This is a genomic window from Micromonospora sp. NPDC093243 (assembly GCF_044753725.1).
Taxonomy (GTDB): Bacteria; Actinomycetota; Actinomycetes; order Mycobacteriales; family Micromonosporaceae; genus Micromonospora.
In genome coordinates this window covers 461,373-518,030 of sequence record NZ_JBIVNT010000006.1, presented here as the reverse complement: position 1 = coordinate 518,030, position 56,658 = coordinate 461,373, and the positions used below count along the sequence as shown (strand labels likewise).

Below are 56,658 nucleotides of genomic sequence, written 5' to 3'. Positions count from 1 at the left end.
AGGTCACGGTCGTAGACGTAGATCAGCGGGTCGAGGAAGTTCGACCAGGTGAGCACGAAGGTGAGCGCGGTGAGCGCGGCGGTGACCGGGCGGACCAGCGGCATTGCCATCCGCCACCAGGTGCGCACCGGCGAGAGGTCGGCCACCAGGCAGGCGTCGTAGAGATCGGCGGGCAGCGCCCGGAAGGCCAGGTAGTAGACCAGGACGTAGAGCGGCGAGGTGCCCAGCAACGCCGGGGCGATCAACGGCACCAGGGTGTCGGTGAGCCCGAGGGCACGGAAGATCGCGAACCGGGGCACCAGCAGCGCGGTCGCCGGCACCATCAGCGCGAGCAGCGACGCCGCCACGACGACCCCGGTGGTGCGCGGCGCGAGCCGGGCCAGCGCGAAGCCGGCGAGCGAGGCGACGAGCACGCTCAGCGGCACGGCGACGACCGCGACCAGCACCGAGTTGAGGCTGGCACGCAGCAGCCCACCGATCTCGACGGCCTGTTGGTAGCCGGTGGTGGAGACCGGGTCGGGCACCAGCTGCGGCGTCGGTGGCGGCGGCAGCCCTGGCTCGGTGAACGAGCCGGAGACCAGCAGCAGCAGCGGTGGCACGAAGACCACGAGAACGAAGACCGCGCCGAGGGTGCGCCAGACTCGTCCGGCCGCCTCGGGCAGCGGTGAGGGGCCGCGGGAGCGGCCCCTCACCCGGGTGATGTCGATGCTCGCCTACCTATTTCAGGGTGAGCTGCCAGGCGCTGAGGCCGTGCGAGGCGGCGTAGAGGATCCGCTTGCCCGGGACGATGGTGAGCCCGGCGACCTCCACGTTCGGCATGCCGCCACCCGCCTTGACCCAGCTCGTGGTGCCCTTGGCCAGCCGCAGGACGCCGAAGTCGGTGGCCGCGTAGAGGTCACCGGTGACGTCGTCGCGGACCAGGTCGGTGATCGGTTGGTCGCCGAAGTCGTACGACCGGTCGGCCCAGGTCGCGCCGGCGCCGGCCAGCCTCACCTCGAACGCGTGCCCCAGCGTGGTCGGGGTGTTCGAGTTGAACCCGCTGTAGGAGATCCACGCCCGGGCCGGGTCGGCCGGGTCGACGTGGATGCTGGTGACGAAGCGGTTCGGGGTGCTGGCGTTGTCGATCCGGGTCCAGGTCACCGCGGCGGCCGGCTCGGCGTCGACGTTGCGGGTGACGAAGACCCGGCCGGTGCTGGTCGCCGCCCAGGCGGTGGACGAGTCGGTGCCGACCCGCTGGACCACCGAGACGGCGCCGCCGGCCCGGTCGCCCCAGGCGGCGTCGGTCAACGGGACCGCCCCGAGCTGCGCCCAGTCGCCGCACTGGGCCTCGAAGGTGCCGGTCCAGCTGTTGCAGATCCGGTTGGCCTCGGCCAGCGTCCGATCACCCAGGCCGAAGGTCTTGGTCCGGTAGACGGATCGGCCGGTGCCGGCGAACATCGTGCCGCTGACCTTGGGATCGGTGATCACCGGGGCGTAGAAGAGGTTGCCGGCCTGGCCGAACACCCCGTCGTAGACGGAGATCCAGCTGCCGATGTCGCCGCCCGAGAAGTTCACCTCAGGGGTCACGTCGTAGAAGGTGTGGAACCGGAACTCCGGCTTGCCGACGTCGAAGCCGGAGGCGCCGCCGTCACCGATCATCGTGTTGACCCAGCGCGAGCGCTGGCCCTTGTTCTCCCAGGTGCCGTTGTCCTGGGTGCCGCCCTGGAGCAGGTTGTGGTCGTGCGGGCTCACCGACAGGCTGATGAACTGCAGGGTGTTCATGCCCTTGTTGATCCCCTCCAGCCTGGACGGGATCTTCGACAGCATCTGCCTGCAGCGGTCCTTCTGCGCCGCGGTGCTCAGGTTGCGGTCCGGGTTGTCGCACCAGGCGGAGCGGTCCACGAACTGGCCGCTGGAGCGCATCAGGCCACCGTCGCTGGCCTCGAAGAACTGGAACGGGTTGCGGGGGTTGGTGACCAGCGCGTGCTGGTCCGGGTGCAGGCCGTTGGGATGCAACTCGTCGGTGCCGTCGTAGGTCATGTCGGTGCCGCTGACCCCGGCGTCGGTGGAGAGGACCACCGCGCGCTTGTGCGCGATCGTCTCGCCGTAGACGTAGGAGCCGCCGGTGTAGACGATGTCCGGATGCCCGGCGGGGGTGTGCACGAACACGTCGTACCAGCACTGGCCGGTGCACTGGTTGTAGGTGGCGAAGCCCGGGTCCGCCGGATTGGCGCTGGTCAGGTCGGCGAAGGTCGGAGCCCCGGCGGCCACGTCGTCACTGCGGAACAGCCGCGAGTACGGGGTGCCGGTGTTGCCCTCGTAGACGTACATCCGGGTCTTGCCGCCGGGCAGGGCGGTGACGTCGATCGCGGCGCGGGTCTGCGGCATCGTCGCGTTCAGCGACGCCTTGATCTGCGTCCAGGTCGCGCCCGAGTCGGCGGAGCGCCACACCCCCCGAGCGTACGAGGAGGCGTAGAGGACGCTCGTGTTCCTCGGATCGATCTTGACGTAACGGACGCCGCGCGGCGAGCACGCCGCGGTGTTGTTGTACTCGGCGGTGCTGCCGGTGCACTCGGTGGCGTCGGCCGAGCCGTTGTGGATGAACTTCCAGCTCCTACCGGCGTCGGTGGACTTGTACAGGCCCCACTTCGCGGCGTCCGGCACCGGGCGGGTGACGCCGGTGCAGCACGAGCTGGACATGCCACGCAACGCGGTGGTGGTGGCGACGTAGAGCGTCCTCGGGTCGCCCGGCTTGACGGTGATCTCGCCGATCCCCTTGCCGGCCAGCACGTCCTTGCCGAGCGGACCCTGCCAGGTCAGTCCCCCGTTGGTGGACCTGTAGAGGCCGACGCCCGCCACGCAGCCGGAGGCGCAGGTGTTCGCCTCGCCGGTGCCGACGTAGATGGTCAGGCCCCTCCGGTCGTTGCGGTCGATGCGCACCGAGCCGGCGGCGTTGATGCCGAGTGGGCCGCCCAGGTAGAACCACTTCGGCTGGGCCGCGAGCGCGTTGAGGGTGCCCCAGACGCCGCCGCCGGCCGGGGTGGCGTACGCCCGGCAGAGCAGCGGGTTGCAGTCCGGGCTGATGTCGATCGACGTGACCCGGCCGCCGGCCACGTACTCGTTGGGCACGTAGTTGTAGGCGTCGCGGAACTCGGTGAACGGGTAGAGCGCCTCGCTCGGACCGACGTTGGTCCAGCGCTGGGCGCCTCGGAAGCGCTTGTCCGCGGCGGCGTAGGCGGCCTTGGACCGGTCGGTCTGCGCGATCGTGATGGCGTTCGCCGGGTAGGCCCGTTCCAGGAACTCCTGCTGAGCCGCGCCGCCCGGGCCCTCGGGCGACATGCCGTCGCTGCCCGGCACCGTCTGCCAGAGCCGTTCGAGGTGCGCGCCGGTGGCGCCCGGCATCTCGCCGTCGCCCACCGCCGCTGTGGCCGGCACCTCGGCGCCGGTGAGATGGATGCCCGCGGCACCCGTCGTCGCCACGAGGGCGCCGACCGCTAGTCCTACGAGGAGATGGCGACGTCTGCGCTTCACGAGGGTCCCTCCCGGAATGAAGGCGTCGCCGCAGCGCGGCACCCACGGATTGGCGACCGTCGCTGGCAGCGTCCAGCAGGACCATCGCAGAGCGAACCGGTGCCGACAATCCCCCGCATGGACGGATGTCAACGTATGGTTGCATTCGCATGGAACGGGTAACGGGCCGGCATGCCTGATCGATTTGAGCGTTATCCGCGCATCGCGATCGTCACCGGCGCGGACTCCGGTATCGGCAAGGCCTGTGCGGTGGCGCTCGCCCAGGCCGGCTTCGACATCGGCATCACCTGGTACGGCGACGCCCCGGGCGCGCAACGTACCGCGGGCGAGGTGCGCGCCGCCGGGCGGCGCTGCGAGCTGGCCGAGATGGACCTGACCCGGCTGCCGGCGGCCGCCGCCGTGGTCGATGAGTTGGCGGACCGGCTGGGCGGTCTCGGGGTCCTGGTCAACAACGCCGGGATCGGTGCGGCGGTGCCCTTCGTCGACACCGACTGGGAGCGGTGGCGGGAGGTGCTCGCGGTCGACCTGGACGGGCCGTTCCTCTGCGGGCAGCGCGCCGCCCGGCGGATGCGGGCCGCCGGGGCGGGCGGGCGGATCATCAACATCACCAGCGTGCACGAGCACGCCCCCCGGGTGGGGTCGGCCGCGTACTGCGCGGCGAAGGGCGGGCTCGGGCTGCTGACCAAGGTGATGGCGCAGGAGTTGGCCCCGGACGGGATCACCGTCAACGCGGTCGCCCCCGGCGAGATCTCCACCCCGATGACCGGGCAGGAGGACGTCGACCCGTTCGACCAGGAGCGGCCGGGCATACCGGTCGGGCGGCCGGGCGACGCGCGGGAGGTGGCCGCTGTCGTCGCGCTGCTCGCCTCCCCCGCCGCAAGCTACGTCACCGGGGCCTCCTGGCCGGTCGACGGCGGCATGCTGCTGATGGGCCCGCAGGCGGCGGCGCTGACCTCGAACGACTGGCGACGGGTCGAGCCGACGTAACAGGCGGTGACGCTGGACGTTCACAGTGTCTACTTAGGGTGGTCGATGGCCCGGCCGCACGACGGCCGGGCCGCCGACCGGCCCCACACCCGGGGCCCCCGACGGAAGGACACACCATGCCCTTCGCCCAGCGGATCGTCGCGCTCGTCGCGGCCATCCTCCTCGCCGCCGGCGGGCTGACCGCCGAAGCGGCGGCGCACCCCCGCGCCGCGCACGCCGCCGACCTCGACCATCCGACCTCGGTGCTGCTGCTGACCGTGCAGCCGCACAGCGCGACGCCCCGGTCCCGGGTGCTGCTCTGCGGCCCGAGCGGCGGCGACCACCCGGCGGCCGCGACCGCCTGCCGCACCGTCGCCGGCGTCGACGGTGACCTCGCCACGCTCACGCTCGACCCCGACCCGCTCTGCACCCTGGAGTACGCGCCGGTCACCGTCCGCGCCTTCGGCTTCTGGGGCGAGCGGCCGGTGACGCACACCAGGACGTTCGACAACCGCTGCGCGATGCTGCGCGAGACCGGCGACCTGTTCGCCTTCTGACCCCGCCCGCACGGCGCCCGCGCAGCCGCGGGCGCCGTGCCCGGGTGGCGGGCCGATGGCCCGAGGTCCGGCTACTGCCCGGGCTCGGCGATCGACTGACGGTTGATGTAGACGACCTCGACGGCGAAGGTGAACAACGCCACCACGGCGCCGAGGCCGATCGCGAGTCCGGGCGACAGCCCGGCGAGCCCGATCAGCAGTGTCACGCTGAGCCCCACCAGCAGCGCGTTCACCGCGCCCACCAACGCGGCCGCGGTGAGCAGCAGCTGCACCCGCCCGGGGGTGTTACCGACGGCCGACCAGGTCGACCGCTTGGTGCCCTCGCCCAGCACCGCGTCGGCGAAGAAGTCGTGCTCTTCGGCCAGTTGGTGGTGGTAGTACGCCCGGATGCGCTGGATCCGCTCGAGATCCAGCTCGTTCTCCACCATGTTCTGCACCAGTCGCAGGAAGGTGAGCGTTCCGGTGATCACCAGCGTCGGCAGCACCGCGGCGAGATACGGCTTGACCAGGGCGGCGGTGCTCGACACGAAACCGAGGCCGATCAGCGCGGCGGACAGCAGGGACAGGAAGACGGTCGCCCGACCGACCGACTCGGCGACCGTCGCGCTGCGCGAGGTCTGCAGCACGAAGTGCTCGGTGGTCAGCGCGGTGAGCAGCGCCTGCTCGCGTTCGCCGTCGTCCATGCACCTCACCCTCCGTGGTCGATCGGCGCGGTCACCGTCACCATACGAGGGGCGGGGGTGCGCGGATCGGCGAACGCGGGGGTCGCGAACGGGACAGCGGCCGGCAAAGCGGGCACGTATCCTCGTCTGCCGGGATGATCACTGGCCGCCGGGCGGGCCGGTCGAGGCCGGGAGGGGACCGGGATGCGGCGGTCGGGCAGCTGGCGACGGGGTCGTACGGCTCGGCAGCGCCGGGCGTTCGTGGTCGGCGGGGCGCTGCTCGGCGTGGCCACCGCCATGCTGCTGGCCGCGTGGCGCAGCACCGGGTTCCTCAGCGACCTGCTGCTCAACCTGGGCGCCAGCGTGGTGCTCGCGGCGATCTCGTACGTCATCTTCGACCCGCTCTTCGAAGAGGCCCGCAAGGCCCGGGTGCAGGAGCACCTGAGCTTCGACCAGCAGGCGTTCGTGGCCCGGCTGCACCGCAGCGGCCGGCGGGTGCGCATCCTCGACACCTGGACGATCCTGCTGGAGCAGCAGCACCGGGCGGCGACCCTGGCAGCGGTGGAGGCGGCGCTGCGCAGCGGCGCGCAGGTGCAGCTGCTCCTGCTCGACCCGGACTGCACCGCCGCCCAGCAGCGCTCCGAGGAGCTGGAGCGGCAGCGGGTGAACGTGCCCAAGCAGATCCGGGCCAACCTGCGGCACCTCGCCGCCCTTCAGGAGAAGCTGGACCGGGAGGACAAGGGGCTGCGGCCCCGGTTGCAGGTCCGCATCTACGACGCCTCGCCCTCGATCCAGCTGTACCAGTGGGACGGGCAGGCGCTGATCTCGTTCTTCCCGATCGGCAAGCTCTCGTTCAACGTCCCCCAGCTCGAGGTGGACATGGACAGCCCGTGGGGTGGCTTCGTACACGCCCGCTTCGAGGAGCTGTGGGAGCACGAGCAGGCCACCCTCTCGCTGGAGCGGTACTGGTCGGCCGCCGTGACACTGAGCCACGACGGCTTCGACGCGGTCGAGGTGCAGGTGCCCTACGTCACGGTGGACGGGCAGCACTACATCGACTGCCGGCAGTTCCGGTTGAACCCGCTGCTGACCGTCCGGGCCCAGCTGCCGCCGCGTACCACCGGCTCGGCGGCGGGGGTGTTCGCGCTGGCCGAACCGGTCGACGGCGACCGCACCGCGGCGACGGCGGTGGCCCGGCTGTTCGACCAGAAGTACGGACCGGGCGGCGGCCAGCGGACCATCGTGCGACTGGTGCCGCAGCACTCCGTCGACGGCCGTACGCCCAACCCGCGCTCCCCCACCGGCGCCGACCCGCACGGACGGTGACCCCGCCGGGCCGCCGGGCCACGACCGGCGGACAATGGTGGGGGCGCCCGGCCCGGGCACACCTCGGAATCGGCGGGAGAACGGTAGGCGTGTCGCACAGCCCACGATCGGCGACGCCGACGTCACCGCGCCGGGACGACCTGCGCGCCGACTGCACCCGCTGCTTCGCACTCTGCTGCGTGGCACCGGCCTTCGCCGCCTCTGCCGACTTCGCCATCGACAAGCCCGCCCGGCAGCCCTGCCCCAACCTGCGCCCGGACCACCGCTGCGGGATCCACACAGAGCTACGCGAGCGGGGCTTTCCCGGCTGCACGGTCTTCGACTGCTTCGGCGCCGGGCAGCAGGTCGCGCAGGTGACCTTCGGCGGACGGGACTGGCGGACGGCGCCGGAGACCGCGGCCGTCATGTTCGACACGTTCACGGTGATGCGCCCCCTGCACGAGCTGCTCTGGTATCTGACCGAGGCGCTGGCGCTGCACCCACCGGCCGCGCTGCGCGGCGAGCTGGACCGGGCCCGCGACGAGACCGCGCGACTGACCGCGGGCAGCGCCGAGGAGTTGCGGGCCCTCGACGTGCCCGCCCACCGGGAGCGGGTCAACGTGCTGCTCTCCCGCGCCGGCGCGGCGGCCCGCGGGCAGGATGGCGCCGATCGCCGGGGCGCGCAGCTCTTCGGCGCGGACCTGCGCAACGTCGACCTGCGCCGGGCCAATCTGCGCGGGGCGCTGCTGATCGGGGCCGACCTGCGGGGGGTCGATCTGCACCTGGCCGACCTCACGGGGGCCGACCTGCGCGGCGCCGACCTGCGCGGGGCGGATCTCACCGGCAGCCTCTTCCTGCACCAGTCCCAGCTCGACGCCGCCCGTGGCGACGCCCGCACCGGTCTGCCGGCCCGGCTCACCCGGCCGGCGCACTGGACGTCGCTGCCGCTGACCCCGGTGCGCCGAGCGTCCGGGTCGGCCCCGGCGGCGAGGCGCGGCCGCCGCCGGTGAGGGCGGTACGACGCCGGTCAGCCGCCGGTCGCCTGATGTCCGGCGTACACCGGGCAGGCCGGGCAGCGCGCGCGGTCGCAGAGCCGGCACAGGTACGCCAGGGTGCGCTCGTCGGACACCTCGTCGCGGAGCAGGGTCCGGGCGATCTCGGCCAGTTGACCGCGCTGCTCGGCGGTGAGTGGCGCCAGCAGCGCGGTCAGCGCCTCCTCGCGGGCTTGCAGGACGCGGGCGGCCGCGTCGGCGCCCTGGGGGGTCAGGTGCAGCGCCCGACTGCGCGCGTCCGCGCCCGGCCGGCGCTCCACCCAGCCCTGATCGCGCAGACGGCGGACCAGGTGGGCGGCCCCCGGCTGGGTCAGACCGAGGACCTGGCGAAGCCACTCGGCGGTCACCCCGGGCTGGTCCTTCAGCACGACGAGCGACTCGGCCAGTACTCCACCGGCCCCGGCCGGCCCGGTGACCGCCGCCCGCATCCGGGACCCGACCAGCAGGGCCAGCGCGCCGACCAGGTTCGTGGCGCCACCTTCGGGTAGATACATAAGTCATGAATGTACCTGGCCGGGCGGTCGGCCTCATCACTCTGATGAACCTCGCCTACCTGCCGATCGCGATGCGGCAACTGCTCATCGTGCTGCTCGGGCACCACAGCACCGGAAGCTTCGCCACCGCCGGGGTGGCCAGCGCGGCCTGCGGGATCGGCCTCGCCAGCACCGCGCCGCTCACCGGTCGCCTGCTGTCCCGGCTCGGCGACCGGCCGGTTCTGCTCGTCACCGGACTCGGTCACCTGCTCTGCCTGCTCGGCCTCGCGGTCGTGACCGAGCCGGCTGCCTTCGTGGCCCTGGCCGCCGCGGCCGGGCTCAGCACCCCGCCCGTGCTGGGCAGCGGACGGGCCCGGCTCGCCGTGCTCGTCCCCGCACCCGCCCTGGCCCGCGCCTACGCGGTCAACGCGGTCGGGCAGGAGCTGATCTACGTGGGCGGTCCGCTGACGGTGACCCTGAGCCTGATGCTGACCGGCCCCAGCGGAGCGCTGCTGGCCTTCGCCGCGCTCGGCAGCGCCGCGCTGGTCGGCACCGCGCTGGTGATGCCCCGTCAGGTCCCGGACGGGCGCCCCACGGCGGGGCCGGCGTTCCGGTCGGGTCGCGCCACCGTCGCGACGCTGCTCGGGACTCACCTCGGCTACACCGCCAGCATCGGCGCGATGTGGGTGCTCGTGCCGGCGTTCGCCACCGCTGTCGGGCAGCCCGACCAGGCCGGGCTGCTGGTCGCCGTCTGGTCCGCCGGCAGCCTGGTCGGAGGTCTGCTCCTCGCCCGCCGGGGTCGGCCGGGCAGCCCCGGCGGGGCCTATCTGGCCTTCCTCGGCACACTGACAATCACGTCGCTCGCGCTGCCGCTGCCGCGCACCGTGCCGCAGATGGCCGTCGCCCTGGCTGTCTTCGGGCTCGGGCTCGCGCCCTGGCTGGCGGTCACCGACGAGATCCTGGCCCGGGCCATCCCCGCGCCGCGCCTGGCCGAGGCGTACGGCTGGCTGCTGACCGCCGGGCAGCTCGGCATCGCCCTGGGCTCGGCGACCAGCGGCGCGGTCAACGAACGGCTCGGCAACGCCGCCGCGTTCCTGGTGGTGGGCGCGGCGCTGGTACTCGCCCTGGCCACGGCGCTCCTGCGACGCCGCACCCTGCGGGTGAGCGCTGCGGCGCCCCGCCCGGTGGACCCGACGCCCGCCCCCAGCCAAACGCCGGGTCCGGTTGCCCGGAGTGGACCGGTGGGTTGACGTTTCGCCGGTTTGCCCGCCGGGTAGCCAGCGCCGACCGGAGACGGCACGGACGGGAGGCGACCGTGGGGTACAGAGCGCGGCAAGGTAAGCAGCCGGCCGACCCGGAGCACGCCGAGGACGAAGCCGGCCAGGCCAGGCTGGTCCAGGTCGAGGCGGACACCGAAGTCCCCGCCCCGGACGACACCGACGTACGACCGGACCTGGTCACCGAGGACAACGGCTCGGGCGTGGCGGGCGGTTCGTCCGGCAGCAGCGGCGGTGGTTCCAGCATGCCGGGGCACCCCGACGCGACCCGCTGAGGAGCGGCTGGCGCGGTCAGCTCACCGCGCGGCGACAGTTGCGGTGCGGGCCTCGGTCATGCCGCGGTTGGCCAGCGCGTCGGCGCGCTCGTTCTCCGGGTGCCCGTTGTGCCCCTTGACCCACAGCCAGGTGACCTCGTGCCGGGCGCACGCGGCCTCCAGCCGCTGCCACAGGTCCGCGTTCTTCACCGGCTGCTTCGCCGCCGTGCGCCAGCCGTTGCGCTTCCACGACGCCAACCAGCTGGTGATGCCGTTGCGCACGTAGGTGCTGTCGGTGGTCAGCTCGACCCCGACCGGCCGGGTGAGGCTCTCCAGCGCCTGGATGGCGGCCATCAGCTCCATCCGGTTGTTGGTGGTCGGGCTCGCCTCACCGCCGCAGAGCTCCCGCTCGTGGTCGCCGTAGCGCAGCAGCGCGCCCCAGCCACCCGGGCCCGGGTTGCCGCTGCACGCACCGTCGGTCCAGATCCGCACCACCCTGCCGGCGTCCACCATGCCGGCAACCTACCCGGCCGCCTGGCGCGTCGGTGCGACCACCTCCGCCAGCCGGAAGCGTTGGGTCAGCACCAGGGTGTCGTCGTCCACGGTGAAGTCGGGGTCGCCGAGCTCGTCGCGGACCTCCGGACTGTGCCAGAACTCCTCGTGCCCGGCCCGCCACTGGGCGACCGACTCGTCGCCCTCGCCCTCGTCCAGAACGTGCGGCAGGTTGACCTCCGCGAGCCGGAGCACCCGCACCTCGGTCGTCTCGATCACCGCCACCGGCCGGCCCGCCGAATCCACCACCACCGACCGCCTACCCACACGCGGCAGCGGCTCGCCCAGGACCTCGTAGCCGATCACCAGCGCGCTGGTCGAGGTCTTCGTCCCGGCGAGGATCGCGGTGACCAGCCGATCCCGCAGGGGGCCGGGAAACCCGAACTGGGCCAACGGGAGATCATCAAGGTCCACCCGGCCGAGGATACCGGCGGTGGCGGGTCGGTTAGGGTCGGCCGGTGGAGCGGCACATCGCCTTCGAACACCTGTACAACTTCCGGGACCTGGGCGGCTACCGCACCGGGGACGGTCGCGAAGTCCACTGGGGACTGCTCTACCGGTCGGACTCGCTGGGCAAGCTCGCCGGCGCCGACCTGGCGCGCTTCCGCGCGCTGGGCGTGCGTACGGTGATCGACCTGCGCTACCCGTGGGAGATCGCCGCCCGCGGCCGGGCGCCTGAGCTGGACGGGTTGGCCTGGCACAACCTGAGCGTCGAGCACCGCCCCTACGACCAGGCCACCATCGACCCCCAGCTGGACCCGTGGCGCTACCTCGCCGACCGCTATGCCGAGGTGGCCGCGGACGGCGTGCCGGAGCTGCGCCGGGCGCTGGAGGTGATCGCGGCGGCGGACGGTCCGCTGGTGTTCCACTGCGCGTCGGGCAAGGACCGCACCGGTCTGCTGGCCGCGCTGCTGCTGGCCCTGCTCGGCGTCGACGACGACCAGATCGCTGCCGACTTCGCGTTGACCGAGCTGGCCACCGAACAGCTGATCGCGCACTGGCACGCCCTGCACCCGGACCAGACGTTGGTCTGGCCCGGCTACGGCCGGGCGCCGGAGAAGATCATCCGGCTCTTCCTGGCCGACCTGGTGGCCGCGCACGGCTCCGTTCGCGGCTACGCGGTCGACCGGCTCGGGGTGGACGACGACCTCGTCGGGCGACTGCGCGACCGGCTGCTGACCCGGTAGCTGATCCGCGAGCGGTCGTGGCGGACCGGACGACCGGGTGATCGACGAGGGGCGGAGCGCGGCCGGCCGGCGCTGACCGGGCCGGCACGTTCAGGCCTCGGCGTCCTGCGCGGCCGCGGGCAGGCCGTCGCGCACCGCGGCCGGCACCGGGAGCGCCGGGCGGCGCGGACGGAGCCGGTCGCGGAGGCGGTGCGCCGCGTCCCCGGCCGTGGCCGCCGCCATCGGCAGCAGCCGGGTGGAGCTCATCACCGCGAACTCCTCGGCCGGCGTGGTCGTGCCGTCGAGGAATCGCAGCACCCGCTCGGGCGGATTGCGGTCGAAGAGCCGGTCGAAGAACTCCGGCCCACCGACCGAGCCGCGGTCCAGCGCGCGCAGGGCGACCGCGTCCATCCAGCGGTGCCGGCGGGGGTACGCGGGCTCGGGCACCGGCGGGCGGCCGGCGGCCAGGGCGCGGGCCACCTGGTCGGCCTGGCGGTACATGGCGGAGAAGGTGAACCCGGTGGAGGGACGGGTCGCGCCGCCGGCGGTGCCGAGACGCACCACGCGCGGCGACGGGCGGGCGACGAACGGGCCGTCGGTCATCGGGATCACCCCGTTCTCCACCTCCCGCACCGTCAGCCGGGCCGGGTCGAGCCCGAGCCGGTCCCGGTAACCGGCCAGCGCGGCGTCGTAGCCGGCGCCGGTGAGCAGGGCCGGTGAGAACTCGGTGTACTCGACCAGGGCGTACCGGTCGCTGACCGGCAGCAGGTAGCCGAAGGAGACGCCTCGGGTCGGCTGCGGGGTGCGGAAGTCCATCAGCACCGCCCGGTCGGGGTCGAAGACGGCGGTCTCCGCCGCGAGCCACCAGCCGCGGAAGTGTTGCAACCAGTTGGTGCGGCCGGTACGCGCCGGCGGGCGCGGGCGGGAGTCGAGCACCCAGCCGGCCCGCACAGCCGGGCCTTCGTCGGCGGTGCGGATCAGCACCCGGTCGCCGTCGTCGTGCACGGCGTCGACGGCGGCGAGAACCCGGGTCACGCCGAGACGCTTCTCGGCCTCGGCCGCCTGGTCGTAGACCGGGCCGGAGCGGAGCATCGCGTAGCGCAGCGGGGCGAGGTCGAGCACCCGCCGCGCGGCGGGAGTGACCACCTCGACCTGCCGCCAGCTCGCGCTGAGCAGCGGGTCGAGGTCGCCGCCGGGGTGGCCCCAGAACGCCCAGGTGCGGTCCTGGCCGCGCCGGTGGACCGGGTCGACGACGGCGACCCGCAGACCACGCACGCCGTGCCGGTCGAGCGCGGCCAGCACGAGGGAGGCCGCGCCGCCACCACCGACCAGGGCGAGGTCCACGTCGACCGGTGCGGAGCTGGGCATCCGTCCACGCTGTCACATCCGGCCGGCCGCCGTCGCGCCGGCCACCTCGCCGCCAATCAGGAGATCCAGCAGATGACCGCGTCGCCGTTCTTGGCCGCGGCGGTGAAGTAGTCGCGCACGCCGGGCAGGAAGTGCGCCACCCAGGCCAGCTCCCCCGGCCGATCCCACACCTCCGGATAGACCTCGGCCCGCTGCAGCTCCGCCTGGTCGACCCCGCCGATCAGGTCCTCCTCGGTGAGGTCGGCGAGCGCCGCGGCGGCCTCGGCCACCTGCTCCGGAGTCAGGTAGCCGGGCGGGCCGTAGCCCCAGTCGGCCCCCGACGCCTCGATGACCTCCAGCGCTGCCTCCCGGTCGTCGGGCAGCTCCACGAACCACTCCTCGCCAGAGACGATCGAGATCGGGAAGTCGCACCGGTCAAGCAGGAAGTGCAGCGCGTGCCAGGCCTTGTCGGTGCCGGAACAGCGGGGATCAGCCGGCGGATCGTCGTCTTCGGCCTCGCTGATCCGCCTGGCCAGGCCGTAGGCCCAGTCGAGATCGTTTTTGGCCTGTGCCAACTCCGCCGCGGTGACTCGCAACCAGCTCCCGTACATGCCCATGGCGGGTCCATAGCCAGCCGGTCCGACATCTCGCGGGGGCGCCGCACAGGGCGCGGCTCGCGGCGCCACCAACGCAGTACCAGCGCCACGAAAGGTTCTCCTATTCGGAATGATCTTCCAGGCGTAGCGTCTCGTCTGGTCCTCCGACAGACACGCGTTGATCCACGGTCCCACCTTCCGGGCCGGCGTCCGAGGACGCTGCCGGCACCCGTCGCCGGCGGCTGGCGAGCAGACGAGACAAGGGACGGCATCACTTGAACCTCTCGCGTACCCGTGGAGCGTGGCTAGCCGCCACGGTCTCCGCGGTCCTGGCGGCGGTCGGCGGCTCACCAGCCGTGGCCGCCGAGCCTGGGCCGACCACCACCCCGGGCTCGACCACCGGGACACCGACCGGCCTGCCCACCCCGCCCGGTACCCACTCGGTCACTCTGATCACCGGCGACGTGGTCACCACCCGCCAGACCGCGAACGGCGGCACCGTCGAGGTACGACGCTCAGGCGGCGCCCCGGCGCAGGTGCGGGTGGTGGAGTCCGGCACCGAGCTGTACGTCTACCCGCTGTCCGTGCTGCCCTACCTGGCCGCCGACACGGTGGACAAGCGGCTGTTCAACGTCACCCGCCTGATCGCCGACGGATACGACGACGCGTCGGTGGACCACCTGCCGCTGATCGTGTCGTACACCGACGCGGCGGCCGGCCTGCGCGCCAGGACCGCGCCCGCCGGTGCGACCCGCACCCGCACCCTGAGCAGCATCAACGGCGCGGCGCTGACCGAGGACCGCGACCGGGCCGCCGACTTCTGGGCGGCGATCACCGCCGCGCCGCCCGCCGCGAAGTCAGCCGCCGGCGCCACGAGCGCCGACGCGGCGGGACGCTTCGGCGGCGGGATCGCCAAGATCTGGTTGGACGGGCGGGTCCGGGCCGACCTCGCCGACACCACCGCGCAGATCGGGGCCCCGGAGGTGTGGGCCGGTGGCGACACCGGCGCGGGCGTACGGGTGGCCGTGCTGGACACCGGCATCGACGCCGCCCACCCGGACCTGGCCGACCGGATCGCCGAGTCGGCCGTCTTCGTGCCCGGCGAGGAGATCACCGACCGGGTCGGGCACGGCACCCACGTCGCCTCCACCATCGCCGGCACCGGCGCCGCCTCGGGCGGACGCGAGCGGGGCGTCGCACCGGACGCCCAACTCGCCATCGGCAAGGTGCTCAGCGACCAGGGTTCCGGGATGGACTCCTGGATCCTCGCCGGCATGGAGTGGGCGGCCCGGGAGGCCGACGCCACGGTCATCAACATGAGCCTGGGCTCGAACCAGCCGAGCGACGGGACCGACCCGATCAGCCAGTCGGTCAACTCGCTCAGTGCCGAGACCGGTGCGCTGTTCGTCGTCTCCGCCGGCAACGCCGGCGCCCCGGGCACCGTCGCCGCCCCGGGGGCGGCGGACGCGGCGTTGACCGTCGGCGCGGTCGACGGTGACGACCAGCTCGCCTCCTTCTCCAGCCAGGGGCCACGGATCAGCGACGAGGCCATCAAGCCGGAGCTGACCGCGCCCGGCGTGGGCGTGCTCGCGGCCCGGTCGCAGTACGCGCCCGGCGAAGGCGCCTACCAGAGCATGGACGGCACCTCGATGGCCGCGCCGCATGTGGCCGGCGCCGCTGCCCTGCTCGCGGTGAAGCACCCGGACTGGACCGGCCAGCAACTCAAGGACGCCCTGGTCAGCACGGTCAAGGCCACCCCGCAGTACGACGCGTACCAGGCCGGCACCGGCCGGGTCGACGCCGCCGCGGCGGTACGGGCCCCGATCGTGGCGACCGGCACCGTCTACACCAGCGTGCGCCGCGAGACCGCGGCTACGCCCGGCGGCAAGCCGCTGACGTACACCAACACCACTGGCCAGCCGATCACGCTGGACCTGGCGGTGGACGCCACGACCGCCCCGGCCGGCCTGTTCACCCTGTCCGCGAAGCGGGTGACCGTGCCCGCGCACGGCACCGCCACGGTCACCCTGACCACGGACGCCGCACGGGCCACCGTCGGCAGCCGGTACACCGGGCAGGTCGTCGCCACCGGTGCGGACCAGGCCGTGCTGACCCGCACCGCGATCGGCATCGGCACCTTCACCCCGTACCACCGGCTCACGCTGAAGATGACCGACCGGGCCGGCAGGCCGGCAGCCGGCATGATCGAGCTGGGTCGGCCGGGCAGTTACGGGCCGGACTTCGTCGAGACCGACCCGGACGGCCTGGCGCAGGTGTACCTGCCCGAGGGCGTCTACTCGGCGATGAGCTTCCTCAACGTCGCCGGCAGCCACGGGCCGAACTCGAACGGCCTGGCGTTGCTCGGCGACCCGGACATCGACCTGCGCGCGGACACCACGGTCCGGTTGGACGGCGCGGCGGCGCGCCGGGTCCAGTCGCTGGCGCCGCAGCGGACCGCCGACACGTACTCCCGGCTGGACTACTACCGGTCGCAGGGCGAGGGCCGGTGGCGCTCCTTCATCGAGGGTGGCGTCTTCTACGACAGCTTCTGGGCCCAGCCGACCAGCCACGACGTCGAGCACGGTGACTTCTACCTCAACGCCCGCTGGCGTAAGGAGCAGCCGGTGCTCACCGTCGGCACCGCGAAGGTCGACTTCGACGACGTGGTCCGCCAGCAGGGCACGACCCAGCTGCCGAAGGGCCGGTGGACGCTGCCCGCCGTCCACGCCGGCAACGGCGCGGCGAGCGACTACGCCGGCCTGGACGCCCGGGGCAGGGCGGTCGTGGTCCGGCACAACTGGGAGGTCAGCGACTCCGAGCAGGCCGCCGCGGCGACCGCGGCCGGGGCGAAGCTGCTGCTGGTGGTGAACGACCACCCCTGGCGCGAGGTGCGGGACTACTCGGTCGACTGGTCCACCCCCACCCCGATCGAGGTGGCCCTGCTCAGCATGGACGAGGGCGAGGCGCTGATCCAGCAGATCCAGCGTGGTGCGACGAAGGTCGAGGTGGCTTCGCAGCCGGTCGCCGACTACGTCTACGACCTGATGCAGGCCTACCACAACGAGATCCCCCGCACGCTGACCCGGACCGAGACTCCGAAGACGCTCGCCCGCATCGACGTGGGCTTCACCTTCCCGACTCCGCAGACCCGGGGCGGCGAGTTCCGGTTCGACTGGCCGACGTACTCGGACTGGGGCATCGGGCAGAGCAGCAACCGGCCGCTCGCGCCGGTCCGCGCCGACTGGGTCTCCACCGGCAAGCTATACGGGTGGGGCCAGGAGGCGTACATCGACTCCGACACGTACCAGATCGACACCCGGACGAGCTACCGGGCCGGTAGCCGGGGTGAGGAGCAGTTCTTCCAGCCGATCGAGCGGCCGCACCTGAACAACAACTTCAAGCTGCCCACCCGCTCCGGTGACGCCCTCAACCTGGACGTGCCCGGCTGGGGCGGCGACGACCACGTCGGCATGGCGATGAACGCGGCCACCCAGGCCAACCAGCTGTTCCAGGGCGACACGCTGCTCGGCCAGAGCAGCAGCACCTGGATCAGCGGCACCGCGCCGGGCGCGGGTGACCTGCCGTACCGGCTGCTGGTGCGGACCAGCCAGGACCCGACCGCCGGCCCGTACTCGACCAGCACCTCCACGGAGTGGACGTTCCGGTCGAAGGCGCCGGCCGCCGGCGTGGAGTCGAGCGTGCTGCCGCTGCTCCAGCTCGACTACGCGGTCGACACCGACGCCGCCGGCACCGCGGCGGGCCGGACCGACCTGACCGTCGCGGCCGCGCACCTGCCCGGAGTGACCGGCTGCGGCAGCATCGGGCCGGTCCGGCTGGAGATCTCGTACGACGACGGCGCGCACTGGCAGCGGCAGTCGTCGGAGCGCGCGAAGGACGGCTCCTGGACGGCGACGCTGCGGGCGCCGAAGGGCGCGGCGTACGTGTCGTTGCGGGCCAGCGCCACCGACGGCGCGGGCAACGCGGTCAGCCAGACCGTGATCCGCGCCTTCGGGGTGCGCTGACCCTGATCCCCTGATCAGGTGTGGTCCGGCCGGCTCGCACCGGCCGGACCACAGGTGTTTCCGGGCCAGTTGACACGCAGCCGTTCGGTTGCCTATTGTCACAGGCAGCCGGGCGGTTGCATGAGGGGGTGCGGGTGGACGAGGTCTTCCGGGCGCTGGCCGACGCCAGCCGACGCCGGTTGCTCGACAGCCTCAACGCCCGCAACGGGCAGAGCCTGCGCGACCTCTGCGCGGGGCTCGACATGACCCGACAGTCGGTCAGCAAGCACCTGGCGGTGCTCGAGGCGGCCGACCTGGTCACCACCGTGCGGCGCGGCCGGGAGAAGCTGCACTTCCTCAACGCCGCGCCGGTCACCGCCATCGCCGACCGATGGATCAGCCGGTACGACCGTCAGCGGGCCGAGGCGCTCGCCGACCTGCGCGCAGCACTGGAGGGCGAGCCCGTGGAGAATCCGACTTTCGTCTACACCACCTACATCGACACCACCCCGCAGCGGCTCTGGGCGGCGCTGACCGAGCCCGCCTTCACCCGCCGCTACTGGGGCGGCGTCGCCCTGGAGTCCGACTGGCAGGTCGGCTCAACGGTGCTCTGGCAGGACGCGCCGGGCGCGGAGTTCCGGGACCTCGGCCAGCGGGTGCTCGTCGCCGAGCCGTACCGGCGGCTCAGTTACAGCTGGCACGGCTTCCAGCCGGAGCACGCCGCGCACTTCGGCTGGTCCGACGAGGAGCTGGCCGCCCGGCTCGGCGAACGCCGGTCCACGGTGACCTTCGAGATCGCCCCGTACGGCGACGCCGTCCGGTTGACCGTGATCCACGCCGACTTCTCCCTCGGCAGCGAGATGTACCGCGCGATCAGCGGTCAACTCGACGGCAGCGGCGGCTGGCCCGAGTTGCTGGCCAGCCTGAAGACGCTGCTGGAGACCGGCGAACCGCTGCCCGAGCCGACCCCCGCCGGGCAGGCGGGCTGAGCGCTCCGCCCCGGCATACCCGTCGGTGCCGGCGATACCTCGCCATCGGCCCAGGCGCGACTGTCCCGGCCGCACCCGACATCGACCGGAGCACCGGTGCCGGCCGGGCCCGCCGGGCATATTCGCAGCTCCCTTCGCCTGTCGGGTGACACGTGACGGCAACGAGGATTTCTCATTTTCACCGGATCGAGGTCCCAACCGCCCTAGTGTTGGGCACACCGGTGCTAGTCGCGGAGTTGGCCACCCGAACGACGTCCCACGTTGTCAGCGGACGAAAAGTGAGGGAAGACGCGTATGAAGGCGAAGACAATGCTCGTGTCGGCGGCAGTCGGCGTGGGCCTCGGCACGCTCCTGCTGCCGGGCGCCGCACTGGCCGAGACCATCGTGTCGCCGGCCAGCACACCGGTCGGCGGCACGGTCGTGCTCACCGCCACGACCTGCAACCCGAAGTCGGGTGACGCGATCTTCCGCGTCACCGGTCCGAACCGGGACCAGAACGTCCGCTCGACCACCGCCGCGGCCGGCGGCGGGTTGAGCGCCGAACTCTTCACCGCCGGGTTCACCCTGGGCACCTACACGGTCACCGCGACCTGTGGCGACGGCAGCGCCGCCGGCAGCGCGACGTTCACCGTCACCCCGATCGGCGGCGCCCCGGCCGGCGCCGGCAGCCACGCCGACGGCACCGGGGCGCTCGCTGCAGGCGGCACCCTGCTCGGCGCGGCCGCGGCCGGCACCGTCCTGCTGCTGCGCCGCCGGCGCCCCGCGTCCACCGTCGCCTGACCAGCGGCTCGCACCATCCCTGGGACGGGTGCCCGCACCGGCGACACACCGGGGCGGGCACCCCCACGATCGGCGTACGGAGGTGGGCGGATGTGGTGGCGTCGCGGGAACGGACGCCGGGCGGCGCCCGCCGTCGCGGCCGTCGCGCTGCTCGGGGTCACCGGCCTCGGGCTGGTCACCGTCGGGCTGACCACCGACCCGCCCCGCCCCCCACAGCCCAGCACGGCCGCGCCCCCCGCCAGCCGTCCCGCACCAGACCTACCGCCCCTGCCCCACGCCGTACCCACGCTGGTGCAGATCCCCGCCATCGACGTCCGGGCCGAGGTCGTGCCGGTCGGCGCGGACGCCGCGGGGGTGCTGGAGGTGCCGTCCCTGGACCGCCCCGGCCTCGCCGGCTGGTACCGCCACGGGGTCACCCCGGGCGAGAGCGGCAACGCCGTCCTGGTCGGGCACGTCGACTCACCGGCCGGTCCCGCCGTCTTCTTCGACCTCGGCCGGCTGCGCCCCGGTCACATCGTCCGGGTCACCCGCCTCGACGCGAGCGTGGCGACGTTCACGGTGGACGGTGTCGGCTCGTACCCGAAGGACCACTTCCCCACCGGCCTGGTCTACGGCCCGGCGACCGGATCCGCGCTGCGCCTGATCACCTGCGGCGGCCGGTTCGACGAACGCACCGGCAACTACGTCGACAACGTCGTCGTCTTCGCCACCCGGACCGGCTGAGCGCAACCCGACCGACGCCGCGATCACGTCCGCCCGCCGACTCCACGTACGGTATGCCGGCAGTCCCGGCGACGCGGAGGTATGAGCGGTGGATCAGCGACTGGTGCGGGCAGGTTCGGCCCTGCGGCTGCCCGACCTCGTCACCCGGCTGCTCGGTCGGCGGGGCGCCGAATCCGGCACCGACCGGCAACAGTCCAATCCGGACGCCGTGGTCGACTGCGCGCTCTACGTCAACGGCCGGCGCGAGCCCGGTCGCCCGCACTACGCCGACGCGTACGCCCGCAGCCGGCGCGGCCGCAACTCCTTCGTGTGGCTCGGTCTGCACGAGCCGGGCCCGGCGGTGATGGCCGCGGTCGGCCGGGTCTTCGGGCTCGACGAACTCGTCGTCGAGCAGGCGCTCGCCGACGGGCACCGGCCGACCGTGCAGCGGCACGGCGAGGTGACCCTGCTGGTGCTGCGCACCGCCGGCTACGTCGAGCACGTCGAACTCACCGACAGCTCCGAGGTGATCGACACCGGCGACGTGATGGTGTTCCTCGGCGACCGGTTCGTGCTCACCGTCCGGCACGGCGCGGCCGGGGCGCTGAGCACGGTACGCGCCGAGATCGAGCGCCGCCCCAGGCTGCTGGCCGAAGGCCCGTGGGCGGTGGGATACGCGGTCTGCGAACGGATGGTGGACCTGTACCTGGAGGTCGCCGGGCACGTCGAGCGCGACCTGGAGCGGGTCGAGGAGAGCGTCTTCGCGCGGGAGCGCGCCGCGGACATCCAGCACCTCTACCAGCTCAAGCGGGAGGTGGTGGAGTTCAAGCGGGCGGTGCTGCCGCTGCAGGCCCCGCTGCGCACGCTGCTGGAGCAGCACCCGGCCAACCCGCCCCGCGGCCTGCACCGCTGGTTCGTCGACGTGGACGCGCGGCTGGCCCGGGCGGTGGACCGGGTCGCCGCGTACGACGACCTGCTGACCTCGATCGTGCAGTCCCGGCTGGCCCAGCTCGCCGTCGAGCAGAACAACGACCTGCGCAAGATCGCCGCGTGGGCCGCCATCGCGGCCACCCAGACCGTCATCGCCGGCATCTACGGCATGAACTTCCCGAACCTGCCCGGGCTGGGCTGGCGCTACGGCTACTGGCTCGCGCTCGGCCTGATGGCTCTCGTGGCGTTCACCCTGCACCGGCTCTTCCGCCGCTCCGGCTGGCTCTGATCGGCCCGGTGCGGTCAGCGCTGCCGCCGCAGAAAGCCGCGCACCTGCTCGCGGGCGTTCTCGGTGAGCTCGGGGCCGTGAGTGAAGGCGGCGATGTCGTAATCCAGCTCGCCGAGGACGTGCGCGGTCCGCTGGGTCATCCGGAAATCGGTGCAGAGCAGCTTCACCGACCAGCGGATGCCGGCCACGTTGAACAGCGCGTCCCCCGTGATCAGCAGCCGGGTCGGCTCGTGCAGCAGCGAGACGTGGCCCGGGGAGTGCCCGGGAGTGTGCACCACCCGCAGGCCGCCGGCGACCGGCAGCACGTCGCCGTCGGAGAGGGGTTGCGCCACGTCGACGGCCGGGAACCGGCCGCCGTCGAGCCGGGCGAAGAGCCGCGCCCCACTGACCGTGGGATCCCGCGGCGGCGCCTGGCCCGCCCGCGCGTACTCGGTGTCGGCGGAGTGCGCGACGACCGGCGCCCCGGTGCGGCGGGCCAGCTCGGCTGCGCCACCGGCGTGGTCCGGGTGGGCGTGGGTGAGCACGATCCGGATGACGTCGGCCGGGGTCTTGCCGATCGCGGCGAGCCCGCGCACGATCCGGGCCGGCGCGCGCTTCAGGCCGCAGTCGACCAGCGTGACACTGCCGTCGTCGTCGACCAGGGCGTACGAGTTGACCAGCGCGCGGCCGGCGGTGGGGATGCGCCAGACGCCCGGGGCGAGCGCGACGGCGGGTGATCGCGACATGACCTCGAGCCTAGGAGTCATCGTCAACGATCGCTTCGAGGCCGGGCCGTGTGAGCTGCCGGGCCGCCCGCCGCTACCCTCGCCGTCGTGATGTGGCAGCGGTATGTGGCGATCGGCGACAGCACCACCGAGGGGCTGGACGACCCGGACGGCGCCGGCGGCTACCGGGGCTGGGCCGACCGGTTCGCCCTCGCCGTGGCCCGGGCGCAGGGCGGGTTGGAGTACGCCAACCTGGCGATCCGGGGGCGGACCACGGCCCGGATCCGGGCCGAGCAGTTGCCGACCGCGCTCGACCTCGCCCCGGACCTGGCGACCGTGGTGGCCGGAATGAACGACGTGCTCCGTCCGTCGTTCGACGTCGAGCGGGTCGCCGCGGACGTCGGCGCGATGCAGCAGGCGCTGGTCGACCAGGGCGCGACGGTGCTCACCTTCACCCTGCCCGACCCGGTGCCCGTGATGCCGATCGCCCGCCCGCTGCGCGGCCGGATGCTCGCGCTGAACGCCGCGCTGCGTGCGGTCACCGCCCGGACCGGGGCCACCCTGCTGGACCTCGGCGCCCACCCGGTCGCCTCCGACCCCCGGCTGTGGAGCGATGACCGGCTGCACGCCAACACCGCCGGGCACGAGCGGATCGCCGCGGCGCTGGCGTACACCGCGGGGCTGCCCGGCACGGACGACTCCTGGTCCCGCCCGCTGGCCGCCGCGCCGCGCCGCCGCCGGCCGGAGGCGATCCGCGCCGAGCTGGCGTGGACCCGCCGGCACCTGCTCCCCTGGCTGGCCCGGCACCTGAACGGCCACTCGTCCGGCGACGACCGGGTGGCGAAGCGCCCCGTGCCGCTGCCGGTCGACCTGGGCTAGCAGGCCGACCGGCAACGGCTGTCCGGCTCAGTCCAGGTCGGTGCAGACGTCGTGCGTCGTGCCGTACACCATGGTGACCGTCTTCTCCAGGGTCGGGGAGAACTCGACCACGTACACCCCGTCGATGACCCAGATCCCGCGCGGCAGCGTGCCGCCGTTCTCCCGGAAGCCGAACAGCACCGGCCCGGTGACGTACCAGGTCATCGAGCCGTCTGTGCCGTACTCGATGAGCGAGGTGCCGCTGGCGTCCACCTTGGTGGTCGCCCCGGTCTCCAGGTTGGTCACGTCGTTGATCAGCGCACCCGTATAGAGCTCCCGACGCGGGGAGCCGTCCGGGTACTCCGAGATCACCAGCTTGCGAACCTCGTCCACCACCGGCTGGACGCGGACCGCGAAGTCGCACCGCGCCCCGGCGGGCTGCTCGAAGGGCTCCTGCGGGGCGGGCTCCCAGGCACCGGGCCCGTCTCCCCGGTCGCCCGTCGTGGCGGACGCGGTGGTGGGCACGGCCACCGTGAGCAGGGCCGTTGCCAGAGCCGTTCCGACAATCCTTCTCCAACGCATGGTCTCTCCATCTGTCTCCGATGATCGGAAGCACCAGGATCACCACCCCCACTCACCACGGCCTCACCACGCGACGGCGGTCCGAGCGGTCGATCGCCGGGGCACCAGGGCGTCCACGGTGTCGGTCTCACCACCGGCTGACCGGGTCCGACGCGCGCACCGACCATCCGGGACGGTTTGACAACCTTCGGCGGATGCCGGACGGTCAGAGCTGACATGGAGTTCCGACTACTCGGCCCGTTCGAGGCGTGCCAGGACGGCCACCGGGTCCAGTTGGGCAGCCGGCGGCAGGAGCGCAGCGTCCTCGCCGTCCTGCTGCTCGACATGGGTCACCTGGTCAGCACCGATCGCCTCATCGACCTGCTCTGGAACGGCCACCCGCCCGCCTCGGCGCGCGGCGCGGTGCACACCTACATCGGCCGGCTCCGCGCCTCGCTCGCGCCGTACGGGGCGCGGATCCGCACCAGCGGCGACGGCTACCTGGTGGAGCGGGGCGAGCACCACGTCGACGTCGACGAGTTCAGCCGGCTCGCGAACCAGGCGAGCGGCACCCTCGACCCGGCGGAGCGGGTGCGCCTGCTCGACCGGGCGCTGGCCCTCTGGCGGGGCCCGTTGCTCGCCGACGCCGCCGACGGGGAGCTGCGGGAACGGCTCGACGGCCCGATCGAGGAGCTGCGGCTGGCCAGCCTCGAACTGCGGGCCGAGGCGCAGCTGGCGCTCGGCCGGCACAGCCAGGTGATCAACGAGCTGACCCCGCTGGTCGCTGAACACCCCACCCGCGAACAGTTGGTCGGCACGCTGATGACCGCGCTGTACCGGGGCGGGCGGCAGGCCGACGCGCTGGCGCTCTACCGGACGACCCGGCAGGAGCTGGTCGAGGGGCTCGGCGTGGAGCCCGGGATGCGCCTGCGCGAGGTGCACCGCCGGATCCTCCGCGACGACCACCGCCTCGACCGGCCCGGCCTGCCGGTGTACGAGGTGCGGGTGCACGAGGAGAGCCTGCCGTGGACCGTCGGCGGGCATCCGGCGCTGGAGTTCTGCAACACTTTCGCCGGCTGGGGGCACGAACCGCCGCTGCCCGGCTCCGAGTGGCTGCGCGCGTACCGCACGCTGGTGGTGTGGACGGGCCATGTGGGGCTGGTCGACGACGCCGCGGTCAGTCGGCTGATCGAACTGGCCCGGCGGGCTCCCGACGAGGCCGCCACGCAGCTCGACGCGGCCCGTGACGTGCGCGCTCAGCTCTACGCCTGCCTGACCGGCGCGGATGACCGGCGAGCGTTCGACGCGGTGGCCCGGTACGCGGAGGCCGCCGCGAAGACGCTGGTGTTCCGTCGTGACGCGGACGGCCGCGGGCGGTGGTGGCCGGACCTGGCGGCCGGCCTCCGGCTACCGGTGCACGCCGCCGCCTGGAGCGCCGCCGAACTGCTGGCCGACCCGCGCCGCGTCACCATCCGGGCCTGCCCGGACTCCAGGTGCGGCTGGCTCTTCCTCGACGAGACCGGCATGCGCCGCTGGTGCAGCCTGGCCACCTGCGGCCGGTCCGCCGCCGAGGCGCCCTGCCGAGTCGCGTGAGCCAGCCCGGGTCCGACCGGCTCTGATCCGGGCCGACCCAACACGCGGGCGCCCGGGCGGCGCGGGCCGGTGCCGGGTCGCGGCCGACGGGCGGTACGGCAGGATGGACGGGTGGCGAAGCGTGGAGGCCGCCGAGGCGCGGCCGGCGGAGCGGAGCGGGCCTGCCCGTGCGGTACCGGCCGGCCCTACGGCGAGTGCTGCGGCCCGCTGCACCGGGGCGAGGCCGACGCACCGACCGCCGAGGCGCTGATGCGCTCCCGATTCAGCGCCTTCGCCGTCGGCGACGCCGGATACCTGCTCCGCAGCTGGCACGAGAGCACCCGCCCGGCGCGGCTCGACCTCGACGTCGCCCGACGGTGGACCCGCCTGGAGATCATCGACACCGCGCGCGGGGGCCTCTTCGACGGCACCGGCACGGTCGAGTTCCGCGCCCACTACCGGGACGGCGGGCGGCCCGGCACCCAGACCGAGCGGAGCCGGTTCGTCCGGGCCGACGGCCGCTGGGTCTACCTGGACGCGGAGCAGGGCTGACCGCGCGTCCGGCCTGCGCACGGCCCGGCCGGACGCTATGCTGACGGCGGCGTGGTCCTGCGCCTCACCTCCCTCCCGGTGCTCACGCCGCCGGCCTCGCGGAGGCAAAGGGGGCTTCGAGCCCTCGGGATGCGGTGCCACATGCCCCACTCCGGCGGGGTCGACGGGAGCGTGAGTCCCTGCGACCGTGCCGTTGACAGGGAGCATGTGATGACCAGCCAGAAGTCACTCAAGACCCGGGTACGTGCCCGGATGGAGAAGACCGGCGAAAGCTACACCACCGCCCGTCGGCAACTACTCGCCCGCACCCGGGCCACCACCCCCGAGGACACCGCCGGGGTGCCCGCCGCCGCCTCGGCGCCCGCGACCGTGCAGTCCCCGCCGCCCGCGGCGGCAGCGGTGCAGACCGATCGGATCGCCGACGCCCTGCTGCGCGAGCGCACCGGCCGCGGCTGGGACGAGTGGTTCGCCCTGCTCGACGCGTGGCACGGCACCGACCGTACGCACACCGAGATCGCCCGGTGGCTGGTCACCGAGCACGAGATGCCGGGTTGGTGGGCGCAGACCGTCACGGTCGGCTACGAGCAGAGCCGGGGGCTGCGGGCACCCGGGCAACGTCGCGGCGGCGGGTTCACGGCCGGCGGCAGCCGCACCGTCGCGGTACCGGTCGACCGGCTCTTCGCGGCGTTCGCCGACGGCGCGTTGCGCGTCCGCTGGCTGCCCGACGTCGAGGTACGGGTGCGGACGGCGACCGCACCGAAGACGTTCAGGGCGGACTGGGACGGCGGGCCGACCCGGATCGTGGTCGGTTTCACCGCCGTCGGCGAAACCAGGAGCAAGGTGGCCGTGCAACACGAGAAGCTGACCGGAGCGGAGCAGGCGGCGGAGTTGAAGGCGTACTGGCGGGACCGGCTCGCCACGCTGAAGCAGCTTCTCGAGGCGGACGGAGACCCGCGATGAGCATCACGACCTTCATCAACCTGCCGGTACGCGACCTCAGCACGGCGGCCGAGTTCTTCCGGTCCATCGGATTCACCGGTGAGCAGCCGGCGCCGGACGGCAGCAGCATGATGCTGAACCTGAACGAGACGACCCAGCTGATGCTGCACATCGCCTCGTCCTTCGCCGGCTACACCGGGGTCGCGGTCACCGACACCTCGACGAGCCGCGAGGTGATCGTCGGCCTCGCCGCCGAGAGCCGGGAGCAGGTCGACGAGCTGGTCGACCGGGCCGCCGCGGCCGGCGGCACGGCGCTCGGCCCGGGGCAGGACACCGGCCAGCTCTACATGCGCGGCTTCCGCGACCTCGACGGCCACCAGTGGTCGTTCCTGCACCTGGCCGGTTGACGGTGCGGCGCGGGTCAGCCGAAGCTGACCCGCGCCAGCCAGAAGTCGAGCAGCTCACCGTCGCCGAACACCTGCACCGTGCCGTCCTGCGGGCTGCGGCGGCCGTAGACGGTGAGCAGCAGCTCGGTGAGCGGGCCGCGTACGGCGACCGCGGCCTTCGCGTGCGCGCGTCGCCAGACGCCGACCTCACCGGTGAGGTCGACCAACCACTCGGCGTCGACCTCGGGCGCGACGTCGGTGGCGTGCAGGTGCACCGTGCGCCCGGGCCCGAACAGGGCCCGCCGCTCCGGCTTCAGATCGAGCATGACGGGCAGGCTGTCGAGTTCCATCCACTCGTCGAGCGCGTCGACCGCCACCGTCTCCCCAGCGGTGAACGGCACCCCCAGCGCCAGAGCCGCGTCGGCCCGGTGCACCAGCGTCTCGTGGGTAAAGCGGCGGGCGTAGAAGGCCGCGTCGGCCTGGCCCGGGAGCGGCGTCCAGACCTCGGCCTGCGGCCCGGCCGCGCGCAGCGTGTCGGCCAGCCGCACGCCGCCCTCGGCGAGCCACGGCCCGAGCACCGCCGGATCCCCATCCTCCTGCCCGCTGAGATCGCGGAGCGCGGTGTCGAGCAGCGGGGCGCTCGCCCGGGTGCGGACCGTCTCCTCGGCCCAGCGGTGCCCGGCGCCGACGTGTCGCACCAACTGGCCAACAGTCCAGTCGGGGCAGGACGGCACCGGCGCGCGCAGATCGGCCCCGGCGAGGTGCGCGGCCATCAGCTCGGCCTGGGTGGCGATCTCGTCGCACCACTGGGCGAAGGTCATCCCGGTCATCCGGCCACCCTAGCCAGTTGCCCCGACATCACCGGCGCGCCGAGCGCGGACGGCCACCAGCCCCAGGGCCACCAGCAGGTACGGCACCGCGGCCACCGCGAAGGCCACCGCGTTGCCGGCGGCCGTCGCGACGATGGCGTAGCCGGCGTACACGGCGATGAGGGTGACGTCGGTGGCCATCCCCGCCAGCGACGTCACGGTGGCCCGGCTCGGTCCGACGATCCGGACCTGCAAGCGGGCGTCGGCGAGCACGGTGGCGAGCTGAAAGGCGCAGAACGCCACGCCGATCAGCGCGAACCCGGCCGGGTGGTCGGCGAGCGCCCCGCCGGCCAGGGTCACCGCGGCGAGGCCGAGCAGGGCCGCGTACCCACGGTTGGTGAGCCGCTCGCCCAGCGGGGCGAGCAGCCCGCCGACGATCACTCCGGCCCAGACCACCAGGAGCAGCAGCGGCACCGTCCGCGCGGCGACGCCGGTGTCCCGGGCCAGCAGCGGGGCGTACTCGTCGAGAGCGCCCCAGACCGCGGTCACCGCCGCGACCAGCAGCACGGCCGCGCGTACCCGGGGAACGGCGCGGGCCTCGGCCACCCCGGCGCGCAGGCTCGCCCACCAGCCGAGGTCGTCGTCCTGGGTGTCGCCGTCGTGGTTGTCGCCGTCGGATCGCCCTGGCGTCCGGTGTTCCGGGAAACGGGTCGCGACGGCGGCGGCGAGCAGGCAGGCGAGCACGCTGGCCGCGCCGACCGCCGGATAGCCGCCGGCCGCGAGCACCGGGCCGGCCAGCACGATCGAGGCGAGCGCACCGAGCACGCCGGCGGTGTTCGCCCGGCCCAGGACCCGGGCGTACCGACCGGCCGCGCCCCGGCGGTCGAGTTCGGTGAAGACCAACGCCTCCAGCGCGCCGGAGCCGAGCGCCCCGCCGGCGCCCCAGAGCAGGAAGCCGACGGCGAACGCCGGATAGGACGGCAGCAGCACCCAGATGGCGTAGCCGACGGCGGTGACCAGCGGGGCGAGGCAGAGCAGCAGCCGCCGGGAGACCGCGTCCGCCCAGGCGCCGGAGGGCACCTCCAGCAGGATCGAGCTGGCCGACCAGATCACGAAGAGCGACGAGATCTGCCAGACCGACAGGCCGGTGTCGGCGAAGAGCAGCGCGTACACCGGATAGAGCAGGACGAGGTCGCTGAGGAACGAGTAGCCGTAGAGGGTCGCCGCCAGGCGGCGGACGTCGCGCTCTGGCGCGCGGGTGCGGGTGAGAGTCATGAGGCCTTCCCGTGGAAGCGAATCGGACGCCGGACGTACGGCGTCCGCGGCGGCCCACGGGGGCGGCCTCTAGTGGTGCATCAACATCGCCAGGTCATGCCGGCGATGCTAGTCGCCGACGACCCAGGTGGGCCAGGGATTGTCGCGGCCCGCGTCGGACAGACGCGCGACGGGGTGGGACCGGTGGTCCCACCCCGTCGCGGCGGTGCTGCGGCAGAGGGTGTCAGCGGCGCTCCGGCCCCGGCTCGACGGGCGGGATGACCATCGTGGCCTCGCTGTCCTCGGCGCTGCGCTGGGTGGGCAGGCCCGACGTGCTCACCTGCGAGCCCTCCGGCTCGCCGGGCCGGGTGACCACCTGGGTGGCGTCCGCGTCGGCGGGTCGAGGGACCACCTGGGTGGCGTCCGCGTCGGCGGGCCGGGTGACCACCTGCGTGGTGTCCGCCTCGGCGGGCCGGGTGACCACCTGGGTGCTCTCCGGGTCGGAGCCCTGGGCGACCACCTGGGTGACGTCCGGGTCCGCGGCGGCCGGCTGGGCGGGCGGGGTCTCCCGGTCGCGGCGGCTGGCCTGGTAGGCGCGGGCGTGCGTCGCGATCAGCTGCGACTCCTGCTCGGCCCGGGTCAGCCAGGACTCCCACCGGCGCTGCATCGGCCGGACCAGCCCGCCACCGACGCCGACCACCAGGATCCCGCCGACGGTGGCCAGCACGGCGATCAACACCGGGGTGGTCACCGAGGTGGCCACTCCGATCTGGTTGAGCGCGGCGATGACGCCCAGGCCGAGAAGGAAGACGTACGCGATGGTGGCCAGCACCCGGCCGTACGAGAGGCCGCCGAGCGCGCCGGCGATGATGTCCCGCACGGCGTTGGCGATCGCGGCGGCGACCACCACGATGACGATCGCGACGAAGGCGCGGGGCAGCCAGGCGATCACGCCGGCGATCAGGTCCGAGACCGGGTTCGGCCCCCAGATGCCGAACGCCAGCTGGAGGGTCACCAGCAGCAACCCGTAGTAGACGAGTTTGGCGACGATGTCGCTGGCGTCGTACCGGGAGCGGCTCAACGCCCGGCGGATCCCGCCGCGCTCGACGGCGCGGTCGAAGCCCACCCGCTCCAGGATCTTGTCCACCAGCTTCAGCGCGGCCTTGGCGATCAGCCATCCGACCACCAGGATCGCCACGAACGCGACGGCCTTGGGCAGGAAGAGCATCACCGAGCGGAGGGCGTCGCCCACCGCGTCGCTGACGTTGTCACTCATCTGGGGTCCTCCACACGGGGCAGCGGGATCTTCGGTCCCGACCTACCCGGGGCGCACCGGAGCTCAAACGCGACCCGGCCCGTCGCACCCCGACCCGAGCGCCCCCGGCTACGCCGCGGCCGGGGGCGGCCCGTCGTTCTCCGCGGCCTGCGCCACGCCCTCGGTGAGCGGCCCGAGGTCCGGCCCGGGCCCCTCGCCCGGCGCGGCTGCCGGCCGGCCGTCCGGCAGCCGCGCGAACTGGTCGAAGAAGCGCAGCAGCTCCACCGGGAACGGCATCACCAGGGTGCTGTTCTTCTCGGCCGCCACGTCCACCACCGTCTGGAGCAGCCGCAGCTGGTACGCCCCGGGGGTCGCCGCCATCGCCCGGGACGCGTCGGCGAGCCGGCGCGACGCCTGGAACTCACCGTCCGCGGCGATGACCCGGGCCCGGCGCTCCCGCTCGGCCTCGGCCTGCCGGGACATGGACCGTTTCATCCCCTCGGGCAGCGAGACGTCCTTGACCTCGACCCGCTCGATCAGCAGCCCCCACGGCTTCTCCGTCGGCGCGTCGATGACGGACTTCAGCTCGGCGTTGATCCGGTCCCGGTCGCCGAGCAGGGTGTCCAGGTCGGCCTTGCCGATCACCGAACGCAGCGCGGTCTGTGCCACCTGGAGCACGGCCGACGGGTAGTCGTGCACGTTGACCAGCGCCTTGACCGGGTCGACCACCCGGTAGTAGACGACGGCGTCGACGGTGAGCGTCACGTTGTCCCGGGTGATGGCGCCCTGCGCGGGCACCCCGATCACCGTGGTCTGCATGCTGACCCGGACCAGCCGGTCGGCGATCGGGACGATGAGCTGCAGGCCCGGCTGGCGGACGTGCTCAAGCACCCGGCCGAACCGGAAGACGATGCCGCGCTGGTACTGCTGGACCATCCGGACGCTGAGCGCCAGCACGAGCACCACGACGGCGAGCACGATGACCACGCCGATCACCACGGCTCCCATGGCACCCCCCGATCCCCGACTGCCCCGCATTCCCGGGGCCGGGCATACCCGGTTGTCCGGCCGGCAGTCCAGGTCGGCGCGATTGGATCTGGCCGTCCGCACGCCCGGCGTCCCTACGATGGCGGCCCGCTCGTTCGAGCGTCGAGGTCTGGAGGACGTCATGCTGGAGCGCTTCGCCGATCTGACCACACCGCTGGTGGCGGACGCCTGCGTGCGCCTGGGGGTGCCGTTGCGCGTCGCGCCGCCCGGCGTGGGCTCGGTGGTGCCGGGTCAGCGGATCGCCGGGCGGGTGCTGCCGGCGCGGCACTACGGCAGCGTGGACGTGTTCCTGGAGGCGTTCGGCCACGCCACGCCGGGCGACGTGCTGGTGGTCGACAACGGCGGTCGTACGGACGAGGCCTGCGTGGGCGACCTGGCGGTGCTGGAGGCCGCCGCGGCCGGGGTGGCCGGGGTGGTGGTGTGGGGGCTGCACCGGGACAGCGCGGAGCTGGCCGAGATCGGGCTGCCGGTGTTCAGCTACGGCAGGTGTCCACTCGGGCCGGTGCGGGTGGACGACCGGGAAGCGGAGGCGTTGACCACCGCCCGGGTGGGTGGGCATCTGGTCGGCCGCGACGACGTGGTGTTCGGCGACGACGACGGGGTGCTCTTCGTGCCCGGCGGGCGGGTCGAGGACGTGCTGGCGGTCGCGGTCGGCATCCGCCAGGTCGAGCGGGAGCAGGCCGACCGCATCCGCTCCGGCGAGACGCTGCGTCGGCAGACGGCCTTCGACGACTACCTGCTCCGGCGGGTTGCGGATCCGGCGTACACCTTCCGCCGCCATCTGCGGCGCATTGGTGGCGCGATCGAGGAGTGACCCGGCCGGCATCTAGCGCGCCGGCGAGTCTTGGCAATATCCTCCATCTCACGCGCGGCCCCTGGAGCTACTTTTCACCCTGCCGTCCTGGCCGCAGAGGAGATGTCATGCACCTCGACCATTCCGAACTGGACCGCCGTACCCTGCTGCGGGCCGGCCTCGGCGCCGCGACGGTCGCGGTCGTCGGGAGCGAACTCGCCTTCCCGGCCGCCGCCCAGGCGGACCCAGGCGCGGACCTGGACTGGATCTACAGCTGCGACGAGTGGGGGGCGCGACCGCCGGCCGACCCGCTGTCGGTGAGCGCCATCGCCACCAACAAGATCATCGTGCACCACATGGCCTTCCCGAACGTCACCGACTACTCCGAGGCGCAGGCCATCAAGCTGGCCCGCGACTGCCAGGACCTGCACATGGACGGCAACGGCTGGTCCGACACCGGGCAGCACTTCACCGTCAGCCGTGGTGGCTACGTTATGGAGGGCCGGCGAGGCAGTCTGGAACGGCTGCAGGCCGGCGACCGCCAGATGATTTCGGCGCACTGCCCCGGTGAGAACGGGCGGGCCATCGGGATCGAGAACGAGGGCACCTACGTCACCGAGACCCCGCCGCAGGCGCTGCTGGACTCGCTGGTCAAGCTCTGCGTCACGATCTGCCAGCAGTACGGTCTGCACGCGCACGACATCTTCGGCCACTGGGACTTCCGCAACACGCAGTGCCCGGGCGCCGCCTTCTACCGGCAGTTCCCGACCCTGCGCCGCCGGGTGTTCCAGGCCCTCGACACCGACCTCTCCGACGTGCCGGCCCGGCGCTGGCCGGACCTGTGGCGCTTCGTCAGCTCCCCGGCCGTACAGGTCGTGCAGTATCTGCTCGCGCACCGCGGCTACACCGTGCCGGTCAACAGCGTCTTCGACGCGGCGACGGTGGCCGCCGTGCAGGACTGGCAGTACCGCAACGGCATCCCGGTGGACGTCGACGCCACGCTCACCCCGCAGACCTGGGAGACCCTCGCGCCGGAGCTGGACAAGGACGCCACCGGGCTACCGGTCAGCGCGGTGCAGTTCATCCTCAACATCAAGGGCTACGCCGAGGTCACCGTCACCGGCGAGTACGACTACGTGACCATGAAGGCCGTCAAGGACCTGCAGGCCCTGCACGGTCTGCCCCGCAACGGCAAGGTCACCACCAGCACCTGGTGCGCGATCGTCGGCGGTGTGGTCCGGCAGTCCTTCAAGCGCCGCTGACCCGTGGGCGTACCCGGCGGGGGAAGCGCCGACGCCCGACGTCTCCCCCGCCGAAACGCGCCCCCGGTTCGTTGCCCCACCCCCGCTGCTCTGCGACGATGACGCAGGTCACGACCAAGGAGGGTGCTGTGGCTTCTCGACTCAACCCGTATCTCAACTTCCCCGGCAAGGCCCGCGCGGCGATGGAGTTCTACCACCGGGTCTTCGGTGGCGACCTGCGACTGAACACGTTCGGTGAGATCGGCGAGCAGGATCCGGCGCTGGCCGACCAGATCATGCACGCCCAGCTGGAGACCGAGCGCGGCTTCACGCTCATGGCCTCGGACCTCCCGCCCGGGATGGAGCACAGCCCGGGCAACAACATCAGCATCAGCCTCAGCGGCGACGACGCCGACGAGCTGCGCGGCTACTGGACGCAGCTCAGCGAGAGCGGCGCGGTGGTGATGCCGCTGGAGAAGCAGATGTGGGGCGACGAGTTCGGGATGTGCACCGACCCGTTCGGCATCGCGTGGATGGTCAACATCTCCCAGCCGCAGGGCTGACCCACGCCCCGCCCTCGGCGACGACCCGGACGCCGCCGGCGCCGCGGTCGCCGGCCGGCGCCTGTTTGCCCCACGCCGATCGCGGAAAGAGTGCGGGGATGAAATGGGCACGTCGAGCGGTACCCCTGGCCGCGGCCGCCGTGGCGGCGCTCGCCGCACGGGACCTGGTGCAGCGCGATCACGCGCTGCTGCGCAACTTTCCGGTCCTCGGCCGGGCGCGCTACCTGCTGGAGGCGATCGGGCCGGAGCTGCGGCAGTACATCGTGGCCGGCAACAACGAGGAGCGGCCGTTCACCCGGGACCAGCGCCGTTGGGTGTACGCCTCGGCGAAGCAGCAGAACAACTACTTCGGCTTCGGCACCGACAACGACATCGAGCACACCCCCGGCTATCCGATCATCAAGCACCGCACCTTCGGCCGGGCCGTACCGCCGTCCGCGCCCGGCGCCGGGCAGGAGGTGCGGCTGCCCTGCGCCAAGGTGCTCGGTGAGGCCCGCGGCCGGGCCCGCGCCTTCCGCCCGCAGTCGGTGGTGAACATCTCCGGGATGAGCTTCGGCTCCCTCTCGGGCAACGCCATCGAGGCGCTCAACCGGGGCGCGGCGCTCGCCGGCTGCCTGCAGAACACCGGCGAGGGCGGGCTGTCGCCGTACCACCGCAACGGCGGTGAGCTGGTGTTCCAGATCGGCACGGCCTACTTCGGCTGCCGGGACGAGCGGGGGCGCTTCAGCCTGAACCGGCTCAAGGAACTGGTCGCCGGCGCGCCGGTGCGGGCGTTGGAGATTAAGCTGAGCCAGGGGGCCAAGCCGAGCCTCGGCGGGCTGCTGCCGGCGGCGAAGGTCTCCGCCGAGATCGCCGCGACGCGGGGCATCCCGGCGGGGCGGGACTGCGTCAGCCCGTCCCGGCACGCGGAGTTCACCGACTGCGACAGCCTGCTGGACTGGGCGGAGCTGCTCGCCGCGGAAACCGGACTGCCGGTCGGCATCAAGTCGGCGGTCGGCGACCTCGGCTTCTGGCAGGAGCTGGCCGGGTTGATGCGGGACACCGGCCGCGGCGTCGACTTCGTCACCGTCGACGGCGGGGAAGGCGGTACGGGCGCCGCGCCACTGATCTTCACCGACTCCGTCTCGCTCCCCTTCCAGCAGGGCTTCCCCCGGATCTACCGGGTCTTCGCCGAGCACGGCCTGCACGAGCAGGTGGTCTTCGTCGGCTCGGGCAAACTCGGCCTGCCCGACAACGCGATGGTGGCGTTCGCGCTGGGTTGCGACATGGTCAACGTGGGCCGGGAGGCGATGCTCTCCATCGGCTGTATCCAGGCGCAGAAGTGCCACACCGACACCTGCCCCACCGGCGTCGCCACCCAGAACGCCTGGCTGGCCCGGGGCCTGGACCCGGCGCTGAAGTCGGTGCGGGCGGCGCACTACGTCCGGACCCTGCGCCGTGACCTGATGCGGGTCGCCGAGGCGTGCGGGGTCGAGCACCCCGGGCTGGTCGACACGACCGCGGTGGAGATCCTGGACGGTCGCGGCGGCACGATTCCGCTGCACGAGATGTACGGCTACCGCCCCGAGTGGGGGCTGCCCTCGCCGGCGGACCGCGCGGAGATCGTCCGACTGATGGCCGGGGAGGCGCCCCAGGGCGGCAGCGCCCCACCGTCGCCGACGGCGGTCGGCTGAGCCGCTTCCGATCCGCAGAAAATGGGGAGGCGCCGACGCGGCCGCGTCCCTATCGTGAGCCGGTGCTGATCAGACGCGAGACCGCAGCCGACGTCGACGCCATCCGGGCGGTGCACACCGCCGCCTTCGCCAAGCCGGACGCGCCGGACGCCGTCCCCGTCGAGGCCCCGCTGGTCGACGCGCTCCGCGCCGACGCCGGCTGGGTGCCGGCGCTGTCGCTGGTGGCGGTCGACCCCGACGGTCAGGTCGTCGGGCACGTGGTCTGCACCCGCGCGCTGGTGGCCGGACGGCCGGTCGCGCTGGGTCTCGGGCCGCTGGGCGTGCTGCCGCAGTGGCAGCGCCGCGGGGTCGGCTCGGCGCTGATGCACGCCGTGCTCGCTGCGGCGGACGCCCGGGACGAGCCGCTGGTGGTGCTGCTCGGGCACCCCGACTACTACCCGCGCTTCGGGTTCCGGCCCGCCGTCGAGCACGGCGTCACCCCGCCCGTGCCGCAGTGGGGGCCGCGCTACTTCATGGCCCGCCCGCTCAGCGCCTGGGATCCGACGATCCGCGGCGAGTTCGCGTACGCGTCGCCGTTCAACGACCTCTGACCTTCCGCCCGGTGACCGGAGTGTTGCATTCTGGTTGCATGGGAGAGGTGCTGCCGATGCCCAGCTTCGGTGACCTGTTCGCCGACAGCCGGGGCGAGGACCGGACGATGCGTGTCAGCTACCACCCGGACCGGGATGCCGTGGTGCTGTCGCTCTGGAGCGGCGCGGTGTGCCGGGGATCGTTCCGGATGGCCACCGGCGACCTGCCGCGACTGCTGTCGCTGCTCACCGAGATCAGCGGGGGCCGCGCGGCGGACGCAGCGCGCGACGCCACGCCGCCGGACCGGACCGACCCACGGGTGACGGTGGTGCGCCGCGCCGCGATCCCGCCGGCCCGGGCCGCCGACGGGCCCGGTGAGACCGCCGGGCCCGCGCACCGCACCGTGCTACCGATCGTGCCCGCACCCCGGGTCGCCTGACCGGCGCTACGCCGGGGGTCACCGGGCCCGGGCCGCCGGCGCCCTGACCGACCGGCGGGTGCGTGCGTTCCGGCAGGTCAGTGCCGGCTTCGCCGCGGCCGTGCGAACATATGTTCGTGTCGACCGGGGCCACCATCCTGCACGCCGACCTGGACGCGTTCTACGCCTCGGTCGAGCAGCGGGACTTTCCACGGCTGCGTGGCCGCCCGGTGATCGTCGGCGGCGGAGTGGTGCTGGCCGCCAGCTACGAGGCGAAGGCCCGCGGCGTACGCAGCGCGATGGGCGGTCACCAGGCGCGCCGGCTCTGCCCCGACGCGATCGTGGTGCCGCCGCGGATGTCGGCCTACACCGCGGCCAGCCGGGCGGTCTTCGAGATCTTCCGGCAGACCACCCCGCTGGTCGAGGGGCTCTCGGTCGACGAGGCGTTCCTCGACGTGGGCGGCCTGCGCCGGCTGGTCGGGCCGCCGGCCGACATCGCCGCCCGGCTGCGCCGCGAGGTCCGCGACCGGGTCGGGCTGCCCATCACGGTGGGGGTGGCCCGGACGAAGTTCCTGGCCAAGGTCGCCAGCGGGGTGGCCAAGCCGGACGGTCTGCTGCTCGTCCCGCCCGACGGCGAGCTGGCCTTCCTGCATCCGCTGCCGGTGGAGCGGCTCTGGGGGGTCGGCCCGGTGACGGCGGCGAAGCTGCGCGAGCGGCGGATCCGCACCGTCGGCGAGGTGGCCCGGCTCGGCGAGGCGGCGCTGGTCTCGATGCTCGGCAAGGGCGCGGGACGGCACCTGCACGCGCTGGCGCACAACCGCGATCCGCGGCCGGTGCAGGTGGGTCGGCGGCGTGGCTCGATGGGCGCGCAGCACGCGCTCGGCCGCGGCCCGCACGCGCCGGCCGAGCTGGACGCCATCCTCGCCGGGCTGGTGGACCGGTTGACCCGGCGGCTACGGGCGGCGGACCGCAGCGGCCGGACGGTGGTGCTGCGGCTGCGCTTCGCCGATTACAGCCGCGCGACCCGGTCGCACACGCTCGACAAGGCGACGGACGACACCGGCGTGGTGCTCGGCGCGGCCCGGGCGCTGCTGCGGACGGCAGGTCCGGAGATCGGGCGGCGGGGCGTCACGCTGCTCGGGGTGTCGGTGGGCAACCTGGACGACGCCCCGGTCCAGCCGCCGCTGCCGTTCGACCGCGACCCCGGTGCGGACCTGGACGCCGCCGTAGACGCGGTCCGGGACCGGTTCGGCACGGCGGCCCTCACCCGGGCGGTGCTGCTCGGCCGGGACGCCGGCCCGGAGATGCCCCGCTTGCCGGACTGACCGGGCGCTCCAAAGGACGTCCGGAAGCGATCAGACCGGCGCCGAGGCCGGCCGCCGGGTGGGCGGGGCCGGTGGTCCGAACCGGATCAGGGCGACCGAAAATGTGCGGTTCACAGGGGCGCGATGGGCACAGAAACCGGTTACAGTGCTCGGACCGGACCCCGTGACACCCCAGGAGGTACCCCCGGTGACGAGCACCAGCGACCACCAGCCGGCCGACGCCCGCACCGACTGGGAGGCGCGAATCGCGCTGCGCAGCGACGAGGAGGGCACGACGGACGGCGCTCCCGACCTCGCGCCGCCCGACGGACTGACCGCGCTCGCCGGGGTCGGTCACGTGCGCCTCACCTGGTCCCCGGTGCCCGGTGCGGTGGGCTACCTGGTGCACCGCGCGCCGCTGCGCGACGGCGCCCCGGCGGCCGAGTTGACCCCGGTCGACCACCTCGGCGGTGACGTTCTCTCGGTCCCCGACACCTGGTACGTCGACACCACCGGTGAACCCGGGCAGCCGTACGCGTACGCGGTGGCCGCCGTCCCCGAGGTCACCGTCACCGGCCCGCTCGGCACGCCGGTGACCTGCGCGTCCCGGCCCGGCACCGGCGTGACGCCGACGGTCGAGCTGACGGTGGACGCAGCCGCGACCGGCGCTCCGCTGCCCCGGCCCTGGCAGCCGATGATCGGTAGCGAGCGGCTCTCCCAGCTGCTCTGCACCGATCTCTCCGGCGGCCGGGAGATCGGCGGTGAGCTGCTCGCCGCGCTGCGCCGGGTACGCGACGAGATCGGGGTCGAGACGGTCCGGGCGCACGCGATCCTGCACGACGACCTCGGCGTCTACCGCGAGGTCGACGGCGTCCCGGTGATCGACTTCTCCGGCGTCGACCGAGTCTACGACCTGTTGCTCGCCACCGGGCTGCGACCGGTCGTCGAGATCGGCTTCATGCCGCGCGACCTGGCCAGCGATCCGGAGCGGACGGTCTTCCAGTACCGAGGTGTGATCTCCCCGCCGAAGGACTGGGACCGCTGGGCGGAGCTGGTCCGCGCACTGGTCAGCCACCTGCTCGACCGCTACGGCGAGGAGGTGCTCGGCTGGGACTTCGAGGTGTGGAACGAGGCCAACCTTGAGGTGTTCTGGTCCGGCACCCGCGACGAGTGGATGCGGCTGTACGACGTGACCGCCCGAGCGGTCAAGGACGTCGACCCGCGGATCCCGGTAGGCGGGCCGTCCTCCGCGGCCGCCGGGTGGGTCGACGCGCTGCTCGCCCACGCCCGCCGCTCCGGCGCGCCGGTCGACTTCGTCTCCACGCACACCTACGGCAGCCCGCCGCTGGACCTGCGCCCGACCCTGCGCCGGCTCGGCTTCCCGCACGCGCGGATCCTCTGGACCGAGTGGGGTGTCACCCCCACCCACTTCCACCCGGTCAACGACGGCACCTCGGCGGCCACCTTCCTGCTCACCGGCATGCGCTCGGCCGCCGGCCGGGTCGACGCCCTCTCCTACTGGGTGGCCAGCGACCACTTCGAGGAGCTGGGCCGGCCGCCGCGGTTGCTGCACGGCGGCTTCGGCCTGATCACCGTCGGCGGTCTCGCCAAGCCCCGCTACCACGCGCTGCGGATGCTCAGCCAGCTCGGCGAGACCGAGCTGCCGGTGCGGGCCACCGGCGACGGGGCCGACGGGCTGGTGCAGACCTGGGCCAGCCGGCGGGCCGACGGCAGCCTGGCCATCCTGCTCTGGGCCGCCACTCTCGACCAGTCCAAGCGGGACGGTGACCCCGCGCTGGCCCGGCAGATCCGCCTCGCCGTCGACGGCGCCGCCGGCCGCACGGTGACCGTGACCCGGCTCGACCGCGAGCACGGCGACATCACCACGCTCGCCGAGCGACTCGGCGTCGCCGAATGGCCGGTCGGGGAGCAGTGGGACGCGCTGCGCGCCGCCGACTCCCTGGCCATGGAGAAGGTGGACGCCGTCGCGGACGGCAGGGCCGCGGTGCTGGAGCTGCACCTGCCGCAGCCGGGCGCGGTCCTCGTCGAGGTGGCCGGGGTCTGACGTGGCGGCCACCGCGCCGTCGGCGGCGACCTCCGAGAGCGGCCCCACCGGGCCGGCCATGCCCCCGGTGTGGCCGGGACCGACCGCCGACGGCGGCGTGCGGGTGCGGGCCGGTCGGGGGCAGGTCGACGTCGACTGGGATCCGGTGCCCGGCGCCGCCGGCTACCTGGTGCACCGGGCCGACGGCGACGGCCCGTACCGGGTGGTCGACCACCGCGGCGGCGACCTGCTCGCGGTTCCCGGCCCGCCGTACGCCGACACCACCGTCGAACCCGGACGGACGGTGCGGTACGCGGTGCGGCCGGTGCACGACCCGGACCGGCCCGACGACGGCCCGCTCGGGCCGGCGTCGGCGCCGATCGCGGCGCGGGCCGACGGCGACGCCCTGGTCGAGGTGGACGTCGACGCGCGCCGCCCGGTCGGGCCGGTGCACCGACCGTGGCGGGACCTGGTCGGCTCCGAGCACCTGAGCCTGCTGCTCTGCCGCGACCGGGTGGGCGGTGAGCCGATGGGCGACGGGCTGGCCGCCGCGCTCGGCCGGGTGCGCCGGGAGCTGGGTGTGCGGCGGGTCCGCGCGCACGGCATCCTCGGTGACGACCTGGGCGTCTACCGCGAGGTCGACGGCCGCCCGGTGCACGACTTCAGCGGCATCGACGCGGTGCTGGACGCGCTGGCACCGACCGGTCTGCGGCCGCTGCTGGAGCTGTCGTTCGTGCCCCGGGCGCTGGCCAGCGACCCGTCCCGGGAGGTGACCGCCGCCGGCGTGTCCAGCCCGCCCCGGGACTGGGACCGGTGGGCGGCCCTCGTCGGCGACCTGGTGCGGCACCTGCGGGCCCGGGTCGGCGACACCGAGCTGCGGCGGTGGGCGGTCGAGGTGTGGAACGAGCCGGACCTGGACTGCTTCTGGACCGGCAGCCGCGAGGACTACCTGCGGATGTACGACGTGACCGCCCGAGCGGTCCGCGAGGCGTGCCCCGGCCTGCCGGTCGGCGGGCCGGCGACCGCCGCGACGAAGTGGATCGAGCCGTTCCTCGACCACGTCGACGCCTCCGGCGCTCCGCTGGACTTCCTCTCCACCCACGTCTACGGCAGCCCGCCGCTGGACCTGCGCCCGGCCCTGGCCCGGCACGGCCGGGCCGACACCCCGCTGCACTGGACCGAGTGGGGCCCCTCCCCCACCCACTTCGCGCCGGTGAACGACTCGGTGCTGTCGGCAGCGTTCGTGGCCACCGGGATGTACGAGGCGGCCGGACGGGTGGCGGCGCTGGCCTGCTGGGTGGCGAGCGACCACTTCGAGGAGCTGGGCCGCCCACCCGCGCTGCTGCACGGCGGGTTCGGGCTGCTCTCGGTCGGCAACCTGGCCAAGCCCCGGTACTGGGCGCTGTGGATGCTGGAGCGGCTCGGGCCGGTGCGGTTGGCCGCGCGGCTCGACGGCGACGGCGCCGGCACGCTCGTGCGGGCCTGGCCGTCGGTCGACCCGCAGACCGGGCGGGTCGCGGTGCTGCTCTGGAACGGCACGCTGGACCAGGGCGTGCTGGACCGGCCCGAGCAGCGCCGCCGGCTGACCCGCACCGTCCGGCTGCGGATCGACGGGCTGACCGCCGGGGCATATCAGCTGCGGCACCGACGGCTGGACGAGCGCACCTCCAACCTGGCCGCCACGGCGCGCCGGCTCGGCGTCGACGGCTGGCCCACCGCTGAGCAGTGGGCCGGGCTGCGCGCCGCCGACCAGCTCGCCGACGCGGCACCGCCGACGACCCTGACGCCGGACGACGGTCACCTGGTGCTGCCGATGATCCTGCCCATGCCGGCGCTGTCCCTGGTGGAGCTGACCCCCCGATGACCGGACCATGGTGGCGCGAGGCCGTCACCTACGAGGTGTACCTGCGCTCCTTCGCCGACGCCGACGGCGACGGGCTCGGCGACCTGCCCGGCCTGCGCGCCCGGCTGCCCTACCTCGCCGCCCTCGGCGTGGACGCGGTGTGGGTGACCCCGTTCTATCCCAGCGCCGACCACGACGCCGGCTATGACGTGGTCGACCACCGGGACGTCGACCCCCGACTGGGTACCCTCGCCGACCTGGACCGGGTGGTCGCCGACGCGCACCGGCTCGGCCTGCGGGTACTGGTCGACCTGGTGCTCAACCACGTCTCCACCGCCCATCCGTGGTTCGTCGCCGCGCGGGCCGCCGGCCCGGGGTCGCCGGAGCGCGGCCGTTTCCACGTCCGACCCGGACGCGGGCCGGGCGGCGAGCAGCCGCCGAACAACTGGCCGTCGATCTTCGGCGGCCCGGCGTGGGCGCCGTTCGGCGACGGCGAGTGGTACCTGCATCTCTTCGACATCGAACAGCCCGACCTGCGCCACGAGCACCCGGAGGTGGCCGCCGACGCGCTGGCCACGCTGCGGTTCTGGCTGGACCGCGGAGTGGACGGGATCCGTTTCGACGCGGCGGGCTCGCTGTCGAAGGACCCCGCCTACCCGGCGCTGCCGGCCGGCTGGCAGCCCGGCGATCCCGCCCCGTACAGCGATCGCGACGAGGTGCACGAGATCTACCGCCGGTGGGCGCGCGAGCTGGCGTCGTACCCGGGCGATCGGCTCGGAGTGGCCGAGACCTGGGGCGGCCCGGAGGTGCTCGCGCCCTACCTGCGCCCGGACGAGCTGGGGCAGGCGTTCGCGATGGACCCGCTCTACTGGCCGCTGCGGGCACAGTCGTGGCGGGACGGTGTGCGGGCGCTGCTGGCCGCCACCTCCCGGCACGGCCGGCTACCGACCTGGGTGCACGGCAGCCACGACGTGCGGCGGGCAGCCGAGCGGTGGGGGCCGGACGGTGCGCGTGCGGTGCTGATGCTGATGCTGGCGCTGCCCGGCGCGGTCTACCTCTACGCGGGCGACGAGCTGGGCCTGCCCGAGGTGACGTTGGCCGACGAGGCGATCCGGGATCCGGTGTACCGGCGCTCCGGCGGCGCCGACCGGGGCCGCGACGGCGCCCGAGTGCCCCTGCCGTGGACGGAGGGACCGCCGCCGTACGGTTTCGGTCCGGCCGGTTCGACGCCCTGGCTGCCCCAGCCGGCCGGCTGGGGCGCCCGTTCGGTGGCCTGCCAGCGCCATGACCGAAACTCGGCGCTGGCCCTGACCCGCGCGGCGTTGTCGCTGCGCGGGACCTGGTGGCACGGGCGGCCGGCGGCGTTGACCTGGTGGGACGCCCCGGCCGGATGTCTCGCCTTCCGGCGCGGGCCGGACGGGCCGACCTGCCTGGTGAACCTGGGTGAGGCGCCGGTGGACTGGCGTCCGTACGGGGACCGGGTGCTGCTGGCCAGCGCGGCGGCGGCCGACGGCAAACTGCCGGCTCGGGCCACCGCCTGGCTGGCCTGACCAGCCCCGGCCGCCCCTCCCCCGTCGCGCGCGAGGGCCGGCCGGGGTGCCGCGTCACGCCGACGGGGTGGTCTCCCGGCCGGCGTTGTCGGCGAACGGGTTGGGGATCGAGTCGAGCAGCAGCCGGGTGTAGGGGTCGCGGGCCGATCCGATCACCTCCCGGGTCGGACCACGCTCCACCAGCACACCCTGGTTGAGCACCAGCACCTCGTCGGCGAGCAGCCGGGCGCTGAGCAGGTCGTGGGTGATGTAGAGCATCGCCAGCCGGCGGTCCTGGACCAGCGCGCCGAGCAGCTCCAGGATCTCGGCGCGGATCGACACGTCCAGCATGGAGATCGGCTCGTCGGCGATCAGCACCCGTGGCTCGGGCGCCAGGGCCCGGGCGGTGACCACCCGCTGCCGTTGGCCGCCGGAGAGCTGGTGCGGCAGCTTGTCGAGGAACTGCCCCGCCGGGGCGAGGCCCACGCTCTCCAGCAGTTGGGCGGCCCGTTCGCGCGCCGCGTCGCCGCGCAGCCCGGCGAAGTTGGCCAGCGGCCGGGACAGGGCGTACCCGACGGTGCGGGTCGGGTTCAGGGCGCTGAACGGGTCCTGGAAGACCATCTGCACGTGCCGGCGGTAGTCGCGCAGGGCCCGGCCGCGCAGCCGGTCGACCCGGAGTTCGCCGCCGCCGTCGCCGTCGCCGGTGAACCGGACCTCGCCGCTGCTCGGACGTTCCACCCCGGTGACGATCCGGGCGAGCGTCGACTTGCCGCTGCCGCTCTGCCCGACCAGGGCGGTCACCGCGCCGGGGCGCAGCGCGAGGGACACGTCCCGGACCGCCTCGACGGTGCTGCTGCGCAGCCCGTGCCGGCTGGTGTAGCGCTTGGTCACCCGCTCGACCCGCAGGACGGCGTCGTCGGGCGCGTCGGTGCGCGGGGTCGGCGTGCCGGTGGCCGGGAAGTGGCTGCCGAGGGTGGCCGCCGCGTCGGGGGTGCCGAGGGTGACCACCGGCAGCCGGTCGTCCTGGGCGACCAGGCAGCGGACCAGCCCGCCGTGGTCGGGAAGCAGCTCCGGGTGAGCCGTGTGGCAGGCGTCCTCGGCGTGCGGGCAGCGCGGGGTGAAGAGGCAGCCGGAGTGCGTACGGGACAGATCCGGCGGCCGGCCCGGGATGTAGGTGACCCGCACGTCGGGCAGTCGCGGGTCGGCGTACGAGCCGAGCAGGCCCCGGGTGTACGGGTGCCGTGGCTCTCGCAGCATGTCGGCGGCGGCGCGGTCCTCGACGACCTCGCCGCCGTACATCACCATCACCCGGTCGGCCATGTCGAGCACGGTGCCGAGGTCGTGGCTGATGAACAGCACGGCGAAGCCCAGCTCGCGGCGCAGCTCGGCCAGGCGGGTGAGGATGCCGCGCTGCACCACCACGTCGAGGCCGGTGGTCGGCTCGTCCAGCAGCACCAGCTTGGGGCGCAGGGCGAGGGCGAGGGCCAGCGCCACCCGCTGCTTCATCCCCCCGGAGAGCTCGTGCGGGTACGCGCGCAGCACCCGCCGGTCCAGGGCCACCAGTTCGAGCAGCTCGGTGGCCCGCCGGGTGACGTCGCCGGGCACCTTGTGCGCGGCGAAGGTGTCGGCGAACTGGGCCTGCACCCGGATCACCGGGTTGAGCGAGTTCATGCTGCTCTGGAAGACCGTGGAGAGGTCGACCCAGCGCAGCCGGCGCAGCTGCTCCTCGTCGGCGGCGGTCAGGTCGACGCCGTCGAAGGTGACCCGGCCGCCGGTGATCCGGGCGGGTGGGGAGAGCAGTCGCAGCACCGCGTTGCCGAGGGTGGACTTGCCGCAGCCGGATTCGCCGAGCAGGCCGACGAACTCGCCCTCGGCGATGCGGAACGAGACGTCGTGCACGGCCCGGTTCGGCGGCTGGTCGTGCGGGGAGTAGGTGACGGAGAGGTGGTCGACCTCGAGCAGGGTCATCTCAGTCCTCCCGCAGGTGGGGGTTGCTCAGCGCGTCGATGCCGAAATTGATCAGCGTGAACGAGGTGATCAGGAGGGAGAGCGCCAGGCCCGGGGCGATCAGCCAGGCCCACTGGCCGGTGAGCAGGGCGCCACCGAGGCTGGCCTGGTTGAGCATGGTCCCCCAGCTGACGGTCTGCGGGTCGCCGAGCCCGAGGAAGGCCAACCCGGCCTCGCCGCCGATCGCGCCGAGCGCCGCGCCCATGAAGCCGACCACGATCAGCGAGGTCATGTTGGGCACGATCTCCCGGGCGATGATCCGGAAGGTGCCGTCGCCGGCGAACCGGGCCGCGGTGATGTAGTCGCGGGTGCGCAGGGTGATGATCTGCGATCGCTTGATCCGGGCGCCGTACGCCCAGCCGGTCACGCTGATCACGAAGATGATCAGCCAGAGGCCGCGGACCGGGGCGTACGCGGCGAGGGTCACCATCAGCGGCAGCGCCGGCACGACCAGCCCGAGGTTGATCAGGAACGACAGCACCTCGTCGACCCAGCCGCCCAGGTAGCCCGCGGTCAGCCCGATCACCAGCCCGATCAGGGTGCAGAGCAGGCCGGCCGCGAGGCCGACGACCAGCGAGGTGCGGGCGCCGACGACCAGTTGGGAGAAGACGTCCTCGCCCTGGGCGGTGGTGCCCAGCCAGTGGCTGCCGGTCGGGCCGAGCGAGGTGGGAAAGGCGTCCTCGCGCGGGTCGTACGGCGCGATCAGTGGCGCGAGCGCGGCGACCAGGATGAACGCGGCGAGCATCAGCAGGCCGATGCGGCACTTGCGGTTGCGCCAGAGGATGACGAACCAGCCGGGCAGTCGGCTGCCGCGGGACAGCTCACGGGCGGTGGCCTGGACACCTTCGCTGTCCCGGCCGGGAGCCGGTACGGCGGGAGCGGGAGTGCTCACCCGACCTCACCCCGCTCGTCGTGGTCGTTGCTCATACCGACTCCGCCTTTCGCACCCGGGGGTCGAGGAAGCCGTACAGGAGGTCGGCGAGGAAGTTCGCCACCAGCACGCCGATCGTGGTGAACAGGAAGATCGCCTGCATCAGCGGATAGTCCCGGCTGGACACCGACTCCAGCAGCAGCCGCCCCATGCCCGGATAGTTGAAGACCGTCTCGACCAGCACCGTGCCGCCGAGGATGCTGCCCAGCGCGATGGCGAAGCCGGTGACGTTGGGCAGGATCGCGATGCGCGCGCCGTAGGTGATGGCGACCCGGCGGCGAGGCAGGCCGCGGGCGACGGCGAGCCGGGTGTGGTCCTCGCCCAGACTCTGCACCATGTTGTTGCGCATGCCGATGATCCAGCCGATCGGGCCGGTGATCAGCAGCGCGACCGCGGGCAGGACGCTGTGCTGGAAGGCGTCGGAGATGAAGATCCAGCTCCAACCGGGTGAGCTTCCGCCGCCGTAGCCGCCGCGTTCGGGGAACCAACGCAGGGTGATCGCGAAGACGTAGATGAGCAGCAGAGCGAGCCAGAAGAACGGCAGGGTGCCGAGGAACGTCGAGCCGAGCGTGATGACCGAGTCCACCCGGCTGTTGCGGCGGTACGCGGCCCAGGTGCCGAGCAGCGTGCCGACGATGAACGAGATGATCTGGGTGACCCCGACCAGGATCACCGTCCACGGCAGCGCCTGCCCGATCATGTGGGTCACGCTGTACGGGAAGTAGGTGTAGGACACCCCGAAGTCGCCCTGCACCACCGCGCCGAGGTACTGCACGTACTGCTCGAAGAGGTTGCCGTCGGGGGTGCCCAGCATGACCCGGATCGCCTGGAGCTGGGCCGGATCGATGCTCTCGCTCTGCCCGGCCAGCCGGGACACGATGGCTTCGGCGGGGTCGCCGGGCTGCAACCGGGGGATCAGGAAGTTGAGCGTCACGGCGGCCCACAGGGTGCCGAGGAAGAACAGGAGGCGTCGGGCGAAGTAGGCCACGGCGAGCCATCCCCTCTCCGGGACGGGCCGGCCGGCGCGCGGGGCGCCGGCCGGCCATCGGCTACTTGCCGGCGGGCTGCAGGTTGGTGATGATCAGCAGGTTGTCGCTGGGCGCGGCGTACGGGTTCTCCTCGTTCGGCCAGCCGACCGCCTTCGCGGTCCGGTACTGGAACCACTTGGCGCCGTACCAGAGCGGGATCACCGGCACCTGGTCGATCATGACCTTGGTCAGGTCGGCGACGGCGGCCTTCTGGGCGGCCTCGTCGGTCGCGGTGCGCAGGGTGTCGATCAGCTGGTCGGTGCGCGGGTCGTTCCAGCGCACGAAGTTGCTGACCGCCTTCTTGCCGATCGGCGCCGACTGGTCGCTGGCCAGCGGCTCCTGGAAGTTGCGGAACATGTTGCAGCTGCCGCCGTGCACGCCGAGCAGCATGTCGTAGTTGCCGATCGCGCGGTCATTCTCGTACGCCTCGGGGGTGGGCGTCTCGGCCCGGACGGTGAAACCGAGCGCGGTCAGGTTCGCCACGATGATCCGCTGCGCCTGCACCCAGTCGGTCCACGAGCCGGGCACCCGGAAGCTGAACCCGATCGGCTTGCCGTCCTTGCCGACCCGCTTGCCGTCACCGTTGCGCGGGTAGCCGGCGGCGGTGAGGTCGGCGTCGGCCTTGGCCGCGTCGTAGCCGACCACGCCCTGGTTGGGGATGTCCGTCGGCAACCACTTGGCCTGCCCGGGCACCACCAGTCCGCTCTGGCTCGCCGGCTTGACGTAGCCGAGCTGCGCCTTGTCGACGATCTCCTGGCGGTTGAAGGCGGGCACCAGGGCCTTACGGAAGGCGGTGTCGTCGAACGGCGCCCTGGTGAGGTTCATGTAGACGCTGATCGAGCCGCCGGAGGGGTACCAGTACTTGTTGTGCGCCGGGTCCCGGTCGACGTACGCCTTCTTGATGTCCGGCACGAACATCGCGTTGGTGTCGTACTCGCCGCGGCTGAGCTTCAGCTGGTCGATCTGCCCGCCGCCGTCGGCCTTGTGGAATCGAAGCTCGTCGACCTTTACCTTGTCGGCCTGCCAGTAGTCGGCATTGCGGCCCAGCGTCAGCTGCTGCGGGTTGAACGCTTTGACGATGAACGGACCGGTGCCGACCGGCTTGTCGGCGTTGGTGAACGTCACCGGGTCGCTCTGGGTGGACCAGACGTGCTTCGGCACGATCTTGATCTCGCTGAACAGGGTGAACGCGGCTGCGCCGGGCTGGGTGAACCGCATGGTGACGGTCTGCGGGTCGCTCGCCTCGACGGCGCTCAGGTAGCGCCAGATGCCCTTGACGTCCAACGCCTTGTGCTGCTTGAGCATGTCGAAGGTGAAGGTGACGTCGTCGGCGGTGAACGGCTTGCCGTCGTTCCACTTCACCCCGTCGCGCAGCTTCCAGACCAGCGTCTGCGGGTCGGACCACGTCCACTCGGTGGCCAGCCAGGGCTTGGCCTGGCAGCCGTAGTTGTCGTACGCGACCAACTGCTCGAAGAGGTACTCGGTGGCGCCGAGCCGGCTGGCGTCCAGGTACGGGTTGTAGTTGGCCTGGGGGTTGCTGCCGCCGCCGAAGTCACCGTAGTCGAGGAAGGCGATCCGCCCTGCGGTGCCGGGGCCGGAGGCCTGTTCGGTTCCGGTGCAGCCGCTGGCGGCGAGGGCGACGGCCGCCGCGATCGCGGCGATCCGGGCGAGCTTCGATCGTTTCACTTGCCGGTACCTCCAGTGGGGGCTTCCGCCGGGCAGCCGCAGCTGCGGCGCACGACGAAATCGGTGGGGAGGACGATGCTGTCGGGTGCCGGGGCGCCGGGGGCGTCGACGGCGGCGAGGATGAGTCGGGCGGCTTCTGCGGCCAGGTCGCGCACCGGCTGCCGCACGGTGGTGAGCGGGGGTGAGACGAGCGCGGCCATGGGCGCGTCGTCGAAGCCGGTGATGACGACGTCCTCCGGCACTCGCAGGCCACGGCCGAGCGCGCCGACCAGGGCGCCGAGAGCGATCTCGTCGTTGGCGCAGACCACCGCCTGCGGGGCGGTCGCCGGATCGCGGAACAGCTGCTCGGCGGCGAGTACGCCGTCCGGCTGCTGCATGGCGACCCGCAGGGGCTCGGCGGGCGGGGTGAGGTCCAGCTCCCGGTGCGCGGCCCGGAAGCCGGCCCACCGGTCGCTGATGTCGGGCGATCCGTCCGGGTTGCCGACGAAGCTCAGGCGGCGTAGGCCGTGGTCGACCAGCAGGTGCCGGGTCAGCCGGGTCATCGCCGGCTCGTTGTCGACGCTGACCGAGGGCACCGTCTCTGGGCCCCGGCCGGCGAGCACGACGACCGGCACCATCTCGGCGAGGCGGAGCAGCGCCGGGTCGGAGATGGTGCCGCCGATGACGGCGACGCCGTCGACCCGGCGGGCCATTTCCAGCACCTGGTCGTCGGAGTCCTCGCGCAGATGGGTGCAGAGGATGTGCACGCTGGCTCTTGCCGGCACGGCCTCCGACTCGAAGCCCTGGATCAGCTCGGTGAAGTAGGGGCCGGACAGACCCGGGAAGACCAGTCCGAGCGCGCCGTGCCGACGGGCGGCGAGCGCCCGCCCGAGGTGGTCCGGCCGGTAGCCGTGCTGCTCGATGGCTTCCAGGACGCGGCGGCGCATCTCCTCCGACACCTGACCGGTGCCGTTGGAGACCCGGGACACCGTGGCGACGGAGACTCCGGCCAGCCGGGCGATCTCCCGAACCGTGACCCGACTGTTGCCCATGGCTCCCTCGATCCGTAACGTGCGGTTAACAGAAACCGGTTTCAGGCACCATAAGCAGGCGTCCGCCAGATCACAAGAGGACCGCCTGAAGATCCGCCGAGAGGAAGAGTCGAACCGCATGTCGCGAGTGCTTCTCCACGACCGCAGGATCGTCGTCGACGGCCGGCCCCGGCTGCTGCTCGCCGGGGAGGTGCACTACTTCCGGCTGCCCCGCTCGGCCTGGGCCGACCGGCTCGACCGGCTCCGCGAGTGCGGCGGCGACACGGTGGCCACCTACGTGCCCTGGCTCTGGCACGAGCTGCCGGACGGCGACGTGGACCTCACCGGGCGTACCCACGAGCAGCGGGACCTGGCCGGCTTCCTGGACCTGGCCCACGAGCGCGGCCTCTACGCGGTGGTGCGGCCCGGCCCGTTCATCATGGCCGAGGTCAAGAACGAGGGCATCCCCTACCGGGTGTACGACGAGCACCCGCACCTGCTGCCGACCACCTGGGACAACCGAACGGTCGAGACCCGAACGATCGACTACCTGGCCCCGGAGTTCCTGGCCGCCACCGACGGCTGGTACGCCGAGGTGATGCCGGTGATCGCCGAGCGGCTGGCCGACCGGGGCGGGCCGGTCATCGCGGTCCAGTTGGACAACGAGATCGGCATGCTCTCCTGGGTGACCAACTCCCCCGACCTGACCGACGGGCTCTGCGAGGACCTGCGGCGCTGGGCCGTCGACCGGTACGGCAAGGACGGCGCGGCGCAGCGGATCGGCGCGGACCCCGGCGATCCGGTGGCCTGGGCGGCGGCGCTGCGCACGCCCGCCGAGCCGCGCTCCCTGCCGGTGCACGACGACCTCGGCCGCTACATGCGCGACCGCTACCGGCGGTACGTGGCCGAGCTGCGCGACCGCGCCGAGCGGCACGGCGTGACCGGGGTGCCGTTCCTGGTCAACGTGCACGGCACCGGGGGTGGGCGGGGCCGCACCTTCCCGATCGGGATCAGCCAGCTCTTCGAGGCCTACCGCGGGCAGCCGCAGGTCACCTCCGGCTCCGACTACTACCTCGGCGACCTGACCGTCACCAACGTCGCCGACCTGTACGTCGGCAACGCGTTCCTGGCCGCCGTGCACGACGCCGACCAGCCGCTGACCTCGCTGGAGTTCGAGGCCGGCAACGGCGACTACGGCCAGGATCTCGCCATGCTCTACCCGCCGGAGGCGGTCGAGCTCAAGGCACGGCTCTGCGTGGCACAGGGCAATCGGCTGCTCAACCTCTATCTCTTCGCCGGCGGCTACAACCCGCCGCTGGCCGAGCCGGTCGGCGACGGCAACGACCGGATCGCCTTCACCGGTGAGCGGCACGGCTTCGCCGCGCCGGTCGACCCGGAGGGGCGGCTCAACCCGACCTTCGACGCGGCCCGGCACGCGTTGCAAGCCCTCCGCGGCATCGCCGACCTGCTCGCCGACTCCGACGAGGAGGACGACGGACTGGCGCTCGGTTTCGTGCCGGACCACTACCTCACCGAGTACCACCACCCGGCGTCTGCGTCGCGAGCCGAGCAGATCGCCGATCTGGAACGGTTCCGCGGCATGGGCCCCCGCGACGTGCTGGCCCGGGCGCTGCTGCTCGCCGGCTTCTCCTTCCCGGCCGTCGACCTCTCCGCCGCCGGGGGCGACCTCTCCGCGGCCGGGGCGGCCGGCAGGCCACCGGTGATCGCCCTGGCCAGCGCCGCGACGCTGGGCCGGGACGTGCAGCGGCGACTGGTCGAGCACCTGCGCCGCGGCGGCGGCCTGCTGCTGCACGGGGTGCTGCCGGAGCGGGACCACGACGGCAGCCCCTGCACGGTGCTCGCCGACGCGCTCGGCCTCACCGTCACCGGACGGTCCGAGGGCGGGCCGCACCACTTCCCCTCCGTGGTCGGGCACGGCTGGGCGGCCGGTCGGGCGGAGGCCCGGGTCGGCTACGCACAGCGGCTGGCCGGCGCGACGGCCGAGCCGGTGCTCACCGAGGTCGCCTCCGGGGAGCCGTGCGCGGTGGAGGTCACCGTCGGCGCCGGCCGCGCCCTGGTGGTCGCCGCCGACGTGCCGTGCGACCTGGACTTCTGGCGGGCGGCGGCGGCCCGGCTCGGGGTACGCCCCCGGCTCGCCCCGGACGCCGACGGGCCGGGTCTGGTGCTCACCTCCACCGTGGACCGGGCCGGGCAGCGGCTGCTGCACCTGATCAACGTCGCACCGTCGCCGGTCAGCGTGGCGCTGGGCTGGCACGGCACGCCGGTACTCGCCGGCCGCCGGCTGCGGGTGCCCGCCCGCACCGGGCTGATCCTGCCGTACGGGGTCGAGGTCGGCGCCGCCACGCTCGTCGAGACGACCTGCGAGCTGGTCGCCCTCGACGGCGCCACGGTGCTGCTGCGCCCGACCCAGGGCGACGACGAGGTGGTGCTGGCCACCGACCGCCCGGTCAGCGCGAGCCGCGGCACCGTGCACGTCGGCGACGGCCGGGTGACCGTCCGGCTGCCCGGCGGGCCCGACGAGGAGCCGGTCCGGATCAGCGTGGGCTGACCGGCTTCAGCCGGCCCGGCTGATCTCGTCGAGGACCTGCCGCTGGACGGCCCGCGCCTGCGGGCCGCTCGGCGGCACGCCGCCGCCGCGGGCCGCGATGGAGCGTTCGATGACCGGGGCTCCGGGGTGGCCCTCGTCCAGCAGCAGTTGGCCGGCGGCCGTCTTGGAGAGCCACCGGCCGTGCCGGACGCGGACCAGGGACCGGCAGGCGCCGAGCACGGCGTCCTCGGTACCGGCCGCCGGCTCGTCGCCGGGCGGGGTCGGCAGGGCGAGCCACCAGCTCAACGCGTCGACCAGGAGTCGGCGCAGGTCGGCGGGGGTGACGTCGGCGAACACCTCGGCGGCCGGCGGGCCGAGCAGCGCCGTGCCGCACTGGTGCAGGATGCTGCGGTCCAGGGCGTACCAGAAGTGCCCGTCCGCGGCCGGCCGGTCCCCCGGGCTGTACGTGGCCCTGAACGACATCCGGGCGCCGGTGTTCAGCTCGACCTCGAACCCGGGATCCGCGATGCCCGCCCCGGCGACCGACCGGCGGTACGCGACCAGCTCCAGCCCCCGGGCCGGGCAGGGCAGGGCCTCGTGCCGCAGGCCCGCGACCAGGTCGCGCTTCGCCTGCTCGGGCAGCGCGTCGGCGCAGACCAGCGCGACGTCGACGTCGCTGCGCCCGGCCTGATAGGCGCCGAGGCCGACGGAGCCGGCGGCGTACGCGCCGACCAGGTTGTCGCCCAGCACCGCGCGGGCCACCGCCACCAGATCCCCGAGATAACGTCGAACGTCGGTGTCCATGCCCGCAATCTGACCCGATCGGCCGGCATCGACGTGATCCGGGCCGGGTGCGGTCACCGCACGATCCGGTGGTCTCGGATCATTGCCGGGCTGACCGGGCGGATTCGTTGCCAGGCTGGGCCGATGGGGCGGCGACTAGACCTACCGGCGCCCGGGCGGCTGCTCTCTGTCCGGCGGGCGTTGTGCTCCCTCGCCGTGGGGATCGTCGCCGGACTCGGCGTCGGCGCGGCCGGAGCGCCGGAGCTGGCACCGCTGGTCACCTGGACCGTGGCCGCCGGCATGGTCATGGCCTGGGTGTGGTGGGTCTGCTGGCCGATCGAGGCGGACGGCACCGAGCGGCTGGCCGAGGCGGAGGCCCGGTCCCGGTCGACGGACTCGGCGATCCTTATCGCCGCGGCGGTCAGTCTGGCCGCCGTCGTCCAGGCGCTGGTCCGATCGTCCGGCCAGCAGGACCCGGTGGCCGTCGCCGCCGTCATCCTGAGTGTGGTCGCCGTGGTGCTGTCCTGGGCGCTGGTCAACACGGTCTTCGCCTTCAAGTACGCCCGGCTGTACTACTTCGAGTCCGACGGCGGGATCGACTTCAAGCAGCCGCAGCCGCCGGCGTACAGCGACTTCGCCTACCTCGCCTTCACCATCGGCATGTCCTACGCGGTGTCCGAGAACGAACCCAGCAGCACCTCGATCCGGCGGGTCGCGCTCGGGCACGCGCTGCTCTCGTACACCTTCGGCACCGGCGTCCTGGCGGTGGCCATCAACCTGGTGACCAATCTCGGGCAGTCCTGACCGGTGTCGGTGACGCGGGAGGCGACGAGAGTGAGCCGTGAAGCGGTGAGCGGCGGCCGATGAGAGCAGCCCTGATCCTGCTGGCCGCGGCGGCGGTGGCCGTGGTGCTGGACCTGATGACCGGGGTGCTGGCCCGTCGGCTGGGCCGGGGTGGCTACGAGTGGCTGATGGCACCGCTGCGTCGGGCCTGCCGCCGCCCGGCCGCCGCGGTCCTGCTCTTCACCGCTCTCTACCTGGCCATGGCCGACTGGCCGGACCCGGCGCTGCGGGCCGCCCGGCACCTCGTCGTGCTGCTCCTGGTCGGTGCCGTCGCCTGGCTGGTGATCAAGGCACTGCACGTGGCCGAGGGCATCGTATTCAGCCGGCTGCCCGTACACGAGGTCCGCAGTCGACGGGTCCGGCGGGCCCGCACCCAGATCCGCCCGGTACGACGGTTCACCTCGGTGGTGGTCGTCATCGTGGCCATCGGTCTGATCCTGATCACCTTCCGACCGGTACGCGCCTTCGGGATCTCGGTGTTGACCTCGGCCGGCGTGATCGGCGCGCTGATCGGCCTCTCCGCCCGGACCGCGTTGGGCAACGCCTTCGCCGGCATCCAGGTCGCGTTCGCCGACGGCCTGCATGTCGGCGACGTGGTGGTCATCGAGGACCAGTGGGGGCGGGTCGAAGAGGTCAAGCTGACCAACGTCGTGATCCGGCTCTGGGACGACCGGATGCTCATCCTGCCCACCACCTACTTCACCGAGCGCCCCTTCCAGAACTGGACCCGGAACGAGACCCGGGTGGTCGGTGAGGTCCAGATCCACGTGGACCACACCGTCGACCTGGACGATCTCCGCGCCGAGGCGAGACGGCTGGTCGAGGCGTCCCCGCTCTGGGATCGGCACCAGTGGGTGCTGCAGATGGTCGACATGACCCCGCAGACCGTGGTGATCCAGGTGCAGGCCTCCGCGGCGGACGGGCCGAGCGCCTGGGACCTGCGCTGTGACCTCCGCGAGGGCCTGGTCCGCTACCTGCGCGAGCACCATCCGCAGTGGCTGCCGCGCACCCGCAGCGAGTACAAGCCCTGACGCTGGCCAGCACCTCGCCCCGGCCGACGCCAGCGGGGCCAGCATCGGGCGCTGATCACCCCGCCGAGGACGCCCACCTCCGGGGAGTAAGTGACGCCGCGGCCACCGCCACCGCGCTCGACCGCCTCACCGACCCGCGCCCCCAGGGTCTGCGCCTGGTGGCCGGCTGACTCGGGGCGCGGAGCTCGGGCTACTTCACCTTGCGGGTGGACCGGACGACGATGTCCTCGTAGTCGGGGTGCTTGCCCAGCCACTCGGCGAGGAACGGGCAGATCGGCACCACCGTCCGGCGCTTGGCCCGCGCGTCGTCCATCACCGCTCGGGCCAGGGTCGATCCCACGCCCCGCCCCTCGAACTCCGGGTCGACCTCGGTGTGGGTGTAGGCGATGATGCTGCCGGTCAGCTGGTAGGTGACGATGCCGGCGAGCGTGCCCGCCTCGTCGCGGGCCTCGAAGCGCTCCCGCTCGGGCACGTCTGTCACGGTGAACTGCATCCGGAAAGTGTCGCAGGCCCCGGCTAGCGTCGCCCGCGTGACCGGCCCCGCAGACGTTCCGACCACACTCCTCGACCGACTCCGGCCGGTCTGCCTCGGCCTGCCCGAGACCTACGAGGAGCCGGCGTGGGTGGGCATCCGCTGGCGGATCCGCAAGCGGACCTTCGCCCACGTGCTCACCGTCGGCCCCGACCACCAGGTGGCCCACGCGCGGGCCGCGGCGAGCGACCGCCCGGTCTGCGTGCTGACGTTCCGTGCGCCCGGCGACGAGATCGCCGGCCTGGTCGCCGCCGGGCATCCGTTCTACAAGCCGGACTGGGGCGCCGACGTGCTGGGCCTGATGCTCGACGACGAGACCGACTGGGCCGAGGTCGGCGAGCTGCTCACCGAGAGCTACCTGGTGCTGGCGCCGAAGCGGCTGGCCGCGCTGGTCGACGGCCCACCCGGCGGCTGACGCGCCTCAGGGCTGACCGGGCGGCCCGGCGTCGATCAGCACGTCCACCGGGCCGACCCGCAGGATGCCGTCGGTGAGCGGCGTGCAGCGCACCCCGCCCCGGCGGCGCATCGCCCGCCACGCGCCGGGGCCGACCGCCACGTCCATCCAGGCGCACGGATTCGCCGGCCGGTTCACCCGCAGCCGCACCGGGCCGTCGCCGGAGTCCAGGACCAGCACCGACCCGACCAGGTCGTCGACCGGGATGCCGCTGGTGAGCACGTTGCGCCGCACCTGCACCAGCTCGCCACCGGGGGGCAGGGACTCCTGCGCGATCACCGTCACGCTCGCCTCGCGGTGCGCCGGCCGGCCGAAGTAGCGGTCACCGACGATGCCGAGGCCGGCCCGGATCCGGATCTCCTCGACCAGCTCGCCGGGCGGGGCGGGCGCCGGACCGTCGGCGGGCCGGCCGACGTAGCGGTGCACGGGCGAGGCCAGCAGCTGCACGATCCGCGGCGCCGCCTGGTCGTCCGGTACGGGTA

53 protein-coding genes (2 of these 53 running past the window's edge) are annotated in these 56,658 nt (G+C 73.5%); 31 read left to right on the top strand and 22 right to left on the bottom strand.

The genetic code is table 11. The features are described from left to right. Positions 1–692, bottom strand: the 5' portion of a protein-coding gene (locus ACIP9D_RS22980) for a carbohydrate ABC transporter permease (RefSeq protein WP_350874854.1). 166 nt of this gene lie to the left of the window's left edge; the window shows 692 of its 858 coding nt (coding positions 1–692); it begins with the start codon at positions 690–692; its stop codon lies off the left edge, out of view. A 25-nt stretch (positions 693–717) separates the two neighbouring features. Then, entirely contained in the window at positions 718–3,510 is a 2,793-nt protein-coding gene (locus ACIP9D_RS22975) for a sialidase family protein (RefSeq protein ID WP_350874855.1), read from the bottom strand. 171 nt (positions 3,511–3,681) lie between these two features. Here ACIP9D_RS22975 and ACIP9D_RS22970 point away from each other — a divergent pair, with 171 nt between their 5' ends. Both ACIP9D_RS22970 and ACIP9D_RS22965 read left to right on the top strand, forming a co-directional pair. Next, positions 3,682–4,497, top strand: a complete 816-nt coding sequence (locus tag ACIP9D_RS22970) for an SDR family oxidoreductase (RefSeq protein WP_350874856.1) — start codon at positions 3,682–3,684, stop codon at positions 4,495–4,497. A 116-nt stretch (positions 4,498–4,613) separates the two neighbouring features. Beyond that, positions 4,614–5,033, top strand: a complete 420-nt coding sequence (locus ACIP9D_RS22965; protein ID WP_350874857.1) for an SSI family serine proteinase inhibitor — start codon at positions 4,614–4,616, stop codon at positions 5,031–5,033. Positions 5,034–5,104: 71 nt separating this feature from the next. Here ACIP9D_RS22965 and ACIP9D_RS22960 read toward each other — a convergent pair whose 3' ends face one another. Next, positions 5,105–5,716, bottom strand: a complete 612-nt coding sequence (locus ACIP9D_RS22960) for a hypothetical protein (RefSeq protein ID WP_350874858.1) — start codon at positions 5,714–5,716, stop codon at positions 5,105–5,107. A gap of 183 nt (positions 5,717–5,899) precedes the next feature. On the opposite strand from ACIP9D_RS22960, the gene ACIP9D_RS22955 reads away from it, so the two are divergent. Together ACIP9D_RS22955 and ACIP9D_RS22950 are read left to right on the top strand one after the other, a co-directional pair. Then, positions 5,900–7,021 carry a DUF5919 domain-containing protein gene (locus ACIP9D_RS22955; RefSeq protein WP_350874859.1) on the top strand — a complete coding sequence of 374 codons (1,122 nt, stop codon included), beginning with the start codon at positions 5,900–5,902 and terminating at the stop codon, positions 7,019–7,021. A gap of 89 nt (positions 7,022–7,110) precedes the next feature. Then, positions 7,111–8,010, top strand: a complete 900-nt coding sequence (locus tag ACIP9D_RS22950; protein WP_350874860.1) for a pentapeptide repeat-containing protein — start codon at positions 7,111–7,113, stop codon at positions 8,008–8,010. 17 nt (positions 8,011–8,027) lie between these two features. Here the strand turns inward: ACIP9D_RS22950 and ACIP9D_RS22945 are convergent, their stop codons facing one another. Continuing rightward, positions 8,028–8,546: a MarR family transcriptional regulator gene (locus ACIP9D_RS22945; RefSeq protein WP_350874861.1), complete on the bottom strand. Its 519-nt coding sequence runs from the start codon at positions 8,544–8,546 to the stop codon at positions 8,028–8,030. Positions 8,547–8,551: 5 nt separating this feature from the next. Between ACIP9D_RS22945 and ACIP9D_RS22940 the strand changes: the two genes are divergently transcribed. Both ACIP9D_RS22940 and ACIP9D_RS22935 read left to right on the top strand, forming a co-directional pair. Next, the gene (locus tag ACIP9D_RS22940; RefSeq protein WP_350874862.1) at positions 8,552–9,775 is read left to right on the top strand and encodes an MFS transporter; all 1,224 of its coding nucleotides are present in this window, start codon (positions 8,552–8,554) and stop codon (positions 9,773–9,775) included. Between the two features lie 65 nt (positions 9,776–9,840). Then, a complete protein-coding gene (locus ACIP9D_RS22935; RefSeq protein ID WP_350874863.1) occupies positions 9,841–10,077 on the top strand; it encodes a preprotein translocase YidC in 237 nt (78 codons plus the stop codon). Positions 10,078–10,098: 21 nt separating this feature from the next. On the opposite strand, the gene rnhA is transcribed toward ACIP9D_RS22935, so the two are convergent. Then, entirely contained in the window at positions 10,099–10,569 is a 471-nt protein-coding gene (rnhA, locus tag ACIP9D_RS22930; RefSeq protein WP_350874864.1) for a ribonuclease HI, read from the bottom strand. 9 nt (positions 10,570–10,578) lie between these two features. Continuing rightward, the gene (locus ACIP9D_RS22925) at positions 10,579–11,022 is read right to left on the bottom strand and encodes an ASCH domain-containing protein (RefSeq protein ID WP_350874865.1); all 444 of its coding nucleotides are present in this window, start codon (positions 11,020–11,022) and stop codon (positions 10,579–10,581) included. Positions 11,023–11,066: 44 nt separating this feature from the next. On the opposite strand from ACIP9D_RS22925, the gene ACIP9D_RS22920 reads away from it, so the two are divergent. Continuing rightward, the gene (locus tag ACIP9D_RS22920) at positions 11,067–11,795 is read left to right on the top strand and encodes a tyrosine-protein phosphatase (RefSeq protein WP_350874866.1); all 729 of its coding nucleotides are present in this window, start codon (positions 11,067–11,069) and stop codon (positions 11,793–11,795) included. 90 nt (positions 11,796–11,885) lie between these two features. On the opposite strand, the gene ACIP9D_RS22915 is transcribed toward ACIP9D_RS22920, so the two are convergent. Together ACIP9D_RS22915 and ACIP9D_RS22910 are read right to left on the bottom strand one after the other, a co-directional pair. Continuing rightward, positions 11,886–13,142, bottom strand: a complete 1,257-nt coding sequence (locus ACIP9D_RS22915) for a lycopene cyclase family protein (RefSeq protein ID WP_350874867.1) — start codon at positions 13,140–13,142, stop codon at positions 11,886–11,888. A gap of 56 nt (positions 13,143–13,198) precedes the next feature. Beyond that, positions 13,199–13,738, bottom strand: a complete 540-nt coding sequence (locus ACIP9D_RS22910) for a YfbM family protein (RefSeq protein WP_350874868.1) — start codon at positions 13,736–13,738, stop codon at positions 13,199–13,201. A gap of 335 nt (positions 13,739–14,073) precedes the next feature. Here ACIP9D_RS22910 and ACIP9D_RS22905 point away from each other — a divergent pair, with 335 nt between their 5' ends. The 5 genes from ACIP9D_RS22905 (at position 14,074) to ACIP9D_RS22885 (ending at position 21,408) form a co-directional block, all read left to right on the top strand. After that, positions 14,074–17,739 carry a S8 family serine peptidase gene (locus tag ACIP9D_RS22905; protein WP_350874869.1) on the top strand — a complete coding sequence of 1,222 codons (3,666 nt, stop codon included), beginning with the start codon at positions 14,074–14,076 and terminating at the stop codon, positions 17,737–17,739. A 128-nt stretch (positions 17,740–17,867) separates the two neighbouring features. Continuing rightward, positions 17,868–18,707 (top strand): metalloregulator ArsR/SmtB family transcription factor, encoded by an 840-nt coding sequence (locus tag ACIP9D_RS22900; protein ID WP_350874870.1) that lies wholly within the window; start codon positions 17,868–17,870, stop codon positions 18,705–18,707. 294 nt (positions 18,708–19,001) lie between these two features. Beyond that, complete coding sequence (locus ACIP9D_RS22895) at positions 19,002–19,487, top strand: hypothetical protein (RefSeq protein ID WP_350874871.1); 486 nt, start codon at positions 19,002–19,004, stop codon at positions 19,485–19,487. 90 nt (positions 19,488–19,577) lie between these two features. After that, positions 19,578–20,210 (top strand): class F sortase, encoded by a 633-nt coding sequence (locus ACIP9D_RS22890; protein WP_350874872.1) that lies wholly within the window; start codon positions 19,578–19,580, stop codon positions 20,208–20,210. Between the two features lie 88 nt (positions 20,211–20,298). Next, positions 20,299–21,408, top strand: a complete 1,110-nt coding sequence (locus ACIP9D_RS22885; RefSeq protein ID WP_350874873.1) for a magnesium and cobalt transport protein CorA — start codon at positions 20,299–20,301, stop codon at positions 21,406–21,408. A 14-nt stretch (positions 21,409–21,422) separates the two neighbouring features. On the opposite strand, the gene ACIP9D_RS22880 is transcribed toward ACIP9D_RS22885, so the two are convergent. Further along, on the bottom strand, positions 21,423–22,133 hold the full coding sequence (locus ACIP9D_RS22880; protein ID WP_350874874.1) for an MBL fold metallo-hydrolase: 711 nt from the start codon (positions 22,131–22,133) through the stop codon (positions 21,423–21,425). Positions 22,134–22,223: 90 nt separating this feature from the next. On the opposite strand from ACIP9D_RS22880, the gene ACIP9D_RS22875 reads away from it, so the two are divergent. Next, a complete protein-coding gene (locus tag ACIP9D_RS22875) occupies positions 22,224–22,991 on the top strand; it encodes an SGNH/GDSL hydrolase family protein (RefSeq protein WP_350875074.1) in 768 nt (255 codons plus the stop codon). A gap of 27 nt (positions 22,992–23,018) precedes the next feature. Here ACIP9D_RS22875 and ACIP9D_RS22870 read toward each other — a convergent pair whose 3' ends face one another. Next, positions 23,019–23,552, bottom strand: a complete 534-nt coding sequence (locus ACIP9D_RS22870) for a hypothetical protein (RefSeq protein ID WP_350874875.1) — start codon at positions 23,550–23,552, stop codon at positions 23,019–23,021. 216 nt (positions 23,553–23,768) lie between these two features. Between ACIP9D_RS22870 and ACIP9D_RS22865 the strand changes: the two genes are divergently transcribed. The 4 genes from ACIP9D_RS22865 (at position 23,769) to ACIP9D_RS22850 (ending at position 27,001) form a co-directional block, all read left to right on the top strand. Beyond that, complete coding sequence (locus ACIP9D_RS22865) at positions 23,769–25,124, top strand: BTAD domain-containing putative transcriptional regulator (protein WP_350874876.1); 1,356 nt, start codon at positions 23,769–23,771, stop codon at positions 25,122–25,124. Between the two features lie 111 nt (positions 25,125–25,235). Next, positions 25,236–25,655, top strand: a complete 420-nt coding sequence (locus ACIP9D_RS22860) for a YchJ family protein (RefSeq protein ID WP_350874877.1) — start codon at positions 25,236–25,238, stop codon at positions 25,653–25,655. A 210-nt stretch (positions 25,656–25,865) separates the two neighbouring features. Beyond that, positions 25,866–26,615: a DUF4287 domain-containing protein gene (locus tag ACIP9D_RS22855; protein ID WP_350874878.1), complete on the top strand. Its 750-nt coding sequence runs from the start codon at positions 25,866–25,868 to the stop codon at positions 26,613–26,615. Continuing rightward, positions 26,612–27,001 carry a VOC family protein gene (locus ACIP9D_RS22850; RefSeq protein WP_350874879.1) on the top strand — a complete coding sequence of 130 codons (390 nt, stop codon included), beginning with the start codon at positions 26,612–26,614 and terminating at the stop codon, positions 26,999–27,001. Before ACIP9D_RS22855 ends, ACIP9D_RS22850 begins: the two co-directional genes overlap by 4 nt. A gap of 14 nt (positions 27,002–27,015) precedes the next feature. On the opposite strand, the gene ACIP9D_RS22845 is transcribed toward ACIP9D_RS22850, so the two are convergent. From ACIP9D_RS22845 to ACIP9D_RS22830, 4 genes are all read right to left on the bottom strand, one after another. Then, complete coding sequence (locus tag ACIP9D_RS22845; RefSeq protein WP_350874880.1) at positions 27,016–27,810, bottom strand: maleylpyruvate isomerase family mycothiol-dependent enzyme; 795 nt, start codon at positions 27,808–27,810, stop codon at positions 27,016–27,018. A 9-nt stretch (positions 27,811–27,819) separates the two neighbouring features. Next, on the bottom strand, positions 27,820–29,064 hold the full coding sequence (locus ACIP9D_RS22840) for an MFS transporter (protein ID WP_350874881.1): 1,245 nt from the start codon (positions 29,062–29,064) through the stop codon (positions 27,820–27,822). Between the two features lie 223 nt (positions 29,065–29,287). Next, positions 29,288–30,319, bottom strand: coding sequence for a mechanosensitive ion channel family protein (locus ACIP9D_RS22835; RefSeq protein ID WP_350874882.1), 1,032 nt, complete (start codon positions 30,317–30,319; stop codon positions 29,288–29,290). 108 nt (positions 30,320–30,427) lie between these two features. Continuing rightward, the gene (locus ACIP9D_RS22830) at positions 30,428–31,306 is read right to left on the bottom strand and encodes an SPFH domain-containing protein (protein ID WP_350874883.1); all 879 of its coding nucleotides are present in this window, start codon (positions 31,304–31,306) and stop codon (positions 30,428–30,430) included. A 118-nt stretch (positions 31,307–31,424) separates the two neighbouring features. Here ACIP9D_RS22830 and ACIP9D_RS22825 point away from each other — a divergent pair, with 118 nt between their 5' ends. From ACIP9D_RS22825 to ACIP9D_RS22780, 10 genes are all read left to right on the top strand, one after another. Next, the gene (locus tag ACIP9D_RS22825) at positions 31,425–32,159 is read left to right on the top strand and encodes an RraA family protein (protein ID WP_350874884.1); all 735 of its coding nucleotides are present in this window, start codon (positions 31,425–31,427) and stop codon (positions 32,157–32,159) included. A 107-nt stretch (positions 32,160–32,266) separates the two neighbouring features. Further along, a complete protein-coding gene (locus tag ACIP9D_RS22820; RefSeq protein ID WP_350874885.1) occupies positions 32,267–33,400 on the top strand; it encodes an N-acetylmuramoyl-L-alanine amidase in 1,134 nt (377 codons plus the stop codon). A 128-nt stretch (positions 33,401–33,528) separates the two neighbouring features. Further along, the gene (locus ACIP9D_RS22815) at positions 33,529–33,942 is read left to right on the top strand and encodes a VOC family protein (protein WP_350874886.1); all 414 of its coding nucleotides are present in this window, start codon (positions 33,529–33,531) and stop codon (positions 33,940–33,942) included. A gap of 98 nt (positions 33,943–34,040) precedes the next feature. Then, positions 34,041–35,615 (top strand): FMN-binding glutamate synthase family protein, encoded by a 1,575-nt coding sequence (locus tag ACIP9D_RS22810; protein ID WP_350874887.1) that lies wholly within the window; start codon positions 34,041–34,043, stop codon positions 35,613–35,615. 62 nt (positions 35,616–35,677) lie between these two features. Continuing rightward, a complete protein-coding gene (locus ACIP9D_RS22805; protein ID WP_350874888.1) occupies positions 35,678–36,205 on the top strand; it encodes an N-acetyltransferase in 528 nt (175 codons plus the stop codon). Between the two features lie 38 nt (positions 36,206–36,243). Continuing rightward, a complete protein-coding gene (locus tag ACIP9D_RS22800; RefSeq protein WP_350874889.1) occupies positions 36,244–36,624 on the top strand; it encodes a hypothetical protein in 381 nt (126 codons plus the stop codon). Positions 36,625–36,740: 116 nt separating this feature from the next. Further along, positions 36,741–37,928, top strand: a complete 1,188-nt coding sequence (dinB, locus tag ACIP9D_RS22795) for a DNA polymerase IV (RefSeq protein WP_350874890.1) — start codon at positions 36,741–36,743, stop codon at positions 37,926–37,928. 187 nt (positions 37,929–38,115) lie between these two features. After that, positions 38,116–39,972 (top strand): GH39 family glycosyl hydrolase, encoded by a 1,857-nt coding sequence (locus ACIP9D_RS22790; protein WP_350874891.1) that lies wholly within the window; start codon positions 38,116–38,118, stop codon positions 39,970–39,972. Between the two features lies 1 nt (position 39,973). Beyond that, positions 39,974–41,815 carry a GH39 family glycosyl hydrolase gene (locus tag ACIP9D_RS22785; protein ID WP_350874892.1) on the top strand — a complete coding sequence of 614 codons (1,842 nt, stop codon included), beginning with the start codon at positions 39,974–39,976 and terminating at the stop codon, positions 41,813–41,815. Beyond that, on the top strand, positions 41,812–43,344 hold the full coding sequence (locus ACIP9D_RS22780) for an alpha-amylase family glycosyl hydrolase (RefSeq protein ID WP_350874893.1): 1,533 nt from the start codon (positions 41,812–41,814) through the stop codon (positions 43,342–43,344). Before ACIP9D_RS22785 ends, ACIP9D_RS22780 begins: the two co-directional genes overlap by 4 nt. A gap of 54 nt (positions 43,345–43,398) precedes the next feature. Here ACIP9D_RS22780 and ACIP9D_RS22775 read toward each other — a convergent pair whose 3' ends face one another. The 5 genes from ACIP9D_RS22775 to ACIP9D_RS22755 form a co-directional block, all read right to left on the bottom strand. Beyond that, entirely contained in the window at positions 43,399–45,291 is a 1,893-nt protein-coding gene (locus ACIP9D_RS22775; RefSeq protein WP_350874894.1) for an ABC transporter ATP-binding protein, read from the bottom strand. A 1-nt stretch (position 45,292) separates the two neighbouring features. Next, positions 45,293–46,222: an ABC transporter permease gene (locus ACIP9D_RS22770; RefSeq protein WP_350874895.1), complete on the bottom strand. Its 930-nt coding sequence runs from the start codon at positions 46,220–46,222 to the stop codon at positions 45,293–45,295. Between the two features lie 31 nt (positions 46,223–46,253). Next, positions 46,254–47,249: an ABC transporter permease gene (locus ACIP9D_RS22765; protein WP_350874896.1), complete on the bottom strand. Its 996-nt coding sequence runs from the start codon at positions 47,247–47,249 to the stop codon at positions 46,254–46,256. A gap of 61 nt (positions 47,250–47,310) precedes the next feature. After that, positions 47,311–48,975 (bottom strand): ABC transporter substrate-binding protein, encoded by a 1,665-nt coding sequence (locus ACIP9D_RS22760; protein ID WP_350874897.1) that lies wholly within the window; start codon positions 48,973–48,975, stop codon positions 47,311–47,313. Then, positions 48,972–50,006 (bottom strand): LacI family DNA-binding transcriptional regulator, encoded by a 1,035-nt coding sequence (locus ACIP9D_RS22755; RefSeq protein WP_350874898.1) that lies wholly within the window; start codon positions 50,004–50,006, stop codon positions 48,972–48,974. The genes ACIP9D_RS22760 and ACIP9D_RS22755 overlap by 4 nt, the downstream gene beginning before the upstream one ends. Before the next feature lie 118 nt (positions 50,007–50,124). On the opposite strand from ACIP9D_RS22755, the gene ACIP9D_RS22750 reads away from it, so the two are divergent. Further along, positions 50,125–52,554: a beta-galactosidase gene (locus ACIP9D_RS22750; RefSeq protein WP_350874899.1), complete on the top strand. Its 2,430-nt coding sequence runs from the start codon at positions 50,125–50,127 to the stop codon at positions 52,552–52,554. 6 nt (positions 52,555–52,560) lie between these two features. Here ACIP9D_RS22750 and ACIP9D_RS22745 read toward each other — a convergent pair whose 3' ends face one another. After that, a complete protein-coding gene (locus tag ACIP9D_RS22745) occupies positions 52,561–53,337 on the bottom strand; it encodes a nucleotidyltransferase domain-containing protein (protein WP_350874900.1) in 777 nt (258 codons plus the stop codon). Between the two features lie 123 nt (positions 53,338–53,460). On the opposite strand from ACIP9D_RS22745, the gene ACIP9D_RS22740 reads away from it, so the two are divergent. Together ACIP9D_RS22740 and ACIP9D_RS22735 are read left to right on the top strand one after the other, a co-directional pair. Further along, entirely contained in the window at positions 53,461–54,120 is a 660-nt protein-coding gene (locus ACIP9D_RS22740) for a DUF1345 domain-containing protein (RefSeq protein ID WP_350874901.1), read from the top strand. 59 nt (positions 54,121–54,179) lie between these two features. Beyond that, positions 54,180–55,190: a mechanosensitive ion channel domain-containing protein gene (locus tag ACIP9D_RS22735; protein WP_350874902.1), complete on the top strand. Its 1,011-nt coding sequence runs from the start codon at positions 54,180–54,182 to the stop codon at positions 55,188–55,190. Positions 55,191–55,380: 190 nt separating this feature from the next. Here ACIP9D_RS22735 and ACIP9D_RS22730 read toward each other — a convergent pair whose 3' ends face one another. Beyond that, the gene (locus ACIP9D_RS22730) at positions 55,381–55,683 is read right to left on the bottom strand and encodes a GNAT family N-acetyltransferase (RefSeq protein ID WP_350874903.1); all 303 of its coding nucleotides are present in this window, start codon (positions 55,681–55,683) and stop codon (positions 55,381–55,383) included. A gap of 37 nt (positions 55,684–55,720) precedes the next feature. Here ACIP9D_RS22730 and ACIP9D_RS22725 point away from each other — a divergent pair, with 37 nt between their 5' ends. Next, positions 55,721–56,137 carry an MmcQ/YjbR family DNA-binding protein gene (locus tag ACIP9D_RS22725; protein ID WP_350874904.1) on the top strand — a complete coding sequence of 139 codons (417 nt, stop codon included), beginning with the start codon at positions 55,721–55,723 and terminating at the stop codon, positions 56,135–56,137. A gap of 6 nt (positions 56,138–56,143) precedes the next feature. On the opposite strand, the gene ACIP9D_RS22720 is transcribed toward ACIP9D_RS22725, so the two are convergent. Beyond that, positions 56,144–56,658, bottom strand: the 3' portion of a protein-coding gene (locus tag ACIP9D_RS22720) for a molybdenum cofactor biosysynthesis protein (protein WP_350874905.1). It continues 10 nt past the right edge of the window; only the last 515 of its 525 coding nucleotides appear in the window; its start codon lies off the right edge, out of view; the stop codon is at positions 56,144–56,146.

Coding starts and splice junctions, on each gene's coding strand:
- ACIP9D_RS22830 (WP_350874883.1), bottom strand. CDS start 31,306: ATGGGAGCCGTGGTGATCGGCGTGGTCATCGTGCTCGCCGTCGTGGTG.
- ACIP9D_RS22800 (WP_350874889.1), top strand. CDS start 36,244: ATGGGAGAGGTGCTGCCGATGCCCAGCTTCGGTGACCTGTTCGCCGAC.
- ACIP9D_RS22810 (WP_350874887.1), top strand. CDS start 34,041: ATGAAATGGGCACGTCGAGCGGTACCCCTGGCCGCGGCCGCCGTGGCG.
- ACIP9D_RS22880 (WP_350874874.1), bottom strand. CDS start 22,133: ATGTCGCGATCACCCGCCGTCGCGCTCGCCCCGGGCGTCTGGCGCATC.
- ACIP9D_RS22845 (WP_350874880.1), bottom strand. CDS start 27,810: ATGACCGGGATGACCTTCGCCCAGTGGTGCGACGAGATCGCCACCCAG.
- ACIP9D_RS22750 (WP_350874899.1), top strand. CDS start 50,125: ATGTCGCGAGTGCTTCTCCACGACCGCAGGATCGTCGTCGACGGCCGG.
- ACIP9D_RS22865 (WP_350874876.1), top strand. CDS start 23,769: ATGGAGTTCCGACTACTCGGCCCGTTCGAGGCGTGCCAGGACGGCCAC.
- ACIP9D_RS22870 (WP_350874875.1), bottom strand. CDS start 23,552: ATGCGTTGGAGAAGGATTGTCGGAACGGCTCTGGCAACGGCCCTGCTC.
- ACIP9D_RS22820 (WP_350874885.1), top strand. CDS start 32,267: ATGCACCTCGACCATTCCGAACTGGACCGCCGTACCCTGCTGCGGGCC.
- rnhA (WP_350874864.1), bottom strand. CDS start 10,569: ATGGTGGACGCCGGCAGGGTGGTGCGGATCTGGACCGACGGTGCGTGC.
- ACIP9D_RS22955 (WP_350874859.1), top strand. CDS start 5,900: ATGCGGCGGTCGGGCAGCTGGCGACGGGGTCGTACGGCTCGGCAGCGC.
- ACIP9D_RS22960 (WP_350874858.1), bottom strand. CDS start 5,716: ATGGACGACGGCGAACGCGAGCAGGCGCTGCTCACCGCGCTGACCACC.
- ACIP9D_RS22745 (WP_350874900.1), bottom strand. CDS start 53,337: ATGGACACCGACGTTCGACGTTATCTCGGGGATCTGGTGGCGGTGGCC.
- ACIP9D_RS22965 (WP_350874857.1), top strand. CDS start 4,614: ATGCCCTTCGCCCAGCGGATCGTCGCGCTCGTCGCGGCCATCCTCCTC.
- ACIP9D_RS22875 (WP_350875074.1), top strand. CDS start 22,224: ATGTGGCAGCGGTATGTGGCGATCGGCGACAGCACCACCGAGGGGCTG.
- ACIP9D_RS22890 (WP_350874872.1), top strand. CDS start 19,578: ATGTGGTGGCGTCGCGGGAACGGACGCCGGGCGGCGCCCGCCGTCGCG.
- ACIP9D_RS22755 (WP_350874898.1), bottom strand. CDS start 50,006: ATGGGCAACAGTCGGGTCACGGTTCGGGAGATCGCCCGGCTGGCCGGA.
- ACIP9D_RS22740 (WP_350874901.1), top strand. CDS start 53,461: ATGGGGCGGCGACTAGACCTACCGGCGCCCGGGCGGCTGCTCTCTGTC.
- ACIP9D_RS22895 (WP_350874871.1), top strand. CDS start 19,002: ATGAAGGCGAAGACAATGCTCGTGTCGGCGGCAGTCGGCGTGGGCCTC.
- ACIP9D_RS22940 (WP_350874862.1), top strand. CDS start 8,552: ATGAATGTACCTGGCCGGGCGGTCGGCCTCATCACTCTGATGAACCTC.
- ACIP9D_RS22840 (WP_350874881.1), bottom strand. CDS start 29,064: ATGACTCTCACCCGCACCCGCGCGCCAGAGCGCGACGTCCGCCGCCTG.
- ACIP9D_RS22825 (WP_350874884.1), top strand. CDS start 31,425: ATGGCGGCCCGCTCGTTCGAGCGTCGAGGTCTGGAGGACGTCATGCTG.
- ACIP9D_RS22850 (WP_350874879.1), top strand. CDS start 26,612: ATGAGCATCACGACCTTCATCAACCTGCCGGTACGCGACCTCAGCACG.
- ACIP9D_RS22855 (WP_350874878.1), top strand. CDS start 25,866: ATGACCAGCCAGAAGTCACTCAAGACCCGGGTACGTGCCCGGATGGAG.
- ACIP9D_RS22775 (WP_350874894.1), bottom strand. CDS start 45,291: ATGACCCTGCTCGAGGTCGACCACCTCTCCGTCACCTACTCCCCGCAC.
- ACIP9D_RS22945 (WP_350874861.1), bottom strand. CDS start 8,546: ATGTATCTACCCGAAGGTGGCGCCACGAACCTGGTCGGCGCGCTGGCC.
- ACIP9D_RS22910 (WP_350874868.1), bottom strand. CDS start 13,738: ATGGGCATGTACGGGAGCTGGTTGCGAGTCACCGCGGCGGAGTTGGCA.
- ACIP9D_RS22735 (WP_350874902.1), top strand. CDS start 54,180: ATGAGAGCAGCCCTGATCCTGCTGGCCGCGGCGGCGGTGGCCGTGGTG.
- ACIP9D_RS22915 (WP_350874867.1), bottom strand. CDS start 13,142: ATGCCCAGCTCCGCACCGGTCGACGTGGACCTCGCCCTGGTCGGTGGT.
- ACIP9D_RS22970 (WP_350874856.1), top strand. CDS start 3,682: ATGCCTGATCGATTTGAGCGTTATCCGCGCATCGCGATCGTCACCGGC.
- ACIP9D_RS22730 (WP_350874903.1), bottom strand. CDS start 55,683: ATGCAGTTCACCGTGACAGACGTGCCCGAGCGGGAGCGCTTCGAGGCC.
- ACIP9D_RS22835 (WP_350874882.1), bottom strand. CDS start 30,319: ATGAGTGACAACGTCAGCGACGCGGTGGGCGACGCCCTCCGCTCGGTG.
- ACIP9D_RS22780 (WP_350874893.1), top strand. CDS start 41,812: ATGACCGGACCATGGTGGCGCGAGGCCGTCACCTACGAGGTGTACCTG.